This is a genomic window from Mangrovimonas sp. CR14, assembly GCF_011764015.1.
GTDB lineage: Bacteria > Bacteroidota > Bacteroidia > Flavobacteriales > Flavobacteriaceae > Mangrovimonas > Mangrovimonas futianensis.
Map to the genome: position 1 here is coordinate 1 of NZ_JAAFZY010000003.1, position 57,671 is coordinate 57,671.

At 34.8% G+C, this 57,671-nt stretch carries 46 protein-coding genes, 1 other RNA gene and 1 pseudogene (1 of these 48 running past the window's edge); 17 read left to right on the plus strand and 31 right to left on the minus strand.

Annotation, left to right across the window (positions count from 1 at the left end):
* The 6 genes and pseudogenes from GZ212_RS05990 to GZ212_RS06015 form a co-directional block, all read right to left on the minus strand.
* Positions 1-3,263: pseudogene (locus GZ212_RS05990) on the minus strand (chromophore lyase); the annotation flags it as partial.
* A 62-nt stretch (positions 3,264-3,325) separates the two neighbouring features.
* Positions 3,326-5,809 carry a PorP/SprF family type IX secretion system membrane protein gene (locus GZ212_RS05995; protein ID WP_166958187.1) on the minus strand — a complete coding sequence of 828 codons (2,484 nt, stop codon included), beginning with the start codon at positions 5,807-5,809 and terminating at the stop codon, positions 3,326-3,328.
* Between the two features lies 1 nt (position 5,810).
* Entirely contained in the window at positions 5,811-7,274 is a 1,464-nt protein-coding gene (locus tag GZ212_RS06000; protein ID WP_166958189.1) for a gliding motility-associated C-terminal domain-containing protein, read from the minus strand.
* A 145-nt stretch (positions 7,275-7,419) separates the two neighbouring features.
* A complete protein-coding gene (locus GZ212_RS06005; protein WP_166958191.1) occupies positions 7,420-8,724 on the minus strand; it encodes a hypothetical protein in 1,305 nt (434 codons plus the stop codon).
* A gap of 268 nt (positions 8,725-8,992) precedes the next feature.
* Positions 8,993-9,442: a hypothetical protein gene (locus GZ212_RS06010; RefSeq protein ID WP_166958193.1), complete on the minus strand. Its 450-nt coding sequence runs from the start codon at positions 9,440-9,442 to the stop codon at positions 8,993-8,995.
* Positions 9,443-9,561: 119 nt separating this feature from the next.
* A complete protein-coding gene (locus GZ212_RS06015; protein ID WP_166958195.1) occupies positions 9,562-10,365 on the minus strand; it encodes an FkbM family methyltransferase in 804 nt (267 codons plus the stop codon).
* 181 nt (positions 10,366-10,546) lie between these two features.
* Here GZ212_RS06015 and ppk1 point away from each other — a divergent pair, with 181 nt between their 5' ends.
* From ppk1 to GZ212_RS06030, 3 genes are all read left to right on the plus strand, one after another.
* Positions 10,547-12,607, plus strand: a complete 2,061-nt coding sequence (gene ppk1, locus GZ212_RS06020) for a polyphosphate kinase 1 (RefSeq protein ID WP_166958197.1) — start codon at positions 10,547-10,549, stop codon at positions 12,605-12,607.
* Position 12,608: 1 nt separating this feature from the next.
* Positions 12,609-13,520, plus strand: coding sequence for a Ppx/GppA phosphatase family protein (locus GZ212_RS06025; RefSeq protein WP_053969700.1), 912 nt, complete (start codon positions 12,609-12,611; stop codon positions 13,518-13,520).
* Between the two features lie 86 nt (positions 13,521-13,606).
* A complete protein-coding gene (locus tag GZ212_RS06030; protein WP_166958199.1) occupies positions 13,607-14,134 on the plus strand; it encodes a porin family protein in 528 nt (175 codons plus the stop codon).
* Between the two features lie 211 nt (positions 14,135-14,345).
* Here GZ212_RS06030 and GZ212_RS06035 read toward each other — a convergent pair whose 3' ends face one another.
* The 4 genes from GZ212_RS06035 to GZ212_RS06050 all read right to left on the minus strand — a co-directional run bounded on the left by GZ212_RS06035 (position 14,346) and on the right by GZ212_RS06050 (position 17,757).
* Entirely contained in the window at positions 14,346-14,777 is a 432-nt protein-coding gene (locus tag GZ212_RS06035; protein WP_166958201.1) for a hypothetical protein, read from the minus strand.
* A gap of 63 nt (positions 14,778-14,840) precedes the next feature.
* On the minus strand, positions 14,841-15,422 hold the full coding sequence (locus tag GZ212_RS06040; protein ID WP_053969754.1) for a tRNA-(ms[2]io[6]A)-hydroxylase: 582 nt from the start codon (positions 15,420-15,422) through the stop codon (positions 14,841-14,843).
* Position 15,423: 1 nt separating this feature from the next.
* Positions 15,424-15,996, minus strand: a complete 573-nt coding sequence (locus GZ212_RS06045; protein ID WP_166958203.1) for a DUF4738 domain-containing protein — start codon at positions 15,994-15,996, stop codon at positions 15,424-15,426.
* Between the two features lie 3 nt (positions 15,997-15,999).
* On the minus strand, positions 16,000-17,757 hold the full coding sequence (locus GZ212_RS06050; RefSeq protein ID WP_166958205.1) for a DNA polymerase III subunit gamma/tau: 1,758 nt from the start codon (positions 17,755-17,757) through the stop codon (positions 16,000-16,002).
* A 101-nt stretch (positions 17,758-17,858) separates the two neighbouring features.
* On the opposite strand from GZ212_RS06050, the gene rnpB reads away from it, so the two are divergent.
* Positions 17,859-18,176: RNase P RNA component class A (gene rnpB, locus GZ212_RS06055), an RNA gene on the plus strand.
* 52 nt (positions 18,177-18,228) lie between these two features.
* On the opposite strand, the gene GZ212_RS06060 is transcribed toward rnpB, so the two are convergent.
* From GZ212_RS06060 to GZ212_RS06075, 4 genes are all read right to left on the minus strand, one after another.
* On the minus strand, positions 18,229-18,762 hold the full coding sequence (locus GZ212_RS06060; protein ID WP_166958207.1) for a YSC84-related protein: 534 nt from the start codon (positions 18,760-18,762) through the stop codon (positions 18,229-18,231).
* Between the two features lie 92 nt (positions 18,763-18,854).
* The gene (locus tag GZ212_RS06065; RefSeq protein ID WP_166958209.1) at positions 18,855-19,403 is read right to left on the minus strand and encodes an RsmD family RNA methyltransferase; all 549 of its coding nucleotides are present in this window, start codon (positions 19,401-19,403) and stop codon (positions 18,855-18,857) included.
* Positions 19,403-20,227, minus strand: coding sequence for a DUF3822 family protein (locus tag GZ212_RS06070; protein WP_166958211.1), 825 nt, complete (start codon positions 20,225-20,227; stop codon positions 19,403-19,405). Before GZ212_RS06070 ends, GZ212_RS06065 begins: the two co-directional genes overlap by 1 nt.
* Positions 20,211-20,945 carry a hypothetical protein gene (locus GZ212_RS06075; protein WP_166958213.1) on the minus strand — a complete coding sequence of 245 codons (735 nt, stop codon included), beginning with the start codon at positions 20,943-20,945 and terminating at the stop codon, positions 20,211-20,213. Before GZ212_RS06075 ends, GZ212_RS06070 begins: the two co-directional genes overlap by 17 nt.
* A gap of 122 nt (positions 20,946-21,067) precedes the next feature.
* On the opposite strand from GZ212_RS06075, the gene GZ212_RS06080 reads away from it, so the two are divergent.
* The 6 genes from GZ212_RS06080 to GZ212_RS06105 are packed head-to-tail and all read left to right on the plus strand — an operon-like array spanning position 21,068 to position 26,184.
* On the plus strand, positions 21,068-22,492 hold the full coding sequence (locus GZ212_RS06080) for an ATP-dependent RecD-like DNA helicase (protein ID WP_166958215.1): 1,425 nt from the start codon (positions 21,068-21,070) through the stop codon (positions 22,490-22,492).
* Entirely contained in the window at positions 22,492-23,052 is a 561-nt protein-coding gene (locus GZ212_RS06085) for a DUF4126 domain-containing protein (RefSeq protein ID WP_166959025.1), read from the plus strand. Before GZ212_RS06080 ends, GZ212_RS06085 begins: the two co-directional genes overlap by 1 nt.
* Before the next feature lie 52 nt (positions 23,053-23,104).
* Positions 23,105-23,833: a 3-deoxy-manno-octulosonate cytidylyltransferase gene (gene kdsB, locus GZ212_RS06090; protein WP_166958217.1), complete on the plus strand. Its 729-nt coding sequence runs from the start codon at positions 23,105-23,107 to the stop codon at positions 23,831-23,833.
* Complete coding sequence (locus GZ212_RS06095; RefSeq protein WP_166958219.1) at positions 23,824-24,540, plus strand: HAD family hydrolase; 717 nt, start codon at positions 23,824-23,826, stop codon at positions 24,538-24,540. Before kdsB ends, GZ212_RS06095 begins: the two co-directional genes overlap by 10 nt.
* An 11-nt stretch (positions 24,541-24,551) precedes the next feature.
* Complete coding sequence (locus tag GZ212_RS06100) at positions 24,552-25,634, plus strand: iron-containing alcohol dehydrogenase family protein (RefSeq protein ID WP_232394769.1); 1,083 nt, start codon at positions 24,552-24,554, stop codon at positions 25,632-25,634.
* A 1-nt stretch (position 25,635) separates the two neighbouring features.
* Positions 25,636-26,184 (plus strand): 1-acyl-sn-glycerol-3-phosphate acyltransferase, encoded by a 549-nt coding sequence (locus tag GZ212_RS06105; protein ID WP_166958221.1) that lies wholly within the window; start codon positions 25,636-25,638, stop codon positions 26,182-26,184.
* Between the two features lie 127 nt (positions 26,185-26,311).
* Here the strand turns inward: GZ212_RS06105 and GZ212_RS06110 are convergent, their stop codons facing one another.
* From GZ212_RS06110 to gcvT, 7 genes are all read right to left on the minus strand, one after another.
* A complete protein-coding gene (locus GZ212_RS06110) occupies positions 26,312-27,808 on the minus strand; it encodes a carboxypeptidase-like regulatory domain-containing protein (RefSeq protein WP_166958223.1) in 1,497 nt (498 codons plus the stop codon).
* A 107-nt stretch (positions 27,809-27,915) separates the two neighbouring features.
* The gene (locus GZ212_RS06115; RefSeq protein ID WP_166958225.1) at positions 27,916-28,638 is read right to left on the minus strand and encodes a YebC/PmpR family DNA-binding transcriptional regulator; all 723 of its coding nucleotides are present in this window, start codon (positions 28,636-28,638) and stop codon (positions 27,916-27,918) included.
* A 48-nt stretch (positions 28,639-28,686) separates the two neighbouring features.
* On the minus strand, positions 28,687-29,721 hold the full coding sequence (locus GZ212_RS06120) for a hypothetical protein (RefSeq protein ID WP_166958227.1): 1,035 nt from the start codon (positions 29,719-29,721) through the stop codon (positions 28,687-28,689).
* Between the two features lies 1 nt (position 29,722).
* On the minus strand, positions 29,723-31,774 hold the full coding sequence (locus GZ212_RS06125; RefSeq protein ID WP_166958229.1) for a carboxy terminal-processing peptidase: 2,052 nt from the start codon (positions 31,772-31,774) through the stop codon (positions 29,723-29,725).
* A gap of 64 nt (positions 31,775-31,838) precedes the next feature.
* A complete protein-coding gene (locus GZ212_RS06130; protein WP_053969719.1) occupies positions 31,839-32,129 on the minus strand; it encodes a 4a-hydroxytetrahydrobiopterin dehydratase in 291 nt (96 codons plus the stop codon).
* Between the two features lie 41 nt (positions 32,130-32,170).
* Positions 32,171-32,998 carry a sugar nucleotide-binding protein gene (locus tag GZ212_RS06135; protein WP_166958231.1) on the minus strand — a complete coding sequence of 276 codons (828 nt, stop codon included), beginning with the start codon at positions 32,996-32,998 and terminating at the stop codon, positions 32,171-32,173.
* A 103-nt stretch (positions 32,999-33,101) separates the two neighbouring features.
* The gene (gene gcvT / locus GZ212_RS06140) at positions 33,102-34,184 is read right to left on the minus strand and encodes a glycine cleavage system aminomethyltransferase GcvT (RefSeq protein ID WP_166958233.1); all 1,083 of its coding nucleotides are present in this window, start codon (positions 34,182-34,184) and stop codon (positions 33,102-33,104) included.
* 154 nt (positions 34,185-34,338) lie between these two features.
* Between gcvT and GZ212_RS06145 the strand changes: the two genes are divergently transcribed.
* The 3 genes from GZ212_RS06145 (at position 34,339) to GZ212_RS06155 (ending at position 39,363) form a co-directional block, all read left to right on the plus strand.
* Positions 34,339-35,970 carry an aminopeptidase P N-terminal domain-containing protein gene (locus GZ212_RS06145; RefSeq protein ID WP_166958235.1) on the plus strand — a complete coding sequence of 544 codons (1,632 nt, stop codon included), beginning with the start codon at positions 34,339-34,341 and terminating at the stop codon, positions 35,968-35,970.
* A gap of 127 nt (positions 35,971-36,097) precedes the next feature.
* On the plus strand, positions 36,098-37,570 hold the full coding sequence (locus GZ212_RS06150; protein WP_166958237.1) for an alkaline phosphatase PhoX: 1,473 nt from the start codon (positions 36,098-36,100) through the stop codon (positions 37,568-37,570).
* Positions 37,570-39,363, plus strand: a complete 1,794-nt coding sequence (locus tag GZ212_RS06155; protein ID WP_166958239.1) for a cytochrome-c peroxidase — start codon at positions 37,570-37,572, stop codon at positions 39,361-39,363. Before GZ212_RS06150 ends, GZ212_RS06155 begins: the two co-directional genes overlap by 1 nt.
* Here the strand turns inward: GZ212_RS06155 and GZ212_RS06160 are convergent.
* The 6 genes from GZ212_RS06160 to thrA form a co-directional block, all read right to left on the minus strand.
* Positions 39,360-39,755 (minus strand): DUF2721 domain-containing protein, encoded by a 396-nt coding sequence (locus tag GZ212_RS06160; protein ID WP_166958241.1) that lies wholly within the window; start codon positions 39,753-39,755, stop codon positions 39,360-39,362. The two genes, GZ212_RS06155 and GZ212_RS06160, sit on opposite strands and share 4 nt — an antisense overlap.
* A 5-nt stretch (positions 39,756-39,760) precedes the next feature.
* The gene (locus GZ212_RS06165) at positions 39,761-40,411 is read right to left on the minus strand and encodes an SdpI family protein (protein WP_166958243.1); all 651 of its coding nucleotides are present in this window, start codon (positions 40,409-40,411) and stop codon (positions 39,761-39,763) included.
* Positions 40,412-40,415: 4 nt separating this feature from the next.
* Entirely contained in the window at positions 40,416-40,670 is a 255-nt protein-coding gene (locus GZ212_RS06170) for an autorepressor SdpR family transcription factor (protein ID WP_166958245.1), read from the minus strand.
* A 244-nt stretch (positions 40,671-40,914) separates the two neighbouring features.
* A complete protein-coding gene (gene thrC, locus GZ212_RS06175) occupies positions 40,915-42,207 on the minus strand; it encodes a threonine synthase (protein WP_166958247.1) in 1,293 nt (430 codons plus the stop codon).
* Positions 42,208-43,128 (minus strand): homoserine kinase, encoded by a 921-nt coding sequence (locus tag GZ212_RS06180; RefSeq protein ID WP_166958249.1) that lies wholly within the window; start codon positions 43,126-43,128, stop codon positions 42,208-42,210.
* Between the two features lie 3 nt (positions 43,129-43,131).
* Complete coding sequence (gene thrA / locus GZ212_RS06185; protein WP_166958251.1) at positions 43,132-45,576, minus strand: bifunctional aspartate kinase/homoserine dehydrogenase I; 2,445 nt, start codon at positions 45,574-45,576, stop codon at positions 43,132-43,134.
* A gap of 286 nt (positions 45,577-45,862) precedes the next feature.
* On the opposite strand from thrA, the gene GZ212_RS06190 reads away from it, so the two are divergent.
* A complete protein-coding gene (locus tag GZ212_RS06190; protein WP_166958253.1) occupies positions 45,863-47,413 on the plus strand; it encodes an NAD(P)H-hydrate dehydratase in 1,551 nt (516 codons plus the stop codon).
* A gap of 60 nt (positions 47,414-47,473) precedes the next feature.
* Here the strand turns inward: GZ212_RS06190 and GZ212_RS06195 are convergent, their stop codons facing one another.
* Positions 47,474-48,535 (minus strand): TlpA disulfide reductase family protein, encoded by a 1,062-nt coding sequence (locus GZ212_RS06195; RefSeq protein WP_166958255.1) that lies wholly within the window; start codon positions 48,533-48,535, stop codon positions 47,474-47,476.
* Between the two features lie 128 nt (positions 48,536-48,663).
* Between GZ212_RS06195 and hutH the strand changes: the two genes are divergently transcribed.
* A complete protein-coding gene (hutH, locus tag GZ212_RS06200) occupies positions 48,664-50,172 on the plus strand; it encodes a histidine ammonia-lyase (RefSeq protein WP_166958257.1) in 1,509 nt (502 codons plus the stop codon).
* 1 nt (position 50,173) lies between these two features.
* Here the strand turns inward: hutH and GZ212_RS06205 are convergent, their stop codons facing one another.
* Positions 50,174-50,557, minus strand: coding sequence for a hypothetical protein (locus tag GZ212_RS06205; RefSeq protein ID WP_166958259.1), 384 nt, complete (start codon positions 50,555-50,557; stop codon positions 50,174-50,176).
* An 83-nt stretch (positions 50,558-50,640) separates the two neighbouring features.
* The gene (locus tag GZ212_RS06210; RefSeq protein WP_053969736.1) at positions 50,641-53,187 is read right to left on the minus strand and encodes an ATP-dependent Clp protease ATP-binding subunit; all 2,547 of its coding nucleotides are present in this window, start codon (positions 53,185-53,187) and stop codon (positions 50,641-50,643) included.
* A gap of 258 nt (positions 53,188-53,445) precedes the next feature.
* Here GZ212_RS06210 and gyrA point away from each other — a divergent pair, with 258 nt between their 5' ends.
* Complete coding sequence (gyrA, locus tag GZ212_RS06215) at positions 53,446-56,001, plus strand: DNA gyrase subunit A (RefSeq protein ID WP_166958261.1); 2,556 nt, start codon at positions 53,446-53,448, stop codon at positions 55,999-56,001.
* Between the two features lie 24 nt (positions 56,002-56,025).
* Positions 56,026-57,276 (plus strand): lipopolysaccharide assembly protein LapB, encoded by a 1,251-nt coding sequence (locus GZ212_RS06220; RefSeq protein ID WP_166958263.1) that lies wholly within the window; start codon positions 56,026-56,028, stop codon positions 57,274-57,276.
* Between the two features lie 53 nt (positions 57,277-57,329).
* Here GZ212_RS06220 and GZ212_RS06225 read toward each other — a convergent pair whose 3' ends face one another.
* Positions 57,330-57,671: the 3' end of a C40 family peptidase gene (locus GZ212_RS06225; RefSeq protein ID WP_166958265.1), read on the minus strand. It continues 408 nt past the right edge of the window; the window shows 342 of its 750 coding nt (coding positions 409-750); the start codon falls outside the window, past its right edge; the stop codon is at positions 57,330-57,332.

Below are 57,671 nucleotides of genomic sequence, written 5' to 3' on the forward strand. Positions count from 1 at the left end.
GCCGTAAGGCCCGTAAAGGTATTGCCGGACTGGAAGTTGGTCCCGTCGATACTGTATGAATAGGGAGGCGTACCACCCGTTACACCCGTCACTGTAATGGTCCCGCTACCGTTACATGTGTAAGGGGAGGTGAGGTCTAAACTACCTGTAAGTGGTTCACTAGCTGAGATAATAACAGTTTGAGGCTCTGTAAGACACACAGAATCTTCTATGGAATATTGAACTACGACTTCATAATTTCCTTCAGGAAGGTTATTGAATACAGGTGCATCAAAGAATGTGTCGCCTCCATCGATGCTATATTGAAGTGTATTGCCATTAGCATTGGTTACTTCTATGGTAATACTACCCGTATCATTACCAACACAAGCAATATCGGTAGAATTGATTGTGAATTCTGGAGCCTCAATAGCATCAACCACTATAGATGTTTCTGCCTCACAATTGTTAGAATCGATAACCAAAATGTTATATGTTCCAGGGCTCGTTACCGTAATTTCTGGATAGGTTTGAAAATCTGTTGTACTATTTACATAGTAATAATATGGAGGCGTTCCTCCTTCAGGATAAACTGTTAATTCTCCTTCAGTACAAGTTAAAGGTTGTGTTAAAGCAACTGTAGCGGTTAATAAAGGAGGCTGAATGATTTCAATATCTTCTGTATAAAAACATCCATCATCTGTACTTGCTGTTACCGTATATGTACCAGCATTTAATGATGTGAAATTATAATCACTATTATTGGTTGGTCCAACGTTATCTATTAATGTACTTCCTTGATAAACATTGAAATAATATTGAGGAAGGGCATTATTAACTGCTAAATGAATACTTCCAAATTCTCCATAACAATCTGGTTGCGTTATTTGGGAAGTGACATTAAAATCTCTTTCTTGAATGTGAACACTTGGCGTTTCAAAAATACAAGGGTTTGTTTCCACACCTACCTGTTGAATGTAGATTGTATAATAACCTGGTGATGTCACGGTGAACATATTACTTGATTGATAGTTTACACCATCAATACTGTATTCATATCCACTTGGAACACCATTAACAGTAATGGACCCTGGAGTTTCACATATTATATCTTGAGCAACAGCTGTTGGATTTAATAAGTTTTGGTAAACATTAAAGTAGAAGATACTATAACAACCTCCAGGATAGTTAATAATAAGTCTAAATTGACCAGCCGTATTTGCTGTATAGTTTGGTCCTGTTCCTACTTGGTTCCAGGTACAAGCGTCATTTTCATTGGCGCAATCTTCATTTTCTACAGCAGCACAACTAGACTCATCTAACTGTTCCCAAATAATTGAGGCGGCATCACTAATTCCAGTTAAAATTTCTCTGGTATCATTGGCACCACATAAGAAAATATTTGGCAAAAGTTTTCCATCGTTTGGACAGGTGACTACTTCGTCTGCATAAGGAATAACGGGATTTGTTTGGGTTTCACCGTATAATACCACTGTTATCACTTCTTCAATTGATAAACAAGTAGCATCAGTTGTATTGGTTACATAATAAGTTCCTGTTTCAGTGGCTGTATATGTTTGACCCGTACCAATAACTGGGGAGCCAGAAGGACTTGTAGACCAAGAATAGGTGTCATAACCATCAGCAGCAACTAGATTGACACTGTCCCCACAAAGGACTTCTTGTCTTTCGAAGTTACAGTTTGAAATATCCACTAAAAAGTTGGTTGGCTGAGGAACGCCAAAACATTCTTCTTCAGTATAACTTCCTTCATCACTTACCGAAATACCACTTATAGCACCCGTATAATCTCCAAATGCTTGATTGGAAATCTCATTGGAGCAGGCCTGACTTAAATCATAACAATTAGGTACTACTTGAACTGCAATACGAATAACAAATACTGGGTCACCGAATTCTACCGATTCATCTGGGATGGAGAAAACAATGGTATTTGTTGCAGGATCATAAGATTGAAGTGTTGCACCCCCTGCATTACTTAAATCTAGATCTGTAGCTGGATCAAAAATGATGTTATCAGGTAATACATCTGTAATAGTAAAGTTTGTTACATCTTCATTACCCGTATTTTGGTATGTTATTTCGTAAAATAAATTTTGACCTAGAATCACATTATCTCCGTTGATTTCAGTTCCAAATTCATCTTCGACTGTTTTAATTAAAGTGATTTCTGGTGAAATAATATCTACGGCAAAGGCACTAAAAAATGAAAATAATGGATCGGCTTGTCCTTGTGCAACTTGTAAAGTAAAAGAAGCAGACGTATCACTATGGTTAATGTATTCTGGCTCAGAGTTCAATACAGTTAAATATCCTGTATCGTAACCTAGGGTATTAGTCCCAGAAGGATTTCGAGGAAGAACTACACCATTATCATTTTCAATTACCGCTCCAAAAAACTTATTAGCTGATCTTAAAGGAGTTGTAACCTCTTTATTGTTGATTTCCAGTTTTGTAGCTCTTTTTGTTTTGTCGCCATCTAAAACGGCATAGGCAAATTGTAAATCGATATGTCCTGCAGGAGGTGTTGTAAAACCTGACACAGGAATTTCTTCATAGTGGTCATCATAGATATGGCTAAATCCATCAAAAGTGGTGAAGGATTTCATATGTAAAGCTTGATCTTCATAAATTACAAACAAAGTCCAACCAGCCGATAATCCTGTAGAATTATTAAATCCTTCACTTGAAATGACATTAGCAACTGTATAAGATCCTTCAATGTCTGTCAACGAATTCAAGAGATCTGTTACATCAGCATAGCAAGCATAGGGTGTGTTTCCTGGTTCATCGTCTTCAGAAATTATAGGATCCACTATGGCATCATAGATGAGTTCTCCTGTTATGTCTGTATATGTAGAGCTTCCCGGTGTTTTAAATTTAACTGTATGAATATTTGATCTATCTCCAGCTTGGAGCATAGCTCCCCAGTATAAACCGGCGTAAGCAACCGAGTAACATTCTGTAGCTGAGCCATCTTCATGTACGGGTAAAACGATATCTGCACTACTGGAACTGAAGGTTGAAGCATCTGAATCGATATCTATGTATTGCATATCGACATCTTGGTTATCTATGGAATTGTCATTTCCGGGTTGGTTATCAACACCCAGAATGTTATTTCCAATAACCAGCATGCTACCTTTGGTTTCAATTTGTTCCCTTATTGTAAAAGGCTCATATGTTTGGGCCATTCCTTTCGCGAAAAGGAAAAGCACAAAGAGAGGGAATAGCACCTGTTTGTAATAAGTAGGCTTTTTCATGGTTAACGTTGTTTGTTTCTTACTTTGCAAGGGGCGTTGAAAAGTGAGAAATGGGGGTTACATTAATTTTCTATTTTCACTAGCGATATTTTATTATTATAGGGTTGGCTACCTTTTGAACTTACTGCTTTATTTGCAGATTGAATATCATCAAACTTTTGATAATAGATATAATATTTATTAGTGTTGACATCAAAGAAGAAATCAATATCATCTCTTCCGTAGGCTACCACTTTTCTTAAGAACTCATCACGTTTTGCTACATCGTCATGAACTGCTAGAATAGCGTAGTATCCATTATCAACTCCTTTAATATTTTTGAGTATTTGAATGTTTGAGCTTCTTTCCTCACCAAAATCCAAATCTTCAGGTTTTAACTCAGAATCACTCATTGCTGTATTTTCTCTTATTCTCTTCAAGGCTGCTCTGTCTTGTTGGTATCTATCTTCATCATTATTATAGACAGCTCTTTTAATTCGTCGTTTTTTCTCATAGTCTGTAGCAATTTTAATGGTTTCCAATTGGGATTCTAGATCTGCTTTGGCTTGTACAGCAACCATTTGCTCAGATTTTAATTTTTTGATTTCTTTTTTATAAAATAAGACCATTTCATCAAGTTGAATTGTATCCGTTTCTTGAATTTGATCGTATAAGGTTTCTAATCTTCTTATTTCCTCATTTCTGGCTGTAATTTGTCTGTTCAAATCAGCTTTGATGCCTTCAATTTTTCGGTTTTCCTCAGTAGCACTCTTAAATGGTTTCGGATCTTGATAAATTCCTTGCTCACTTAAATCATTTTCACGTTTTAAGTCTTTAAGATCTTGATCTTTAACTGCTACGGCTTCACGTAATTTATTCAATAATTCGTCCTGTTCCATCTTGGAAGCTTCTGTGTTTTTCCTTGCTGCTTCCATGGCATCACCTAACTGATTATTTATGGCAGGTGGGACTATTTCTTTTGCTTTTAGTGCCTCAGCAGCTAATCTCGCTTGTTCTTCTGCAGCTAATCTGGCTTGTTCTTCAGCTTCAGCTTGGGCTTGAGCCTCTGCAGCTAATCTCGCTTGTTCTTCGGCTTGAGCTTGAGCTAGGGCTTCTGCAGCTAATCTAGCTTGTTCTTCAGCTTGAGCTTGAGCTTGGGCTTCTGCTGCTAATCTCGCTTGTTCTTCAGCTTCAGCTTGAGCTTGGGCTTCTGCCGCTAATCTGGCTTGTTCTTCAGCTTGAGCTTGAGCTTGGGCTTCTGCCGCTAATCTGGCTTGTTCTTCGGCTTCAGCTTGAGCTTGGGCTTCTGCAGCCAATCTGGCTTGTTCTTCAGCTTCAGCTTGAGCTTGGGCTTCTGCAGCCAATCTGGCTTGTTCTTCGGCTTGAGCTTCTGCAGCCAATCTGGCTTGTTCTTCGGCTTCAGCTTTTGCCAGTGCCTCTGCAGCTAATCTGGCTTGTTCTTCGGCTTCAGCTTTTGCTAGTGCCTCTGCAGCTAACTTGGCTTCTACATCGGCTTTAGCTTTGGCTTCAGCACCCGTAGTAGCAACTGCTGTTGTTGGTTTTTTTCTAGGTTTATTAGATTTGGTAGCTGGTTTTCTTTTCTTATCGGTAGAGATAAGTGCGCTTACACGGTCTTCACGACTGTAATGGTAGCGTTCCTTATTTTCAAATTTATAAGCTAAGGTGATGGCATGGGAGGAACCAAATTCGGAATAATCTCCCATTGATTTTTCGTAGTTATATTCTATTAGGATATTATTAGTTATGTTTAAACCTAAACCACCGTGAACACCATATAATGTATTGTAACCTATTTGTCCCCATATACCCGCTGGAACAGTTAACATGGCAGTTCCCGATAGAATGGTTTGATCTTCTCTAAATTCTGATTTAATAATTCCCGAGAATTTTGTTTGGTCAAAAAATCCTCTGGTATCCATATAACCTGTATACATAATATGTGCTAAAATACTTTGATCTGGATTGTTTTTAATCATTTCAGATGTATTCACATTATAAAGAACAAGGTTGTTTAGAGCGACTCCAAAATCTAAAAAGGCAGTACCATAATTAATCCCTGGCGTAACACTTACTAAAAAGTTTGAAGGAATATTATCTAAAGAAGGGTCTGGAAAGTTACTAACCACTTTTCCACTGTTAAGGCCACTTTGGTAGGCACCAACATTTAAACCAAATGTTAAATTGTTGTCTGCACTCATTCTAGCATTGTAAGCAAAGTTTAGAACGCCTCCAAAAGTTGTTAGGACTCCATAATTTTGTTGAAACACGCCAACTCCAAGTCCGATATTTTCTCTGAATCTACCAGAATAGCTACCAAGATAGGTGAGAGGAGCATCCTCAAAAGATACCCATTGACGTTTGTTATAAAAGCTAATGTATTTGTATTGTTGTCTTACAAAACTAAAAGTAGGGTTTACCGTGTATTGATTAAAGGTTAAAGAATTTCGCACTGGAAATGCAAGTGACACCACCCCATCATCTTCTTGTGCAAAAGTTGAAAGAGTACTTAGTATCAATAACATTATGACTACCCAATGCGTTTTCATATCATTTAATAAGGGTAATAGATCCCTTTTTTGTTCCGTTGTTTTGTGATTTAATTATGTAATAAAAAACTTGATTGACACTGCCTAAATCATAATTAGTATCTGGCCAATTGTTTTGATAATCATTCGTTTTAAGGACAACTTTACCTTGGTTGTCTAAAATAGTGACCTCCGTATTGGTGCCCATGACAAAGGCTTGAGGAATGGTCCATGTATCGTTAATGCCATCTCCATTAGGACTCACTATGTTCGGTATATTTTCTACTTCTGGAAAGGGATCGATGGGTTCAGAAATCGTGAACAAAAACTCGATACTTCCTGTACAACCCGTATTTTCGGTAATAACTACCTTATAATTTCCAAATTCTGTTGCTTCAAAGGAATCAGTAGTTTCCCCTGAGATAATATTGTTATTGTAGTACCAGGTATAGGTAGGGTTTGAGGCTGTAGCATCTACCCAAACATCAATTGATTCACCTGGTTCCATTGTATTTTCTTCTGGAATATTGATGGAAGCAGAAAATAATTCACTTTCCAAATTGATAGAACCAGAAGCTTGACAACTTCCTAGGTCTACTTGTACTGAATAAATTCCAGATTCTTCAGTAGTATACATTTGACCTGTAGCTCCAGAAATTATGGAGCCGTCTTTATACCATTGGTAACTCTCACCATTAATGGTGCTAAGAGTGGTTGGTCCTTGATCTGGACAAAATGGGTTTCCTAAACTGGAGACAATAGTAGCACTTGCCTCACCAGATGCCACTGCACTAATAGTTACCCTATTTGAATAGGAATTGGAAGTACAAGTTCCATAGTTGGTTTCGACAAAATAGGTTCCTTCTTGGGATACTTCCAAAGTGTTCCCTTCGGCAACAAAGACAGAAGTTGTAGGACTTGTTTCTCTATACCAATTAAAAGTTAAAGAAGGATAATTTAAAGGAGAATCGTTTAACCCAGTGCCCGGATTATCAATAGTTAATAGGTAACTTCCACCAGAACAGTATGCACCGGTAGAAACCAGATTATTGATGGTAAAAGGGCTATCCTGTAATTTGTAATAAGCTGCAAAATAACTAGAACCAGAGCTGGTTGCTGCTGGAGCAGTGCTTTTGATTCTAATTCTATAATTTTCACCAGACGTAGTAGTTGGTAAAGAAAAACTTAAAGTAGCGGGCGATGTAGTAATTTCACCTGCATTTGAGGTATAGACCACTGTTGGGTCTGAGAAACTACCTTCCGAATCAGATAATTCAATGATGAATTGGTTGCTGGCTCCTAATCCGTTTTCAGGTGAGAAAACAAAAGTCGTGTTATAAGTATTAAAAGAAGCACTTGCGCAAGCCTGACTGAAACCTAAGTTTGGGGAACCAATAACAATTTGGGCGTTTGCCTTCTCTAAAGAAAGAAAAGACAGCATACCAAAAGCTACAAGGATAGTGGTTAGTTTGGTAATTTTTAGCATGACGCTTAGGTTAGTTGTTGGTTAAGGTTTAGGGCTTGAAACCCAAGGGATTTGTTTCATATCCCAAATCCCTTTAGGGTTAAATTGTTTCAATTTGCTAAATATGACAAATAGGGGACTCTTATAAGGAGTGAATACCTAAAGTCTAATCATCTTCATATTTAGAGGCTAAAATTTTATTGATCTTCAGTCTAAAATCTGGAAGTCTTGGATTTTTGGCATCAATAAAGGTTTCGTCATCGTCACCTTTTGAATATACATTGAAGAAACTGCTATTTCCATACCAATCTTCTAGGTCATCATTATTTGGATTTCCTTTAGTGAAAATATTACCATTACAATTGTTGAAATACATTTTTCTGAATTGGATGTTTGCTAAATTCTCACCGTTGATCTTAATTTTACTATCAAGTATCACAGCAGGATTAAATCCAGAAATCACAGATTGGTTCAAAGATAAAGAGGCATTAGGTTCAATATAGATACCTTCTTTCACAAGTCCCATTTTGACATGAGAATCCAAGTCATTACTTATATTGATCAAACTTAAATTCTCACCTTCTACCAAAGTTCCAGGCTTTGAGAAGTTAACTTTGGTTTCATCATCATAAGATGCAACATGAAGACATTTAGGTCTATTAGCACCAGAGACAAAAGGATCTCTTATTGCTAAGGAGTTAGAAATCTTACACTGTGTACCATTATTGAATACATAATCAGTTCCACTTGATTTATAAGAAACAAGTTTGGTAAGTTTTAAATCTCCACCAATAATACTAAATGCATTACCATTTGAATTACTGACCATGACATTTTCAATCACTGTTTGATTACCTACACCTGCCAATGTTAAAGCATTGTAATAACCATAATCTACCGTTCTTTTACCAGCAAATTCAATTCTAACGTATCGAAGAATTCCAGAATTACTTTCTTGATTTCCTCCACCGTAGGCTATATTCTTATAGTCAGTAGGTTTTAAGCCGTATTCAATGGCTGCCACATTTCCAAATTGATTGATTGAAGCATCTCCTAATAAGAAGATACCTCCCCAATCACCTTGCTTTTTAACGCTGCGATTGGAAGTGAAAATAATGGGGTCAGTTTCTGATCCTTCGGCAACAATCTTTGAACCATTGCTGATTATTAAAGATCCGTTGGTTTTAAAGTCTCCTAAAATAACTGTACCTGGTTCAATTGTCAGTGTAGTGCTGTCAGTTACAAATACACTACCTAATAACAAATAGGTATTTTTTTTAAGAAGTTTTGTGTCTTCTGAAATATTACCACTTAAAATTTGGTTTGGTTCCCTGTAGGAAACGTTGCTCGGTTGGAACTCTGTCCATGAATTTAACCAGTTGTTAAATCCGGTTATTCCTTTCTCCTGTTGTGCAAATACTTTAGGAAGTGTTGTGAGGAATATGCATAACACTAAAGTAAAGTTTTTCATAGTTGCATAATTTATAGATTAATAGGGCATGTTAAAAACAAGTCAAACTTATTAATTTAATCCTTGAAATGCAAAAAAAAATCGATGAAATGTAATAAAAATAATTAAATGTAAGAAAAGTACTTCTAAAATATTCGATTAAGGAAGAGAAATTACTGGATAGAAATTTGATTTTTTTATTCGAACCGCAAAAAGCTTATTAGTGGTAAACTAAAAAATCCCTAGAATTAGGGATTTTATAGATATCTATTGATGTAATTATATTATTCTAAAATCTGTTAAATTCACTGTAGGTATGTAATGATTTTAATGTTTGTTCATAATATAAAATTGCAGCAATTAAATTGCTCTTATCTGAATATGGCAAAATTTTAGTTTGAAATTCAATCGTGTTTTCAAAATAATCATTGGCCGCTTTAATATTGTCTTCAAGTGCTTTTCTATGATCTTTGGTATTTGGGATTCCCAAAGCCTCAATAGTTACTCCTGGCTTATTTGTAAAAGCAATATTAGGCAATACTTTTACAATGACTTCTATACGTTCAATGTACAGTTCCAACAATTTTCCTTTATTAAATTGTTGCAATTCTTCTTTATCATGATATTTCGCAATGGAAACATTTTGATTGATAATCGTTTGATCTTTGTCCTTTTGGGCAAATCCAACGGTCGTGGTTAAGATTAATAAAACGCAGATTAGGGTCAGTTTTGTTTTCATATCCTTAATTTCAGATTCATACTTATGAAGCAAATCTAAATAAATAATTCGAAGAAACAACAAAATAATCCGATAAAATGCATTAAAATTTATATAAGTAGGTTTAATATTACAAAATATCAATTCTTGTTTGGTTTTAGTCGTAAAAAAAGATTGTAGTAATTTTTCTCGATTATTTCATAATCATTTTTTAAAAGCAATTCTATCGGACTTAAATTGTCTGAAGAATGAAGATGCTCCATAATGATGTATTCTGGAAATAGGTTTCTATCAGCGGAATCATAAAAGTGCTTTAAAACTTTATACTCAAAGCCTTCGATGTCTATTTTCATGCATGAAATTTTGGTGATTTTTGATTGATCAAGGATGTCTATCAAACTTTTACATTTTATTTTAACCGAATTTTCTCCTTCATAAGCAAATGAGCAACCAGATCTATTACCTGTAGTATTAATACTTAACGATAATGTTTCACTTTTATCGCTAACTCCTAAATTAATAGCATCAATATTGTTTATTTCATTTAAAGAAATGTTTTTCTTCAGTTTTTGAAAATTGTAAGGTTCTGCTTCAATAGCAACGACTTTACCTTCATTACCAATCAAATTAGAAGCTATCAATGAGTAAGCTCCAATATTGGCACCTATATCAATAAAGCAGTCTCCGTTTTGAAGTATTTCTTTTAGGAAATTGAATTCTTTCCTTTCATATAATTGAGGATAAAAAAACAAAGCACCATCAACATTCTCGTAAGGTTCCAATAGCATTTTAAAACCATTCACTTTTTGAAGATATTTTTCTTTTTTTCTTCTGCTAGTTCTAAAATACATTTTTTTAAAACCTCGGTTTACAATTCCGGTTACTGAGGGAATATTAGGCAAGCTATTTCCTAGAGATTTATAGATATAAAGTTCTTTATTCATGACTACTTATTCTTAAAGAGGTTTTTAATGTATTGATTTTTAGTTGATAACAGGAATTAGTTTCGTTGAAGTGTAATAGATTATGGTTTAATTGACTATTATTTAATAAATTTTTAAATCTTTAATTGCGGTGATGCCATTTAATCTTAATAAAATATATTTGTAGGACAAGGAAAACTTCATGACTAAGAACGAAAAACAAAACCAATACATAAATCGAGAAATAAGTTGGCTGCAGTTTAATGCCAGAGTCCTTCAAGAAGCAAATGATGAATCTGTTCCATTAATAGAACGACTTCGTTTTTTAGGAATATTCTCCAATAATTTGGATGAATTTTTTAAAGTTAGATATGCAACGGTTAAACGTATCGTAGAAGCTGGAAAGACTGGTAAAAGTGAGTTGGGAGGAATTAGAGCTACCCAACTATTAGAAGAGATAACTCAAGTAGTTATAGATCAGCAGAGTGAAAGTCTTGAAATTTTAAGTAAAATAAGATTAGACCTAGAAAAGGAAAATATTTTTCTGATTAATGAAACTCAAATTCTTCCAGATCAAATAGAGTTTTTAAGAAACTATTTTTTAGAAAAAGTAAGTCCGGCACTTGTTACCATTATTTTAAGTGAGGACGTGGGCTTACCAAATTTAAAGGATAGTGCTGCTTATTTAGCAGTTAAAATGACCTATAAAGATAAAAGTAACCGATTTGGTCTTATTGAAATTTCAAAACAAATGGATCGTTTTGTGGTCCTTCCCAAGAAGGAAGGAAAAAATTTCATTATCATGGTCGATGACCTATTGCGATTTTTCCTAGATGATATATTCAATATTTTTAGTTATGAGGAAATAACAGCTCATATGATTAAAATCACGAGGGATGGAGAGTTGGATTTGGATAGTGATTTGAGTAAAAGCTTCATTGAGAAAATTTCCGATAGTGTTAAACATCGCTCCATTGGCGACCCTGTAAGATTTGTTTATGACAAGACCATAGAGCAGGATACATTACAGTTTTTATTGAATAAAATGGGTATTGATAATCACGATAGTATTATTCCTGGTGGACGATATCATAATAGGAGGGATTACATGGGATTTCCTAGTTTGGGAAGAAATGATCTTTTATACAATAAAATTGAACCTTTAAGAGTAAAAAAATTAAGCTTGGAGGAAAGTATTTTTAAAAGTATCGCTCAAAAAGATTATTTGGTTTACACCCCTTATCATACCTTTTCATATGTGGTGAAATTTTTACGGGAAGCTGCCTTAGATCCTACGGTAAGAACAATTAAAATCACCATATATAGATTAGCCCAAATATCTCACGTCGCCAGTTCTTTAATCAATGCGGCAAAAAATGGAAAGAAGGTGACTGTTTCTATTGAAATTCAAGCACGTTTTGATGAACAGAACAACATTGATTATGCCGAACAAATGGAAAATGAAGGGGTGAATCTTATTTTTGGTGTTCAAGGATTGAAAGTTCACAGTAAAATGTGTGTTATAGAGCGCGAAGAAAATGAAAAATTGGTGCGCTACGGTTTCATAAGTACAGGAAACTTTAATGAATCAACGGCTAAGATTTATACAGATTTTACTTTGTTTACTGCCAATCAAAAGGTTTTAAAGGATATTAATAAGGTGTTTAACTTTTTTGAGATCAATTATAAAATCTACAGATATAAGCATATTATAACCTCACCACATTATACCGAGAAAGCATTTTACAAACTCATTGATAATGAAATTAAGAATGTAAAAGAAGGGAAACCAGCATACATACGAGTCAAAATCAACAGTTTGTCAAGCTATAAAATGGTTGATAAACTTTATGACGCAAGTAGGGCTGGAGTAAAAATACAAATGATAGTAAGAGGCATATGTTGTTTGATTCCTGGAATTGAAGGAATGAGTGAAAATATTGAAGTTATTAGTATTGTAGACAAATTTTTGGAGCACTCAAGATTGTATATGTTTTGCAATAATAATGAACCGAAAGTGTATATTTCCTCTGCAGATTGGATGACTAGAAATATTGAAAATAGGGTAGAAGTTACCTGTCCTATTTATGATGAATCAATTAAGAAAGAATTGATTGAAACTTTTGATATCTGTTGGAGCGATAATGTGAAGGCCAGGTTACTTAATATAGAGCAGAAAAATGAATACAAGAGAAATAGTCTGCCAAAAGTAAGGGCCCAGTTTGCAACTTATGAATACTACTATAACAAATTAAACGGTTAGTATGTTATCGATCAAAAAATATGCAGCTATTGATATCGGATCAAATGCCGTACGGCTGCTCATTGCCAATATCATTGAAGAAAAGGATAAAGAACCTAGGTTTAGAAAGAGTTCTTTGGTAAGGGTGCCTATTCGTTTGGGAGCTGATGTATTTCTAAATCAGGAGATTTCAGAGTATAACAAGAATCGGATGGCCGATACGATGTTGGCTTTTAATCTTATTATGAAGTCCCATAATGTGGTCAAGTATAAAGCCTGTGCTACTTCTGCTATGAGGGAAGCCAATAATGGCGAGGAAGTGGTCGATTTAGTCCTTAAGAATTCAGGTGTTCAAATTGATATCATAGATGGGGAAGAAGAGGCGGCAATTATTGCGGCAACAGACTTACATTCCTTTTTGGATGACACTAAAACTTACCTTTATGTAGATGTTGGAGGAGGAAGTACGGAATTCACAGTTATTCACCTGGGTAAAAATGTGGCATCAAGGTCTTTTAAGGTAGGAACTGTTAGACTTTTAAATGATATTGTCAACAAGGAAACCTGGGATGAACTTCAACTTTGGATTAAAGAAAACACCAAGGAATATGAAAAGGTGGATTTGGTAGGTTCTGGAGGGAACATCAATAAAATATTCAAACTGTCTGGAAAGCGAATGGGTAAACCTTTGACCTATTTCTATTTGACATCTTTCTATAATATGCTTCACACTTATTCTTATGAGCAGCGTATAACAGAGTTGGACTTAAATCAAGACCGGGCCGATGTGATTATTCCCGCTACAAGAATTTACCTATCGGCAATGAAATGGAGTGGGGCTAAGGATATCTATGTTCCAAAGATTGGTTTGGCTGATGGTATCGTGAAAAGTATCTATTTTGATACGGTTTCAAGCCATACACAGTTAAAATAATACCATTCATCTTTTTAATTATTTTCGCTTTCAGGAATTCATATATTCGTGTAGATAAACCCAACTACTTTGAAAAATAAATGATTATGAAGAAACAACTACTTTTTTTAGGTTTCATTTTTTGTGTGACTTTGTCCTTTTCCCAAATAGGAATGTATGGTGTTAGAGCAGGTATTAATGTGTCTAATATGGATTTTGAACCAGATGCTACCTTTTCCAATCAACATAGAAATGGTTTTGCTATTGGATTTTTTGGTGAATACCTTTTAGGAGATGCTATAGCATTAGCACCTGAAATTCAATTTTCGGCAGAAGGCGCTAAATCCAGAGATTTAAGAATTGATTACATTCAAGCACCTATTTTATTTAAATTCTTTTTAGCAGACAGATTTGCAATTAGTGCTGGTCCTATGGTCGGCCTTAAGGTTCATGAATATGAAGATGGATTCAAAAATATCGCGTTTTCAGCAGCAGGTGGTCTTGAATTTAAAGTAACAGAAATGTTCTTTATTGATGCCCGCTACCATTATGGTATTTTAAATGTTTTAGATGACGATTTACCTATGGAAGCTAAAAATGCCAGTTTCCAATTTGGTGTAGGAATAAAAATTTAACTTAACTAACAACACAAATATTTACGATTAGGCCTCCTTTATATTTTAAAGGAGGTTTTTTTTAACAGTTAGGTAAGGTTTTATGCATGAAATCCTAACCAAAATTTTATCTATCGGTCAGAGATGTCAAATTGTATTTAAGTTCGATTAAGAATTCGGTTATAGTGAGTGTAAGTTTCTTAATGCGGTTATTTAATTAATTTAAGCACGTTTATTTTTTTCTCAAATGTAATCCGCTTAAATTGCTCGCTGTCGCTAATTCAAAAGAGGATTCTGTGCAAATTTCTGTCTTTTCAAAGTTTTGACATTGAGTTATGTCCAAATAATTTATTGGTGTAAATCGGTCATTTTGACCAGATGTTCTTCTGTCAGTTATTTGTTGTATTTTAAATGTATAATTCTCTCCAGTTTCTACTTTTACTCCATTATAATATTTTGCTTGATTTTTGTTTGAAACAATTTTGAAGAATTCTTTATCGTTTTCGACAAATACTAAATAATAATTTGCGATAGAATCAATTCTTGAAACCTTAGCAAGTACATCTATTCCTAGCTCAAACTCTGGTTTATAAATATCTGACCCTATTTTTTTGCTCTTACAAGAAACCAATATTAGTATGAGTATTGGAAATAATTTTTTCATTCGTGATTTTCCTCAAATTTGTTATAACTATTGAGAGAAATTTATTCTATTCGAGTTTTGGAGTTACCCATGAATCGTTTCTTTTTTTCCAAGATCCTTCATGATATTGGCTTCATAATCTAAGAGTTCCTGCCATTTTTTATCAACTACTTCTCGGTCACCATATTGTCTAGCAAATCCTAAAAACATGGTGTAATGATTTGCTTCGCTAACCATAAGTCTTCTATAAAACTCTGCCAATTCCTTGTCTTTTAATTCTTCTGACAAAAGTCTGAAGCGCTCACAACTTCTGGCCTCAATTAATGCGGCATAGAGCAGTCTATGTACCAATTGATCGGTTCTGCTGCCGCCTTTAGGGAAAAACTTAAGTAAGGCAATCACATAATCATCTTTACGGTCGCGACCTAGAGTCCAACCTCTATCAATGATTTTATCATGAACCATTTTAAAATGGCTTATTTCCTCTTTGACCAAAGCAGTCATTTCTTGAACCAATTCAGTGTATTCAGGAAAACTAACAATAAGCGAAATGGCTGTACTTGTTGCTTTTTGCTCGCAATAAGCGTGATCTGTCAGGATCTCTTCAATATTCTTTTCTACGATATTGACCCAGCGAGGGTCTGTGGGAAGTTTAAGGCCTAACATTTTAAATAATTTCTTCTGGTTCAACTTCAATAATTTGATAGGATCCATTTTCTTCAACAATCAAATTATAGAATAAACAAATATCAGATTCAGGTCTACATAAATTCAATTCCAAAATGACCTTTTGATCGGTAGAATGTTCTTGATTTAGCCATGATCCTGATAATTGACTGGCTAATATTTCGGGTTTGTTATCAGGAAAAAGTGCTATAAGTTCTAATTTATCTAAAGCTTTTTCAAAAATTAGCTCATCATTTTTAGCAACTTCTATGTGGGTGATTTGATCTCTATAGTAGTGTTTGTTTACAATGGAATCTGTTTCAAATTCGTTTAAAACTACAGAATTCATATCTGTATAATTTAAAATATGAACTCGAAATCCAGAAGCCATAGTTGTATCAGTTTCAACTTGGTTATAACTTTCAGGAAAGTATTTAATGTTTTCTGAAAAAGAGTCAAGTAGTTTATGTTCTTGCAATACTTCTTTAGGAGTTTTTTTCATGCGCTCCCTTCCATCACAATTAAAAAAAAGAATGGCTAGACAGAGAATGGATAATTGAAACAAATATTTCATAATCTAGATATCTAAATCAAAGGTTTTTCTCAATACATCCAACATGGGGTTTTTCTCATTTAATTTTTCAAACTTTTCCCTTGTTGTAAACGCATACTGTTTTTCTATTTCCTCATTTACCTCAATGGCTAAGTTAATAGAAAAATTATTTAATCGTTTTCTAATGAAACTCATAAGAGGATATTGGCTTCTTTCAACTTCTACTTTATTGGTTTCATTGGGATATGCCAAATGAATGGTTTGATCTTTCAATTTAGGAGTGTCAATAGACAAGATGGACGCTAAATTAAATTTTCCCTTTTTTTGTAAGTCTTCAACAAATTCATTCCAAACCGTTAATAATTGTTCCTCTGTGAAATCATCCTTTGGCATGTCATCCATGCTGGGTTCAACTTCAATTTGTTTGAGACTATGTTCCTTTTTAGCTCTAATACTTTTTAAAGAGAGTCCTGATGTTTCTTTTTTCGGGATGTTTAAATTGACTTTGGGTATAGGTGTTTTCGGCTTTTCCTCTTTACCTACAGAAGAAGTAGAAAGATTTTGTGATTCCTTTTGCTTTGTTTCTTTCGGGCTTTGAGGAGATGAAGTAGGAACTGTTTTGGGACTGGAAGTGGAAGTAGGTCTCTGAACTTTTATAGGTTCAATTCCCTTAGCTTTAAAATAGCTGGCCGGAATTATGTAGTTTTTGCTATTTTTTTTTTCTCCATCAAAAGTGATGGAGGCAAGTTGCATTAAACATAATTCTACAAGCAGTCTTTGATTTTTACTGTTCTTGTATTTGAGATCACAGTCATTGGCCAAATCAATGGCCTTGATGAGAAAGTCCATGGAGGCCTTTTGGGCCTGTAAGAGATATTTTTCCTTGGTTTCGTCCCCAACCTCCAAAAGCTCAACGGTTGATTGATTTTTACATACCATTAAATCCCTAAAGTGACTGGCCAATCCGGTGATGAAATGTTGTCCTTCAAATCCTTTAGATAGAATTTGATTAAAATGAATCAACAATTCAGGTATATTGTTTTCTAGAATTAGGTCTGTACTCTTAAAATAAGTCTCATAATCCAGGACATTTAAATTCTCTGTTACTGCTTGACGCGTTAAGCGTTTTCCAGAAAAACTAACCACACGATCAAAAATAGAAAGCGCATCCCTCATGGCCCCATCCGCTTTTTGAGCAATGATATGTAAAGCGTCATCTTCAGCTTCGATTCCTTGTTCTTCAGCAATATACTTCAGGTATTCTTTAGCATCCTTTACAGTAATTCGTTTAAAGTCAAAAATCTGACATCTGGATAGGATGGTAGGTATAATTTTATGCTTTTCTGTGGTTGCTAAAATAAAGATGCAATGCTTTGGAGGTTCTTCCAAAGTTTTCAAAAAAGCATTAAATGCAGCTTGAGACAACATATGGACCTCATCTATGATATAGACTTTATACTTTCCAACTTGCGGAGGTATTCGTACTTGGTCCGTAAGATTTCTAATATCATCTACCGAGTTATTGGAAGCAGCATCCAGCTCAAAAATATTAAATGAAAAATCTTCACCTTCTTGTTCTGTCCCATCACTGTTAATCATTTTTGCTAGAATACGAGCACAACTAGTCTTTCCTACACCTCGTGGACCACAGAATAAAAGAGCTTGGGCCAAATGGTGGTTTTCAATGGCATTCAATAATGTGTTGGTAATAGCTTGTTGCCCCACAACATCCTTAAAGGTTTGAGGCCTATATTTTCTAGCCGATACAACAAAATGTTCCATTAAAAAATCTTAGATAAACAAATTTACACAAACGGTTTAAATTTCCTCAATGTGTCTTTTAAATTTACTTATAGTTATTAACAATTTATGTACTTTTGCCGCAAGTAAATCGCCTTATCGCTCAGTTTTCTGGGAGGAAAGTCCGAACACCGTAGTGCAAACATAGTGGTTAATAGCCACCGGCCGAGAGGTTAGGAAAAGTGCAACAGAAAGAATGTACAGGTCATGCTGTAGTGAAATCAGGTAAACTCTATGTGGTGCAATGCCATGTATACCATCGTTTGAGGGCGGCACGTTCAATGTTGGAGGGTAGGCAGCTAAAGTTTATTGGTAACAATAGATTCAGATAAATGATAAGGCACTTTCATAAGATTTCTTATGATATGTGACAGAATTCGGCTTATAGATTTGCTTGAAACTAAAAACGAGCGTTTTTATCAACGCTCGTTTTATATTTTATTCACTTGCCTTTTAAAAGGGTTCGTATTTAAATTTTTGACCTCCTACAGATACTTCCGCCATCAGACCACCTTTAGTGTGGGTAAATACAGCCACACCATCAGTATATTTGGCATCAAGAGAAACGCTTGATTTTAGAGCCGTGGCAGAGATTCCAGCATCAAATTCAAAATTACCTTCTTTAAATTTCTCTAAATCTTCCTTTTTTTCAAAAAAGATAACTTCTATTAATGCCTGTCCACCCGCTTGGAAACCAACATTAAGTTCCTTTAAACTGGCCATACCTATTTTTTGTCCGTAGGAATAAACCACACCATTTCCTGAGGCGCCGCCAATAATTAAACCTCCTTTACCAACATTTGGAAAAATAACACAACCTGCAGCCTTGTCAAAATAGGTCCTAAGACTTGGGTTGTATTTCAATAATTCTGAAACCGCCTCATCGGCATCTTTAATTACTTTTTTGTCTTTTTCTGATTGGGTATACCCAGATAGCGTGAAAAAGCACACGGATAGGACTACCAAAATACTTTTAATTCTTTTCATAATGATTGATATTTAGCTTATTAAATCTAAAAATACAAAAAAAGTAGGTGAGAAGTCCTATTAAGAATCGATAAAAAAATGTTATAATTTATCTATTCGGCTTTTGGCCATTCAAAAAAGCTAAAAGTGTTGCCCCCATAAGATTTTTTAAATGAAAAATAGTCTATATCATCCAGGCTGGTATGTTTGGAATGTTCTACAATCAAAAGCCCCTCTTTTTCTAATAAGTCCTTTTCAAATATGTAAGTAGGAATTTTTGAAAACTCTTCAATGGGTAAATTATAAGGTGGATCTGCAAATATGACGGTATATTGGCCTCTTGCATTTTCTAAATATTTGAAGACATCAGCTTTAATGGCATCAATGGGCATTTTAAATTGTTCTGCTGTTTGTTTAATGAATCTTACACATCCAAAGTCTCCATCTATTGCTGTGATGTTTTCCGTGCCTCTAGAAGCGAATTCATAGCTGATATTTCCTGTTCCTGAAAACAAATCCAAAACCGAAATCTCATCAAAATAATAATAATTATTTAAGATGTTGAATAAGGACTCCTTGGCCATATCAGTAGTTGGTCTTACAGGGAGCTTTTTGGGAGCTACAATTTTTCTTCCTTTGAATTGTCCAGATATAATGCGCATTAAAAACTATTTGTTAAAACAAAATTGGAATGGTTGGAAGCAGTTACACCTTCTCCAAACCGATGATTTATTGGAGGGTCTGGAAAATCTACATGCCTTACATATTTAAAAACCATCTGGTATAGATCATCATCTTTTTTAATCTTTCCAATGACATATAATTGCACCTTTTCTGGATTGAGATCTAATTGTTCTAAAGCAAATAGAATGTAATAAATGAAATCTTCCTTGGAGTGATAGTCATAGGAATTATACAATTTTAAACCTTGATGGTCCATAGCTATAATTTCAAAATGAGACCTCCCCACATGAACATAGACTTTAGGTTCCATGGTATTTTTCTCCTTTTTTAAAACATGCTCTAGAAGAATAGTTGAAAAATGAGTGTATGAGAAATCCCCAAATTTTTCAAATAGAAAATTGGTGATATTTACATAGGGTACATAAACATTGTAGGTATCATTGACACTTAAATGGTCATAAGCAATATAATCCGATTTTAAAATTTTTGAATTAAACTTTAAATAGTCGGCTAGGTTATTTTCATCAAATAAAGAGGCAGGAACTAAAGTGGAAAGATCATTTACAAAAATAGCTTTGATATTCATGAAGTCCATTTTTAAAACTTCTTCAGAATCAAAGATTTGTTCTAGTTTCTCTAATATTTGAAAAGGGGAAAAGCGTTTCTCATATTCAAAATGTTTTAAATAGGTAATGGTATTTGAAACATTGTTTAGAATACAAAAAGAAAGTCCATTCAAACTTATTTGAATGGACAAATCTTGATTAGTTAAGTTATGTTTGGTCTTATTCGTTAGCCCCATAGTTTTTTGGCCAGTTTCCAATGGTTTTGACCTCATCCATAGATCCTACTTTTAAGGCATTTCCGTTAACACCATCTACAGACACAACTTCATTTTCTTGTGCCACTAAGTCTTTATTTTGATCAGCTAATATGACGCTTTTCTTAACGCTTGCTTCAAATACAGGGATTTTAGAAGTTCCTTGCTCTAACAAGCCAGCTTGCATTTCAAATTTAGCATCTGTTCCAGGTACGTTCATCATTCGTTTGTAACGATCAGAATCTTTAAATAACGAATCTTTTACTGGTACGTATCCTAAAGTATCGATTAAAGTAATTTCCTTTAATGTCTCAACACCACCATATCTTCTTGTCAACTCTTCATCAACAACAGTTGTATCTCTTCTTTGAGTGATCACAAACTTAGAAGTATCAATAAAACTAATTAATTCGTTAAAATCACCTGCAAATTTACCCGTAATCTCACGGTGAGCTAGCTGAGCATCTCTAATATCGATTAATTTTTCAATCACTTTAGCATAACGCTTGTTCTTTTCTTGATTGAATTTAATAGGTTCATAAACAGAATTGAATGTCAAATATCCTAGATAGATAATTAACACCCATAAAACCAACGTTAAAATAGGTTTTACTTTTGCTGGTATAAATTTGTCTATAAGCCATACTAAACCTATGGTCAGTAAGATAACAGCAACAATCACAATGATAATGGTAAGCATAGTGTGTATATTAAAATTAAATTAGGTCTTAGGCAAATCTACAATTTTTTTTTAATGGTGAAAACCCAAGGGGCTAAAAATCCTTTCTATATTTGGAGAGAATTAAAATGATAACGGACTCTATGAACGCCTCAGAATTCTATACACTTATAAAACAGCAATTTCCATTTACTCCTACAAAAAAACAAGAGGTCGTTTTATTGCAATTATCAGAATTTATTTTTTCTACAGATGCTAAAAGTCTGTACTTAATGAAGGGATATGCGGGAACCGGTAAAACAACTATTATTGGAACTCTAGTTTCCAATTTATGGAAGGCTAAAAAAAGTGCTGTCCTTTTGGCTCCAACGGGTAGAGCGGCCAAGGTGATTTCCAATTACTCAGGAAAGGAGGCCTTTACAATTCATAAAAAGATTTATTTCCCCAAAAAAGAAAAAGGTGGCGGGGTGAAGTTTGTGTTACAACCTAACAAGCATAAAAACACTATTTTTATTGTAGATGAAGCATCAATGATTCCTGACACTCCGGGAGAATCAAAATTTTTTGAAAATGGCTCACTTCTCGATGATTTGATGCAATATGTTTATTCGGGTTTTAATTGCAAATTGATGTTGGTTGGAGACACTGCCCAGTTGCCTCCAGTTAAATTAGATATGAGTCCGGCATTGAATCCAAACGTTCTAAATCTAAATTACAATAAGGAGGTAAAAAATATTGAGTTGGATGAAGTCGTAAGGCAGGAAAGTGACTCTGGAATACTCTTTAATGCAACAAATCTTAGGGAGCAATTGAATGATGGAGCCACTGACGACTTTAAGTTTGATTTAAACGGTTTTAAGGATATAGTACGGTTGGTTGATGGTTATGAAATTATGGATGCCATAAATGAATCCTACAGTAATTTGGGATATGAGGAAACGGCTATAGTAGTGCGTAGTAACAAGCGTGCTAATTTATATAATCAACAAATTAGAAATAGGATTCTATTTAATGAAAATGAGTTGACTGCCGGTGATTATTTGATGGTAGTCAAGAACAACTACTTTTGGATTAAACCCACAACCGAAGCAGGATTTATTGCAAATGGTGACATTATTGAGGTTTTGGAGATTTTTAAAATCGAAGAACTTTATGGATTTCGTTTTGCAGAGGTAAAAATTAAAATGGTCGATTATCCTAAAATGAAACCATTTGAAACGGTTCTTTTATTGGATACCATCACTTCTGAAACCCCATCGTTATCCTATGATGATAATAATAGGCTTTATCAGGAAGTTATGAAAGATTACCAAAATGAAACAAGCAATTACCGGAAGTTTCTAAAAATCAAGAACAATAAGCATTTCAATGCGCTTCAAGTTAAATTTTCATATGCTATGACGTGCCATAAATCCCAGGGAGGGCAATGGCATACAGTGTTTGTTGAGCAACCTTATTTACCCGATGGTATTTCTAAAGATTATTTACGCTGGTTGTATACAGCAGTCACTCGAGCCAAAGAAAAGTTGTATCTTATTGGTTTCAAAGATGACTTTTTTAAAGTATGATAAATTCAGAAACGCTCATAAGTATTTTTCTAGGAATAGGTTTGGCTGCGTCCGTGGGATTTAGGGTGTTTTTGCCACTGTTTGTATTAAGTTTAGCAGCCTATTTTAATGTTTTGGATGTCAATGAAAAATGGCAATGGTTAGCAAGCATACCAGCGTTGGTCACCTTTGGCGTAGCCATGTTATTTGAAGTCTTTGCCTATTATATCCCTTTTATCGATAACCTTTTAGATACCATTGCCGTTCCATTAGCTGCCATAGCAGGAACAGCTGTCATGGTTTCTACTTTAGTTGACTTAGATCCCCTTTTTACTTGGTCTTTGGCTATTATAGCGGGTGGGGGAACTGCCGCGGCAATATCCAGCAGTACTTCTGCTACGAGAGCAGTTTCTACGGCAACAACGGTTGGTATAGGTAATCCTATTGTTTCGACGGTCGAAACAGGCGCTGCCGCGACATTATCTATTGTGTCAGTTTTTATACCTATCATAGGCATATTACTAACCATATTTGTTCTTTTCATTATCATTCGATTTTATCGAAAGATTAAGAAAGGGTGACCATACAATTGTCGTAAAAAATAGTATTTTTGAATCTGAATTTTCCTCCTTTATGAAGATAATCTCAATGATACCAGCACGATACAGTGCTTCCAGATTTCCTGGTAAATTAATGCAAGATTTAGGTGGTAAGTCGGTTATTTACAGAACTTACGAGGCTACCGTTAATACGCAATTGTTTGATGATGTTTATGTGGTTACCGATAGTGACATCATTTATAATGACATTGTTAAACAAGGAGGAAAAGCCATTATGAGCCAAAAGGAACATGAATGTGGAAGTGACCGCATTGCTGAGGCTGTTGAAAATATGGATGTAGATATTGTGGTTAATGTTCAAGGAGATGAACCTTTTACTGAAGTAGCCTCTTTAAGTAAATTGATAGAAGTCTTTAAAAATGATGCCAATCGGGAGGTTGATTTGGCTTCGTTAAAAGTTCATATCACCGATTGGGAAGAAATCAATAATCCTAATACAGTTAAAGTTATTACCGATCAAAGTGGTTTTGCTTTGTACTTTTCAAGGAGTCCTATTCCATATCCTAGAGATAAAGAGGTTGCTGTTAAGTATTTTAAACACAAAGGCGTCTATGCTTTTAGAAAAGAGGCATTGATGGATTTTTACAGACTGCCCATGTTGCCTTTGGAAGCCTCCGAAAAGATAGAATGTATTAGGTATTTGGAGTATGGTAAGAAAATAAAAATGGTAGAAACAGATGTTTTGGGAGTAGAAATTGATACCCCCGAGGATCTTGAAAAAGCGAAGAAACTTTGGAAATAGATTACAGTAACATAAAAGTTATTGGATTTGACGCCGATGATACCTTATGGGTAAACGAAACTTATTTTAGGGAGGCAGAAGAAGCCTTTGCCCAATTGCTTTCTCCGTATGAAACCATGAATAAGATCGATCAGGAGCTTTTTATGATGGAGATGAAAAATCTTCCGTTATATGGGTATGGCATAAAAGGTTTTGTGCTTTCTATGGTTGAAATGGCTTTGGAGTTGTCTAACAACCAAGTTTCAAATCAGACTATTTCTAAAATTTTAGATATTGGGAAAGATATGCTTAATAAACCGGTTGAACTGTTACCTGGTGTAGAAGAGGTTTTAAAAAGTTTATCTAAGCAATACCGACTGATACTGGTCACCAAAGGAGATTTGCTAGATCAAGAAAGGAAGTTAGAAAAATCAGGTTTGACTAATTATTTTCATCATATTGAAGTGGTTAGTGATAAACAAGAGTCTAATTATTCAAAACTTTTGGGGCATTTGGATATTGATCCTTCCGAATTTTTAATGGTAGGCAATTCACTAAAATCAGATGTTTTACCGTTAATCAATATTAAAGCAAAGGCAGTTCACGTGCCTTTTCATACAACTTGGGCGCACGAGGAAGTCCATGAAAGTGAAACAAATGGCAAGTCTTATTTAACAATAGGAAGTTTATTGGATTTGCTACCTTTATTAAAGAACCAAACAAATTGATGATTCAATAAATGAATTTTAAAAATTTCCCAATGGTGTCCAAAGTGGTTTTTGGTCGTGGCAGCTTTAATCAATTGCAAGATGTGTTAATGCCAAAAAGACTCAATGCCCATGCACCTTTTATTTATTTAATCGATGACGTATTTCAAGGAAACTCCTGGATAACGGGGAGAATTCCTTTGGCATACGAAGATAAAATTTACTACATATCTTCTGACGAAGAACCTAAGACATCTCAAGTAGATGAATTGGTAGAAGAAATCATTCTCCAATTCAAAGAAAGACCTTCGGGAATTATAGGAATAGGAGGAGGAACCATTATGGATCTGGCCAAGGCTGTAGCTATCATGTTAACTAATGATGGTGAGTCTAAGGATTATCAAGGCTGGGATTTGGTTAAAAATCCGGCGCTTTATCACGTTGGTATCCCAACTATTTCAGGAACTGGAGCAGAGGTTTCGAGAACAACGGTATTAACAGGACCTGATAAAAAACTAGGAATAAATAGTGATTATACACCGTTTGATCAAGTCCTTTTAGATCCTGAGCTTACTAAAGATGTTCCAAAAAATCAATGGTTTTACACAGGAATGGATTGTTACATCCATTGTATCGAATCCTTAAATGGCACTTATTTAAATGCTTTTAGTCAAAGTTATGGCGAAAAAGCATTTGATCTTTGTAAAGAAATTTTCTTGGAAAATTCATTATCCGAAGAGGACATTCAAGACAAATTGATGATGGCCTCCTGGCACGGAGGTATGAGTATAGCCTATTCACAAGTAGGGGTGGCTCATGCCATGAGTTATGGGTTAGGGTTTCTTCTAGGAACAAAACATGGAGTAGGTAATTGTATTGTATTTGACCATTTGGAAGAATTTTACCCAGAAGGCGTCAAACTCTTCAAAGAAATGAAAGACTTTCATGGTGTTGATTTACCTCAAGGTTTATGTAAAAACTTAACAGATAAAGAATTTGATATCATGATTGATGTATCGCTTGGTATGGTTCCGTTATGGGAAAATGCTTTAGGGAAATCATGGAATAAAACGATTACCCGAGAAAAGTTAAGAGAACTTTACGAAAAAATGTAAGATGCGGTGGTTAGCTAAATTTATTTACTTCCGGCTTTTAGGATGGAAAATTGTTGGCAACACCAATATGTCTAAGCATGATATTAAAAAGGCTGTATTAATCGCGGTTCCACATACCAGTTGGCATGATTTTTATATCGGGATCCTCCTTAGGAAGATTTTAGGTATTAAAGCAAACTTTATAGCCAAAAAGGAATTGTTTGTAGGTCCATTAGGTTGGTATCTTAAGCGAGTAGGGGGTGCTCCTATTGACAGAGGAAATAAAGAAAATAAGGTAGAAGCAATTGCTAAAATATTTCAAGATAAAGAAGAGTTTCGATTGGCTTTGGCACCTGAAGGCACCAGAAAAAAGGTAGAAGAGTGGCGTACCGGTTTCTATTATATAGCCAAAGCAGCCAAGGTTCCCATTATTATGTTTACGCTAGATTTTGGTAAAAAACAAAACAAAATTTCGGAACCATTTTATCCAACAAATGATAAAGAAGCTGACTTTCAATTCATGAAAGACTTTTTTAAAGATGTAAAAGGGAAGGTGCCTAAGTACTCCTAGGTCGTTACAGGCATGGTATTTGTAATATTGTTTCCATAGTGAATGAAACATAAAGTAAACTAGTAAGTCCCTAAAAAGAAACATTTATCTATAAAAAGAAAGCTACCTTTTTGGTAGCTTTTTACTTTTATGGGGTATAGGTTTCATCAACTTTAAAATCCTTCATTTCCTGTAATGGTTGAAGTACATTGTAATCCTTCCAGAAATTGGGATCATATTGTTTAGGTGTTTCATAATCAATATCCTTTTCCTCCTTTATGGCCTCATAGTCGCTATTAGTAATGTCATTAGTGCCCATGATCAATAATTCATTTCGTTCTTTAAAGGTCCCTTCAACCAAGAATTCAAATGAAACTTTATTGTTTCCGTCATTTTCTTTGAACTTAAAAGGCCTATCAATGTAAAAATATCGGTCAATTTCTTCGGTAATAAATTTGGGATAATAATAATTGTCTGGACCTTTTTTATAAATAACTGATCCCGATTTTCCGTTTTCAGCATATTTAATTCCTAAAAGGAATTTCATGTTGAGTTTCTCGCCAACGCGTCCTTTAAAATATTTGTAATCCGTTTTTAAAACGGCAAATGTTTGATTGGAAATGTAAAGGGTTCCTTCAAAATCAGCAGATCCTCTTCTTGGTTTAAAATCTACCACATAAACCAATTCGGAATCTAGAAACGAAATACCCTTTAACTCATAATCATATTTCCTTTGATCTGTTACAAAATTAAATATGGAACCACTTTTGAAGTTATGCTCTTTGAGCATTTCATAGGTTAATTTTCTGATTAAACCTACCGAATTAATAGTGTCTTCCATTTTATTGTTTTCTCTACTACTTTCTCCTAATTTGACTGAATCTGAAATTTTAAACCATCCTGTTTTAACCGTGTAGACTTTATTGGTGTCTAAATGTTTGGTGACAATATCTTTCCCTCTTTCTGCCAATCTTTCAATGGTTTGATCATTTCTTTCATCCAATAATCTCATGGCTTTGTCAATAGTCATTTTAGAGTTTTTCTCATCTAAAACACTTAAATCAGCCACAAATTCTGTGTATTGTTTGGACCTGTTGTTCAATAAGGAATTACCTAATTCTTGAAACTCTTTATTAAAGGCTTCAAGTTGTTTTTTCTTAAATCCAGTGGATTTATCTATTTCTAAATTGACATTTTTACCTTGAATATATTGGGTGGTCCTTCTAAATAGATTATAATTAACCATTTTGGTTTTATAGTTATTGTCCAAATTTTTATCCATGTAATATAATATGGAGTCTAAAGTGAGCATTCTATTAGTTAAATAAACTTCTGAAAGTTCATTAACTTTTTCAATCAAATGATAGTCTTGTGATTCAAATTCATTTAATAGCATGCCTATTTTCTCATAACCCATACAAGAAATTTTCACAGAGTCTGTAGGTTCAAAGCCTGAGGTATTGATCGAGAAGCTGCCTTCTTCATTGGTGATAACCCCAAAGTGTTCGCCAATTTGTACGGTGGCATAAGAAATGGGTTCCTCTTTATCAGATAAGACTTTCCCTGAAATGCTTTGGGCGAATGAAGTGGCTCCAAACAATAGAATAAAATAAATAAGAAGGGACTTGATGGTAGTAAATGTCATAGACGTTTTTTGTTAAAAGACGAAAAACCAATTGATTTTGTTACTGTTAAAATAAAAAAAACCTGAACGAAAAGTTCAGGTCTTTATATATTTTTAACGTTTTGTGCTTATTCTTCAGCACTTTCTTCCATGGTATGGTAGACATTTTGTACGTCATCATCTTCTTCAATTTTCTCCAAAAGCTTTTCTACATCTTCCATTTGTTCGGGAGTCAATTGTTTTGTAACCTGTGGAATTCTTTCGAAGCCAGAAGATAGAATTTCAATACCACGACCTTCCAATTTCGATTGAATAGCTCCAAAACTTTCAAAGGGGGCATATATTAAAATACCATCGTCATCAACAAAAACCTCTTCAGCACCAAAGTCAATTAGTTCAAGTTCCAATTCCTCAGCATCCAAGCCTTCAGCGTTAATCCTGAAATTACATGTATGGTCAAACATAAATGATACCGAACCAGAGGTGCCTAAACTACCGTCACATTTATTGAAATAACTTCTAATGTTGGCTACAGTTCTGGTATTATTATCTGTGGCTGTTTCCACCAAAACAGCAATACCGTGTGGTGCATAACCTTCAAAAAGTACTTCCTTATAATCTCCTTGGCTTTTGTCTGATGCTCTTTTAATAGCACGTTCAATATTGTCTTTAGGCATATTGACTGCCTTGGCATTTTGTATAACAGCTCGCAATCTGGAATTGCCATCAGGGTCGGGTCCACCTTCCTTTACTGCCATTACAATATCCTTACCGATACGTGTGAAGGCCTTACTCATTGCGGCCCAACGTTTCATTTTTCTTGCTTTCCTGAATTCAAAAGCTCTTCCCATTAATTAACGCGTTTAAATTTTAAAGTAACAAAATTATGAAAAAACTAATTAGTCATTAGGAATTTGCTTAGCCAAAAATGCATTGTTTGAATTATTTAGATTCTCAATAACATGACTACGCTCGTTGTTTAACTCTGCATTTAGCTGATTATACTCTTTTCCCCCCTTATTTAATGCCTTTACTTTATCATTATAAGCATCAATTTGTTCTTTGGTTCTTTTCTTTTCTGGTGTTTTTTCAATATTATTTTTGATGGTTTCAAAATCTTGATTTAGCACCAAAAATTCAACCATTTTAGGGATTTTATTCTCTGCTTCATCTATGTAAAATTCAAAAGCTTTTTTGGTAGCCTTAACAATAGAATCGTCATTATTGTAAAGTTCTACCGAATTTAATTGTTCCAATCCTTCACGGGCACTTTGACTTAAGGCGTTAGCATTTTGTTGCATACCGTTAATATCATTATTACCAAGGGAGTTCATTAAATAAACTTCATTCATGTAAACCTTGAAAAAAATGAGATATAAAGTGTTGTAATGTTTGAATACCTGGCCAGATATAGCCATTTTTTTGCTTAGGTCTGATTCGTCTTCAATGATGTTTACATTGTTTTTGTTAGCAAAGGCATAAAAATGTGTTTCATAAAGTTCTTGGGATTCCTTCATTTTTTTATCAGCCATTTCTTGAGCCATAATAAAGGCTTCCATGGCATCGTAGGATTGTTCTGCAATAGCTTTCATGTCGATTATTTTAGCATAATCATTCTTTAAAAGACTTTCATTAAATCTGAGGTGCTCTAGTACCTGGTTTTTAAATTCATCACCATTATAGCCTTCGGCCTTGTCAATTTTTTCAATGGAGCTTTCTACTGATTTAATTAAAATTTTTCTTCGATTTCCTACAGCTCGTTCACCTCTATGAGCTATAGCTTGCGTATACTTCCACATGTTTTTTGTAATATCCTCTTGTTCTTTACCTACAAAATCTAGGTAGGACACGGCAGTTTTAAAGCTTTGTGATGATGCATTAAAAACCTCAAACATTAGGAGTAATGTTAAGGCAAATTTTAAGTTGTTTTTCATGTTAGTTAAGTTTGTTGATTAAGTCTTTTAAGATGTTAAATGATTCGCTTATATAAATATCATGAGATATATTATTCATTATGTCTTCATTGATGAGTTGCATGTCTTCACTATACTGCAAAACTTCAATGGTTGATTTGGTATTTCCAACTTCTAGTTCAACATCAGTTGTATCCATATCTTGGAACGACTTGTAGAGATTGTTTAATTGTTCAATATCTTCAAAAACATTATCAATCGTAAGGGCATAAGTCTTATTCTTATTGATGACTTCCCTAAGAAGCACTTGATTCAATTCTTTAATCTTCTTGAAATCTTCTGAATGTTTCACGCGATTTTTACTTAATCCAGTAAGATGTTCAATGGGTAATTTTTTAAGTGGTCGCAGTGCTAGAGTGGGGGTAATATCATCATTAGGAATACTGAAATCATTTGATTTCTCGTCCATATTAAAGTTTTCATACAAAGAGGGTAGTTGAATATCTGGGGCAATTCCTTTTTGTTGAACCCCTTTTCCTGTGGCCCTGTAGAATTTTTCGAAAGTAATTTTAGTATAGCCTTGGGTTAAATCTAATGTATCTAATGGCAGAATGACTTGCGCTGTTCCTTTGCCAAAAGAGTTTGATCCAACAATCAGGGCTCGGTTGTAATCTTGCATTGCCCCAGAGAAAAATTCGGAGGCCGAAGCACTGGATTCATTAATCATTATAACCACGGGCTTTGTAAATAAGGACCCTCTATTAGGGTCTCTTATAGTAAATTGATTGGAATATCTATCACTTTCAATGGCTATTGGCCCTTTGTCTATAAACATTCCCGAGAGATTAGTGGCTTCATGAATGGAGCCTCCACCATTAAATCTTAGATCAATAATGAGACCTTTAATGTTTTCTTTTTGCAGTTTGTATAATTCTTTTGAAAAGTCCTGCGAAAGTCCAATGCCTCGTGGCGAATCAAAATCAGTATAAAAACTAGGTATTTTAATGTAACCGAATGCTTCCTCATCTGACTTTAAAACAAAACCCGTGATAGAATTATCATCAGATTTCATAATGGTTTTGGCTAATTTAACTTCCTTAATGGTTCCGTCCCTTTTTTTAATTTTAAAGGTGGCCACTTTATGTGAATCATCATTTAGGAATTTATCTACTTCATTAATGGAAATGCAATAGGTTTCTAAAGTCATCTGCCCTGAGGTGATACTTTTAATAACATCATCTTCTTCAATTTCTCCATTTTTAAAAGCACTACTTCCTGGAATGATTTGTTCAACTACCAAATCATTATCTTTATTCTTTGATGGAAGGATTCCGTAGGTCAGTTGATTTGTTCCCAAGTAATGATGAAACAAGTCTCGCTCAGCATTGTTAAAATAGGTAGAATGTGGATCTTGATACGCACAGTAGGCTTTAAGAAAGCACTCCTTTACAAAAGATTCAACTCCTCCTTTTTGGTTAGTAATTTCATTCAACTTGCATAGTTCCTTCTCAATAACAACATTTTTAATGCCTTCTTCTTTTTTGGCAAAACTTGACTGAATCAGTTGAAGTGTACTATCTTCTTCTATTATGGTTTTAATAACTTCATACTTAATAATCTTGTTCCAATAAAGTTCCGATGCCTTTTTGTTTTGCTTGTAATAATGCTTTTTATGACTTGAATAATGGATGGTGTCCTTTCCTGTATAATCAAGTTTTACCTTAGATAGTGAAGCAATATAGTCTTTTGTTTCCTCAATGCGGCTTGTTAAAATATCAACATATTTATCAATGAAATCACTATTACTTGCTTCTAAATAATTATCGATGTTAAGAGAATCACTTGAAAAAGTTTTGAAGTCATCAATTCGAAGTAAATTTTGATCTTCATCTAAATTATTGATAAATAAATGATAAACCCCAACCGATAAAGAATCATCTACTGGTTTACCAGCAAAGTGAAGTTCTTTATAGATATTATGAAGGGATTTGAGTTGACTATTAAATAGGTTGCTAGATTGAGCTACTGCCAAGTAGTTCAAAAGAAGAAAACATCCAAGATAAAAATATTTCAATGCTTATTAAATTTGAGGCAGGACTAAAATATAAAAATAAATGAAACTTATTTTTTATAAGTGCTTATTCTTGAACTTCAACAATAGTCTCTATAGCTTCAGCCAATTTAAAGTCCTTTTCAGTAACACCATCAACATCATGTGTAGAAAGAGAAATGGTCAAAATATTGTAAACATTAGCCCAGTTGGGATGATGATTTAAAGCTTCACATTCAAAGGCTATCCGACTCATGGCACTGAAACAATCTTTAAAATTGTCGAATTCAAATTCAACATGAATGGCATTCTCGTAATACTCCCAATCTGGAAATCTTAATAATTTAGCTTCAATTTCTTGGTCTGATAGTTTAGTCATGATATAAGGTTTTAGTTTCTTTTAAAGGTAAGGAATTTCAATCAAACCTCTAACTCTTTTAAAATTTCATGACTATATAATTGTAAGTGTTTGGGTAATAGGTTTTCTTGGGGAAGGACAGCTAAGTATCTATCGTCATTTGTTGTATAAACACGTTTTAAAATGGGGTTCATACTACCCAAAGAATTTAAAATTTCTTTGATAAAATCATCATGGTGAACAAGATCATTACTTCCTAAGTGAAAAACTCCCGATTTATTTCTATTGATGATATAATGAATTTGTTGGGTTAATTTGGAATCGGTGGTGACATTCATTATTAAGTTTGGAAACACTTCAATAGATTCCCCTTCTTTAAGTGCCTGCCTTAATTCTGAGATTCTAGGAGAGTGGGAACCAAAAACCATTGGTAATCTGGCGATTACTATTTGTTTTTTGGGTATCCGCATGAGCATGTTTTCAATTTTAATCTTAAAATGACCATAAACACTATGGCTTAAGGTTTTATCGTTTTCATAGCTAGGGTATTTACTATACGCATCAAATACATTGGCAGAAGACAAGAAAATAAACTTGATTTTCTTCTCCTTTATATATTCAAGCATGTGTGAATGAGCTATGGTTTGAGCAGAAAAATCACCTCGTAATGCTGAAATGATGAGTGTAGGTTTGACCGCATTCAAGATTTCAAAAACATCATCTTCTTCTATATCATATTGAAAAAAGTGTTTGTTTTTTTCAAACTCGCGCTTTGAAGTTTTATAAGTACCAAAAGTGTTAAAATATGGACATAATTCTTTGTAAAGCGAGTTGCCTAAAAAGCCACTTGCTCCAAAAATAAGTATTCTATGTTTGTCCGATTTTGGCATTTATACTTTTTTTAATACAGAATCTTAAACAAAAAAAATCACTGACTTTCATGATGATTACCTTAAAACGAAAGAGCAGTGATTTTATTTATTTCTTGGCATATTATCCCTTGTAAAACGGCAATTTTACAATACTTGCCGGAACTGCATTTTTTCTAATTTGAATAAAAATCTTATTGCCTAGGGAAGCTTGTTCTGTAACTACATATCCCAAACCAATTCCTTTTCCTAGACTTGGTGCCATGGTACCTGAGGTCACGTGACCAATGTCATTTCCTTGTTCATCAACAATGGAATAATCATGTCTTGGAATTCCTCTTTCATCCAATTCAAAAGCAATTAATTTTCTTTTTGGACCAGCTTCTTTCTCAGCTTTTAAGGCTTCACTATTTGTAAAATCCTTGGTGAATTTTGTAATCCACCCCAAACCAGCTTCAATAGGAGAGGTGGTATCATCAATATCATTTCCATAGAGACAATATCCCATTTCCAATCTTAAAGTATCTCTAGCAGCCAATCCAATAGGTTTTATTCCAAAGCTTGAACCAGCCTCCATAACCTTATCCCATACTTGTTTTACCTCACTGTTTTTACAATAAATTTCAAAACCTCCACTTCCTGTATAACCAGTTGCAGAGATGATTACATGCTCAATGCCAGCAAAATCACCAACAATAAAATTATAGAAAGTAATAGCCGATAAATCATGACTACTTAAAGATTGCATAGCTTCAACAGCTTTAGGGCCTTGAATTGCCAATAGTGAATAGTCATCACTAAGATTTCTCATTTCAGCACCTACATCATTTTTTGATGAAATCCAGTTCCAATCTTTTTCAATATTGCTTGCATTTACAACCAATAAATAGGTCTCTTCCTTAATTCGATAAATAATTAAGTCATCTATGATTCCACCATTATCATTAGGCATACAACTATATTGCGCTTTTCCAATAGTAAGTTTTGAAGCATCATTGGTACTAACTTTTTGAATTAGTTCCAATGCATTGGGGCCTTCAATTAAAAATTCACCCATGTGGGACACGTCAAATACGCCAACTCCTTTTCTTACGGTTTCATGTTCTATGTTGACACCTTCATATTGAACGGGCATATTATATCCTGCAAAAGGAACCATTTTGGCACCTAAAGCAACGTGGGTATCATATAGTGCTGTGTTTTTCATTAGTTTGTTTTTAAAAGCACAAATGTAAAGAAAATATAACGGAAATAAGGGGGCATAAAGGGTTCCTCTATCATTTAAATGTTAATTTTAATGACGATATAGTAGGTCTTTCAAAGATTTATGTATTTTAGATAATCCTCTAATATTTAGTTATATGAAAACCTTTATTTTAAGTATTTTTTCCATTTTTATTTTTTCGGAAATAGTTGCGCAAACAGATTTGCCAACAGATTATTTAAGTAAAGAGTTTCACAGAAATAGACGCGAAGCTTTAAGGGCCTCAATGCCTGAAAATAGTGTGGCTGTCTTTTTTGCAAATCCCGTAAGAAATCGAGCTAATGATGTAGACTATGTTTACCATCAGGATCCCAATTTTTATTATTTAACAGGATACAAAGAACCACATGCTGTTTTAGTTGTCTTTTCAACAGATCAAACTGACAAGGAAGGGAATACCTATAACGAATTAATGTATGTGCAGGAGAAAAACCCTATGGCCGAGATGTGGACAGGTCATCGATTAGGGATTGAAGGAGCAAAAAATAAGTTAGGCTTAGAAAATGCTTATAATGGCAAGGAATTTCTAGAAAACAATATTGATTTTTCGAAATTTGACAAGATCATGTTTGAGAATTTCAATGATGATTACAGAAATTCTTCTAGAAATAAGGCTGACCTTCATGATTTGGTTCAATCATTCAAATCCCAAATCAATTTTGAAACTTTCAAGCCTTCTTCTCAAATGCAGGAGCGGGCTTATCAAATGATTAAATCTACCGAGATTGAAAACAGTGCCAATGTAGCCCAAACTTTAGGTAAGGTGTTAGAATATTATCCCGATTTAAAAGAGGATCAAATTATATCTAAATATGCGGCATCAGATAATAATGAACTGAGAAGAGAGTTAAAACAGCAAGTCATCATAATTGAGGCAGAAAACCAAAGCAATATTGATGTAAGAGGTTTATCCACGCTTATGGCCCAATTGAGACAAATTAAGACAGCAGAAGAATTAACGTTGTTAACCAAAGCTGTGAGAATCTCGTCCATGGGACAACGGGAGGTTATGAAGGCGATGCATCCAGGAATGTCTGAACTTGAAGTTCAAGGCATTCATGAGTATGTTTATAAAAAATATGGCAGTGAGTATGAAGGCTACCCAAGCATTGTAGGTGCTGGAAACAATGGGTGTGTATTACATTACATAGAAAACAGTAAAATGCATGTTGAAAATGAATTGGTATTAATGGATTTAGGTGCCGAATACCATGGCTATAGTGCTGATGTGACCAGAACAATTCCGGCAAATGGAAAGTTCAGTAAAGAACAAAAAGCCATTTATGATATTGTTTATGAGGCTCAGGAAGCGGGAATAGAGGCATCTGTAGTTGGCGCTAGTTTTCAGTCGCCTAATATTGCTACACGTCAAGTAGTGAATGAAGGCTTATTAAAGCTAGGTATTATTAGTTCCATAGATGAAGTTCATTCCTATTACCCACATGGAAGTAGCCATTATTTAGGCCTTGATGTACATGATCCAGGAACCTACGGTAATTTTGAAGCTAATATGGTTATTACAGTAGAACCCGGAATCTATATACCAGATGGAAGTCCTTGTGATGAAAAATGGTGGGGAATTGCTGTAAGAATTGAAGACGATATTCTTATTACAGAGAAGGGTCCTGTTAACCTTTCGGGAGAAGCACCAAGATCATCTGCAGAAATTGAAGCCTTAATGAAGGAATCGAGTGCTCTCGATGATTTTGTATTACCTAAGTTAGATTAAAAAATTTCTTACATAACTTTAAATTAACAGTCTTAACCTAAGCTTGAATTTTATTTAATATTTCCTTTAGTAGGACTTTACATTGTTGTTGTTGTTTTGCTTCATCATTTAAAATTAATCAACAAAGATGAACAATTACTACAAAATTTCTTTAGGCCTTTTCGGTCTTTTAGCTTTGGGAGCTTGTAACAATGACGATGACAACACCCCAACTGCAAACCCAGAACCTACTAATTTGGTACAATTACAGGCCCACTCACAATCTCCAGCATTATTGGATGTGGCACCAGAGTTTTCTGGAATTAATGTATATACCTTATTGTCTTCTGAAGATCAATTGGTAAACACACCAAATTTTGTTTATGGTTCCATGGCTGATGGAGCTGGATTATTAAGAAATTCAGATAATACATTTACCCTAATCAATAATATTGAAGCCGATTATTCTATCGCTCGTATTACTCTAGACGAAACCTTTAAACCAGTTGCAGGAGAATATATTTTAAATGCACAAGCTACTGCAGCTACAGCACAATGCTCAGGTTCTATGATTACTCCAGAAGAACATGGTTTCGGACCATTATATTTATCTGGAGGTGAATGGGGTGGATCCTCTCAAGGTGTTTTTGCAACAGACCCATATAAAGATGCATCCAGTGCTTCAGTGGCCACGATGTTAAATAATATGGGACAATGGGATACTGAAAATGCTGTTGCTATAGGTAAAGATGCATATCCTGGTAAAACAGTGGTTTTTATTGGTGATGATCATTCTGATAATACGGTGCCTTCTGGTCAATTGGGAATGTATGTTGGTAATACAGGAGATCTTACCGGCGGACAATTGTACGGTTTGAGAGTAACAGATGCCAATGTTAATTTTGAAATGGATATGGAAGAGGGGCAGACTTATGCGATAGATTTTGTTGAGTTGGAAGAAACACAAAAAGATCTTTTGGATGCCGAATGTAAAAATAAAGGAGTTATCGGTTTTTCTAGATTGGAAGATATCGATTGGAGAAGAGGTTCTGCAGCCAATAATAGAGAAATTTATTTCTGCGTAACTGGACGTCAAAAACCAGACTTAATTGGTAAAGGTTCTGTTTATGGTCGAGTTTACAAAGTTAATTTGAACCCTAATGATCCTACAGGTGCCGGTACCATTACTTGCGTATTGGATGGAGATAAATTAGACGGAATAGCAAAAGATTTTTCAAGTCCTGATAATATTGTTGTAACTGAAAATTTCGCTTACATTCAAGAAGATCCAAACGGTTATTTTGATACAGCTGATAAAACTCACTTTGCTAGACTATACCAATATGATTTAAATACAGGTACAATGAAAGTTGTTTTAGAGTGTGACCAAGTGGCGGCTCAAGCTCAAGGTTACGGTACTGTTGATAGTATTTGGGAAATTACTGGAATGATTGATATTTCAGATATTGTAGGAAAGGAAGATACTTTCTTAATGATGACCCAAAATCATGGTTGGGAACCAGCAGACGGTTCAGCTTTTACAGATCCTAATGCCAATCCTGCTGCTGATAGTAGAAAGGAAGGAAGTATGTTGTACATTCTTGAAGGATTGGATAGATAATGAACACTTTCCAGGTTAAGATAAAAAAGGCACACCTTATTTGGGTGTGTCTTTTCCTCGTTATAATAGTGGGTTGTCAAAAGAATGAGGAAATCAGACAGGTACCAGTAGCAGACCAGCTTCAGAGTAAGTACAAAAATCAATTAGATAGCTGTATAGCTTCGTTGGAAAATTTCAAAAAAGCTAGTACTCAAGAGCAATTTTTAAAACATTATAAACAATCTCGAACCCATTTTAAGCGTATAGAGCCTATTTTGGCGTTTACAGATAAGGAAAATTACAAGTCCTTAAACGCGCCTAATATTTTAAAAGTTGAAGAAGAAGACGCGACTGATATTAAAATAAGAAAACCTTTTGGTTTTCAGGTTATAGAGGAATTGATTTTTGAGGATTCTTTAGACATCAAAAATCTTCACGAAGTGGCAAATAAAACTCAAGACCGCTTAAAATTGATACAAGCAAATGTTTCCTTAAAGTTGAAGGATTATCATATTATATGGATGATTCGAGATGAAATTGCCAGAATTGCTTTAACAGGAATCACAGGTTTTGATTCTCCAGTTTTGGAAGCATCTTTAGATGAAGCTGTCATGTGTTATGGTAGTTTAAATGACATTATAAATCTATATCAATCTGAATTCACTTCTGTAGCGTTGTATAATCAGTTTAAAATGGAGATTGAATCAAGTATGGAACAATTACAAGCTTCAGACTTCGAAACTTTTGACAGATTTCAGTTTATCAAGGAACATTCACATAAACAACTGGAATTACTTTATGAGATTCAAAAGGATTGGGATGTGCAATTTCCATTTGAATTGGCTTTTAAAAATGATATGACTTCCTTGTTTTCAAATAATACCTTCAATTTAGATTTTTATTCAGATTATCCAGAAGTTGATTCCTTAAAAGCTTTGAAAACCCAGTTAGGAAAACAATTGTTCAATGACACCAGATTATCTAAGGATAATACGATGAGTTGCTCCACTTGCCACCATAGTGATAAGGCGTTTACTGATGGCAAAAAAGTGTTTCCAAAACAATTAAGAAATACGCCAACCCTACCTTATGCAGCATTGCAGCAGAGTTTTTTCTATGATGGAAGGACTGGAAATTTGGAGGGACAAATAGTAGATGTGGTTAATAACAATAATGAATTCCATTCCAATCTAGTGGATTTGGAAGCATTGGTTTCTAATGATTCCATTTATACCAAACAATTCAAAAGTATCTATAAAAAAGGGGTGACTCAAAACAATGTGAGAAATAGCATAGCTGTTTACGTACGCAGTCTTGGGGATTTCAGCTCCAAGTTTGACAAGAACATTAATGGTATGGAATCTACTTTAACTGATTCTGCAGTTAGAGGGTTTAATCTTTTTATGGGTAAGGCCAAATGTGCTACCTGCCATTTTGCTCCGGTTTTTAATGGAACGGTTCCTCCCAACTTTACCGAAAGTGAATTTGAGCTATTAGGGATTCCTAAGGATACCATTTCAAAGGTAGTGGATACAGATTTGGGTCGGTATGATGTTTTCCAAACGGAGGAAAGGAAGCATTTCTTTAAAACACCCACTATCAGAAATATTTCTAAAACAGGTCCTTATATGCATAACGGTGTATATGAAACATTAGATCAAGTTATGACCTTTTACAATGATGGTGGAGGTGCAGGATTGGGAATGGAGTTGGAATATCAAACTTTACCTACAGACCCACTTAATCTAACAGAGCAAGAAATGGATGACATCATTGCTTTTATGGGCACTTTGGAAGATCAATCCAAAAGTTAATGATTCTCGATATCACTAATGTGATGCTCTAGCGCTTTTACCGAAATTTGAATTTCGATAATTAATAAGAGTAGAGAGGCAATTAAAAGAATAAGGGCAACTCCAAAAATCCAAACTGCTAAATTGTGGAGTTCTATGTAAATTAAAAACATGGTCAACACACATAGCAGCAGACTGGAAATACCAAATATTTGCATGGATCTAGTCAAGTACAATCGCTTTTTAATGTTTTCTATCTGTTTAATATAACGCTTGTCTGGATCCTTCAAATAGGTAGCATGCAAACTTCTTACCACTGCAGCATAGGCCAAAAACCGATTGGTGTATGCTAACATAATTAAAGAAATGGCTGAAAACAAAAGTGCAGGGGTAGTTAAGGTTAATTCTGTCATGATTATTAAACTTCAGAAATTTGTTTAAAACGTAGATACGAATATACAATAGGAATAATCGTTATGATGGCCGTAATGCTCATAAAAAAGATGAAATTGGTTTTTTGATTTAAAATTAGACAACCTAAAATAATTACCAGTCCGCCAGCAAACCAGAGTTTTCCCCCCAATTTATGGGTGTCTTTCCAAACAGTTTCATTCTCTAGCGTCCATGGTGTTTTAATCCCGATGAAATAATTCGCTTTTATGGTTTTAAAGTAGTTTCCAAGAATCACATATAAGACACCAATAAGCAATAAAATGTTATTAGGATTGGAGAGGGAAGCGTTTTTAGTACTATAAATGATATATAAAGCCAAAACCGACATAAATGTGGTGAGTAGAATTTTAATGGTTTGAAATTTATTACCCATTTGTTGAAGCTTGTTTTTAGGATCAATTTTAGGAACCACAAGAAAGATAATATATATCAATACCGGCATGATAAAAGGAATGATAAGTAATTCAGATTTATCACCATAGCGATCTATTTCTCCTTTAATATTATAATGCATGGGTACGCGCTGTGGTAAGTCAGGCCAAACGTATGCCAAATAAAGAAAGGGGAGTAGGATGATACCTATCAGTGGTAGTTCTTTTTTAAGTTGAAAAGCCATGTTTTTATTTTTTTAAGGTTAGTATCCAATTGAGTACATCTTCCAGTATGGTTGTGTTAAGGGAGTAAGTTATGAATTGTCCTTTCTTTTCACTTGTAATGAGATCTGCTTGTTTTAAAATATCTAGATGATGGGAAATACTGGGTTTTGATATGTGGAATCGATCTGCAATTTCACCTGCATTCATATCACCTTCTTTCAACATTTCCAATATACCACGCCGGGTTTCATCATTTAATGCCTTGAAAAGAGTATTCATTTAATTAGGTATTTAGGTAAATATCTAAATACTATTTTATTTTAACAAATAGAATCGAAGAAATTTAAAAAACTTCGTTGACTATAACTTTCTGATCTAGTAAATATCGCTTTGTTTATTTAAGATTAACAACAGGTTATAGCTACAATCTTATTTTTTTTGTACCATAAAACTACTCTGACCCACCGAGATATGTAATTTTGTTAGTCTTGCTAATCTAAACTTGCGAGGGGTTTATTGAGAGCTATCCTAATAAATATGCTTTCAAATCATCATAAGTTGAGATCTCAATAGATCGCTTCTTCTTGCTCATCACTTTTAAAATCTGTTCAGGTAGGTCAATATTTTCTTGAATAGTATCTTCTACCACGTCCAAAAACTTGGTGGGATGTGCCGTTTCTAAAAATACACAATGGGCATCTGGGTGCGATTTCAAATAATCTTTGCACGCTAAATATCCAACAGCACCATGTGGGTCGGCTATATAAGAATATTCGTTATAAAGCTCTTTAATACCTTCAATGGTTTCATCATCTGTGTAGCTAAACCCGGTTAAATTCTTCGCAAGGGTATTATAATTATTGTTATGGAGCTCTTGTATACGAACAAAGTTACTGGGGTCCCCAACGTCCATAGCATTGCTAATGGTTTGTACAGACGGTTTTGGGTTGTAATTTTTAGTTTCCAAGTAATCGGTTACTACTTTGTTGGCATTATTGGCTGCTACAAAATGTTTGATAGGCAGACCCAATTTTTGAGCCATCATTCCAGCGCAAATATTTCCAAAATTTCCGCTAGGAACCACAAAAGTCAGGTTTTCATGAGTTTTATAAAGTGCTTTGTAAGCAAACATAAAATAAAACATTTGTGGCAACCATCTGGCTACATTTATTGAGTTGGCAGAGGTTAATTGCTTTTTGCTTGTTAATTCTTCATCTAAAAAGGCACGCTTAACCATAGCTTGACAATCATCAAAAGTACCATGTACCTCAAGGGCAGTGATGTTTTTTTTAAGGGTTGTTAATTGTTTTTCTTGAATATCACTCACCTTTCCACTGGGATAAAGAATCACTACTTTCACCCCTTCTACACCCAAAAAACCGTGTGCCACAGCTCCACCAGTATCACCAGAAGTAGCTACTAGTACCGTTACTTCCTTATCATTTGATTGATTGAAATACCCGAGACAACGAGCCATAAAACGTGCCCCCACATCTTTAAAGGCCATGGTTGGACCATGAAAAAGTTCCAATGAAGAAATCTGGTCAGTTATTTTTTCAACCGGAAATTCAAATGATAAGGTTTCTTCAATAATCTGCTTAAGAACATCTTCTGGAATGTCTGGTGTAGCAAATTGTTTGATAGCCTCAAAAGCAATTTCTGTTTCTGAAAGCTGATCAAGACTTTCAAAAAATGAATCGGGTAGGGGTGATATACTTTCTGGGAAATAAAGTCCTTTATCTGGCGCCAATCCTTTTATAACAGCATCCTTAAAACTTGTATTAGGGGCTTTATGATTGAGTGAGTAGTAGTTCATTTACAATATTTTTATTCCATTTGGATTAATTCGTGATACATAAAGATTAAATTCGATACCAGTTTGGTCATATACATTCTTAAAGGCTTCAGCTATTTTATGAGCCGTTTCTTCGCCTTTGTTTAAACTGAAAATAGAAGGTCCCGAACCAGAAATACCAACACCTAAAGCGCCTGCTTCCAATGCAGCTTTCTTTGCATTATCAAAATAGGGAATGAGTTGTTTACGAAACGGTTCAACCACAACATCCTTAAGTGCAGAACTGATTAGGTCGTAATCAGAGATATGCAAGCCATGAACTAAACTGCCAACGTTTGCCCATTGGGTGATGGCATTTTGTAGGACTATTTCCTTAGGTAAAATAGCTCTTGCCTCTGAAGTTTTTATTTCTATCTGAGGGTGAACAATTGTAGCATACATGTCATGGGGTGTAGGTAATTCAAGAATTTCCAATGGATGTGTGCTCTTTACCAAAGTAAAGCCTCCAAAAATCCCAGGGGCAATATTGTCGGCATGTTCACTGCCGCTTGCAACCGCTTCTCCCTTCATGGCAAAGAAGGACAATTGTGTTTTATTAAATGGCCTTCCTAAGAGTTCGTTCATAGCAAACACCACACCCGATGCACTAGCTGAGCTGCTTCCTACACCACTTCCAGGCTTGATGTTTTTATAGATTTCAATTTCAAAACCAAAGTCAACCTCCACCTTTTCTAGAAGAGCTAATGCTGCAACTCCAGCAACATTTCTTTTGGTTTCCATTGGTAGGTCATAACCTTCTATCTTAGAAATTGAAATGCCTTTATTTGCAGTTTTTCTAACAACCATTTCATCACCGACAGTATCCAAACAAAAACCCAAGACATCAAATCCACAAGCAACATTGGCTACGGTAGCGGGAGAAAAAATTTTTATCTCATCCATATCCTAGTCATTTCCTATTCTAATGATATCTGCAAAAAGACCTGAGGCTGTTACATCAGCACCAGCGCCAGCTCCTTTAATAATCATAGGTTGATCTGCATAACGTTGTGTATAGAACATCACAATATTGTCTTTTCCTTCCAAATTATAAAAAGGATGTCCCATAGGAATCTCTTTCAGTCCCACCTTGGCTTTTCCTTCATTAAATTCGGCTACATATTTTAATTTAGAGCCTTTTTCTTGAGCTTCAGCATATAGATTTTGGTAATGAGCTTCATCATCGATAAGTGTTTGATAAAAATCATCTACAGTGTCACTACTTAAATTAGATTCAGTTAAAAAGGATTCATTCTCAATATCTTCAAGTTCCATGATGGTGCCTGATTCTCTGGCCAAAATAAGTATTTTACGAGCTACATCAACACCGCTTAAATCAATTCTAGGGTCGGGTTCTGTATAGCCTTCTGCTTGGGCTTGTTTCACCACATCATGAAATTTGGTTTGGTTGTTAAAATTATTAAACACAAAATTTAAACTACCAGACAAAACAGCTTGAATAGAGGTGATTTTATCACCTGAAGCTATTAGATTATTTAAAGTATCAATAACCGGCAGACCAGCACCTACATTGGTTTCAAATAGGAATGGGGCATTATATTTTCGTGATAAAAATTTTAATTGTGCATAGTTTGCAAAATTACTGGAGCACGCAATTTTATTACAGGCAACCACAGCGATATTTTCTCGTAAATAGGCGTCATAGAGGTTGGCCACATCTTTATTGGCAGTTACATCAACAAAAATGCTATTTCTTAGGTTGAATGCCTTGGCTTTAAAAAAGAAACCATCTAGTGAAGCAGGCTCACCGACTTCCAGTTGTTCTTTCCAATTTTTAAGGGAGATACCTTCGTCATTAAAAATCATTTTACGAGAATTTGATAAACCAATGACGCGCAAATTAATTTTAAGGGTTTCCTTAAGGTATTTTTTTTGTTGATGAATTTGTTCAACCAATCTTTCTCCTACATTACCAACGCCAGTGATAAATACATTGAGCTGTTTGGTTTTGGATTCAAAAAATACCTCGTGCAAAGAATTTAAGGCCTTTTTGACGTCCCTTTCAGCAATTACGGCAGAAATATTTTTCTCTGATGCTCCTTGGGCAATGGCTCTTACATTGATATTATTACGACCTAAGGTACTGAACATTTTGCCACTAATCCCTTGGTGATTCTTCATGTTGTCTCCAACTAATGCTACAATGGCCAAATCTTCTTCAACCAGAATAGGGTTGATCTTATTTAGAGATATTTCATATTCAAAGGTTTGATCAATCACTTCCTGAGCTAGTTGGGAGTCAGAGGCATTAATTCCAAAACAAATGGAATGCTCTGACGATGCTTGGGTTATAAAAATGATATTGATTTTATGGTTTGCCAATGCTTCAAACAACCTCTTTGAAAAACCAGGAATACCAACCATGCCACTTCCTTCAAGGGTTAACAGGGCTATATTATTGATGTTACTAATTCCTCTTACTGTAAGTCCGTTTGCTCCATAATTATTTGAAATAAACGTACCGGTTGCTTTAGGATCCATGGTGTTTTTAATCACCAAAGGAATGTTTTTGCTCAATACAGGTTGAACGGTTGGTGGATATAACACCTTGGCTCCAAAGTGAGATAGTTCCATAGCTTCCTGATAGGATAATTTTTCAATGGGGTAAGCTTGTTTTACCAATTTGGGATTGGCTGTAAACATACCACTTACATCTGTCCAGATTTCCAAACGTTCCACTTCTAGGGCAGCAGCCAATAATGCAGCAGTGAAATCAGATCCACCACGGCCTAACGTTGTAATTTCTCCTGCTTCAGATTTGGAGATAAAACCTGGTAATATGGTAATGTCTTGATTATTGGACTTAAAATAACTTTTTATATTATTGAACGTGAGGTCATATTTCACCTCGGCTTTTGTGAATTGAGAATCTGTAATTATGAGCTCTTGACTGTTTTTCCTGACAGCATTCAATCCTCTTTCTTTCATCGCTTCTGCAATAATAAAAGAGGAGAGGAGCTCTCCAAAACTCACTAATTTATCAGAGGTTTTAGGAGATAATTCATTTATTAAATAGATGCCATCCAAAAGACTTTTCAAGCGGTTCAATTTCTTTTCCAATGCCTCTAATGTTGGTTTGGGGCAGTCTGGAATTAAATTAGATAAAATATTTAAGTGAACACTCTTAATTTCTTCAAATTCAGAAATATACGATTCATTTTTTATTTGAGCTAAATAGCCAGATTTTAATAATTTATCAGTGATGCCTCCTACGGCTGAGACAACGGCTATCACTTTATTTTCTTCGGAATATTCCTTTAAAATACTTATGACTTGATTGATATTTTCAACAGAACCTACAGATGTTCCTCCAAACTTTAAAACGTTCATTGTAATTTAATTTAAGTATAAAAATCTTTTGATTTCCGTGTTTTATAAAAACACTAATAGGACGGAGAGAATATAATTAATAACAACCCAAACGGGTTGTAATAATTGTAGTAATAGTTCCAAAAATAGCAGTAGTTCCACTAATGGAATTAGTAGTAATTGCGCTGATATTATTTGTAAACTTGTCTATCATTACTTATCAAATGTATTATTTTTACCTTAATAAAAAAACAAATCCGAGCTTTTTACGGAAAAAGCAGAAAACCCATTAAGTTTTTAACAAAAAATGAAAATATTATCCAAAGAACAAGTATATGAAGGTGATCGAATAACCGCTGAAAAACAGCAGATTTCCTCAACTGAATTGAAGGAGCGTGCGGCTACCCAAATTTTCAATTGGATTCATCTGAGAATGCAAGGAGCACAAGTGCCAATCCATGTTTTTTGTGGCATAGGGAATAATGGAGGTGACGGTTTAGTACTTGCCAGACACTTGATCAATCATGGGTATCAGGTTCATACGTATGTGGTGAATTATAGTGATAAACGTTCAAAGGATTTTTTGATTAACTATGATCGCATCAAGCAAGCCACTAAAGATTGGCCTGTGTTGTTGGACGATTCTAAAGATTTACCCGGCATTAATGTCAAAGACATCATTGTTGATGCCGTTTTTGGAATTGGCTTAAATCGTCCAGCAGATGAATGGGTTCAAAAGTTATTTCAGCATTTTAGGAATTCGGGAGCTTTTACGCTTTCTATTGATATCCCTTCTGGATTATATACAGATCAAGTTCCAAAAGATGAAAATAGCGTTGTATGGGCCAATTATACCTTGACTTTCCAAACTCCAAAATTGGTATTCTTTTTACCTGAAACAGCCAAGTATACTAAAGAATGGGAGGTTTTGGATATTGGAATTGATCCCGAATATCTTTATAAATTAGAAACAGAAGCAGAGCTCATAGGGAAGTATGAAATGCTTTCTGTGTACCAACCTAGAGATAAGTTTTCACATAAAGGAAACTATGGTCATGCATTGGTTATTGGTGGAAGTCATGGCAAAATGGGAGCAGTCACTATATGTACTAAGGCAGCTTTAATTGTAGGGGCAGGATTAGTAAGTGCTTTCATTCCAAATGGAGGTTATCAGGTTTTGCAAACCGCTTTTCCTGAAGCTATGGTATTAACGGATGAGGATGATTGGAAAATTTCAAATATCCAATTTGATTTCGAACCTACTGTCATAGGATTGGGTATGGGATTGGGGACTCATGAAAATACCTTAGCAGCTTTTGAGCAATTTTTGGAAACAAACAAAGCTCCTTTGGTAATTGATGCGGATGGCCTCAACTTACTAGCAAAAAAGAAATCTCTGTTAAAATTGTTACCCGAATTAACTGTTTTAACACCTCACCCTAAAGAGTTAGAGCGGTTAGTAGGAAGCTGGAATGATGATTTTGAGAAGCTCAATAAAGTCAAAAAGTTTTCTAAGAAATATCATGTGGTTGTAGCTATCAAAGGAGCCAACACCATAACTGTATATAAGGATCGAATGTACGTCAATACAACTGGTAATCCTGGATTGGCAACAGCAGGTAGCGGTGATGTATTGACAGGTATGATCACTGGATTAATATCCCAAGGGTATGATCCTATTTCAGCAGCTGTTTTCGGAGTTTATTTACATGGTAAATCAGCTGATATTCAAGTTGAAAAATATGGATATCAAGCTTTGATAGCTAGCCACGTGATTGAAGGTATTGGGGCAGCCTATTTGGATTTGTTTGCAAAACCAGAAGAACCTGTGCTTGAAGAAGAACCAGAAGAAGCTTAAAAAATAGAAACAAAAAAAACCACTCATTTGAGTGGTTTTTTATTTATTGTTTGAGCTGAATTAAATGCCTTCAGCATCAAATAATTTTATAAGCTCTTCACTAGAAGGTCTTGGAGCATCTGCAGAAACCACCTTACCGTTTGGATCTAACAAAATAAATCTTGGAATTCCTGTAATGTAATAGTCTTGGATAAACTCGGTTTGCCATCCATTAGGCGCAAACAATTGAATACCTCCTAATTCCATACCAGTCACAAACTCTTTCCAGTCTGCATTTGCCTCTTCCCATGAAGGTTTTCCGTTTACATCTTTGTGAGTTCTATCATCATCAATAGAAATACTTACAAACTGAATGTTTTTGTCGTGATATTTTTCTTCAACTTCTTTAAGTGAAGGAATTTCAGCTTTACAAGGTCCGCACCAAGTTGCCCAAATATCAATATAAGTGTACTTTCCTTTTAAATCTGCTAAAGAAGTTTTACCACCTGCATGATTTTCGAATCCTTCAAAATTAGGAGAATCAGCACCTTTAGGTAAATTGGTGTTTAAATCTATTTTTTGCTTTACAAATGACTTGTACATCCCTAGCATAGGATCTAATTGCTTTTTTGAAGATTCAATTAGGGTAGAATCTATAGTTTTATCGGCGTTATAAAAGTTGTTGAATTCCGTTTTTAGACTTTCAAACTTTTCATTTAAAGCAACCGTATCTTCAAGTTTACTAAGCTCATCCAAATCTAAAAGAGCTTCTTGCTTCAAGCTATTTTGGGCCAAGAAATTACTGTTTTCAGACCCTTCGCCCGTATATTTAACAGTTTCGTCAAACATCTTGGTATCAATGGTCATTTTTATATCATACCCATTTTTTAAGAAAACGCTGGTTACTTCAGTACCATCACCAACTGTAAAAGTACCAGGCTCGTTAATTTTCAATGTGTCACTAAAAGTACCATCGGCATTCACCTTAATGGTTTTGGAATAATCTCTACTTCTTACAAAGATGGAGTCACTATTCATATTAGTGATTTGGCCAGAAAAGGTCACATAATCTTTAGGTTGTTCTTCCTTTTCATTACATGCCAAAACAGAACAGGCAAGGGCTACAACAAATAATTTTTTCATATTACGTATTTTGGGTTTTGTCAAATGTAATTAGAAAAACTAATAAATGAGAAATATTTTGGATTTATAATTAAATGTTTGGAAATATTAAAGTGAATGCGGAATTTTGCGCAAAATTTTGACAAATCATGAAAGATACCCATATAATTTCTTCAGATCATTTAGGACTTAAAAAGTTATTTGAAATTGTTTCCAATAATTTCAAATTGGAGCTTTCTGAGGATTCTAAGACTAAAATCACTACTTGTAGAAATTATTTGGATGAGAAATTGAAAAGTCAAAAGAGCCCGATTTATGGAATAAATACCGGGTTTGGGTCCCTTTACAATGTCAAAATTTCTGAAGAAAATCTGACAAAACTACAAGAAAACTTGATGATGTCCCATGCTTGCGGTACAGGTGATTTAGTGCCAAAGCAAGTAGTTAAATTGATGTTGTTATTAAAGATACAATCGTTAAGCTATGGACATAGTGGGGTGCAGTTGGAAACGGTCCAAAGACTGGTAGACTTCTATAATCACGACATATTACCGTTGGTATTTACCCAAGGTTCTTTAGGGGCTTCAGGTGATTTAGCTCCATTGGCGCACCTTTCGTTACCGTTAATAGGAAAAGGAGAGGTGTTCTATGAAGGTCAAGTGTATGATGCGGCTGAAGTTTTAGAGAAATTTAATTGGCAACCCATTGAATTGCATTCTAAAGAAGGTTTGGCTCTTTTAAATGGTACCCAGTTCATGAGCGCCTATGGAATTCATTTGTTGTTTGAAGCACATAAATACAGTTATTTGGCAGATCTAATAGGTAGTGTTTCATTGGAAGCTTTTGACGGTAGAATTGAGCCGTTTGATGAATTGGTACATCTAGTTAGACCTCACAATGGTCAATTGAAAACAGCTGAGCGAGTAAGAGAGTTTTTGGAAGGTAGTGAGTTAATCAGTCAAGAAAAGAAACATGTTCAAGATCCTTATTCCTTTAGATGTATGCCACAAGTTCACGGAGCATCAAAAGATACACTGGCATTTGTAACCAAAACATTTATTACTGAAATCAATTCGGTGACAGATAATCCCAATATTTTTGTTCAAGAAGACAAGATTATATCCGGAGGAAACTTTCATGGTCAGCCCTTGGCATTGGCATTTGATTTCCTCAAAGTAGCAATGGCCGAATTGGGGAATATATCCGAGAGGAGGACTTTTCAATTAGTTTCAGGATTAAGAGAACTTCCTACTTTTTTGGTTGAGAACCCAGGTTTAAATTCAGGTTTTATGATTCCTCAGTATACGGCTGCAAGCATCGTTAGTGCCAATAAACAGCTAGCTACTCCTGCAAGTATTGATAGTATTGTTTCAAGTAATGGTCAAGAAGATCATGTAAGTATGGGGGCAAATGCTGCTACTCAATCTTTTACATTGATTACTAATTTGAAACGTATTTTGTCAATTGAATTGTTCAATGCATCGCAAGCCTTAATGTTTAGAAATCCTTTGAAATCATCGGAGTTTATTGAATCAGTTTTGAGCTTATATCGAGAAGAAGTGCCTGTAGTACATAATGACAGGGAATTGCATCATGATATAGAAGCTTCAATTCGTTTCCTGGAATTTTTGGATATTGATTCTGAAGAGTTGTTCTAAACTAGAAAAGGGCAAGTTTTTCATTGTATAGATTCGTGGCCCAAAACTTAGCTTCTTCAAAATTATTGAATATTTCGAATGGTTTGGAGATAAATAGTTTTTCAACAGCTGTATTATCAATAACTGTATTGTTTTCAAGAACAATGGCAATTCCTACCAAATTTTTAATTTGCATGGATTTTAAATAAACCTTAGGATTTACAGAATAGGAATTTCTTCTTCTAGAAATGTAAATTACCGGTTTATTGGGGAAGTACTTTAAGGCAATATCAATAAGAACTTGATTTAATTCGTAAGAAACCAAAACACCCTCATTCATCTCTCCAACTAGGAAGAAATCATGGATGGTAATGGTACCAAAACTATAAGTCAATTTAAGCCTCATGTTTAAAATTAAATAATTCGCTTTTATAAACTAAAAAACTCCGCTAAAGTGCGGAGTTTTTGGTTTATAATGTTAAGAAGCTTTTAAGACTCAGTGGTATTTTCTTTGGTTTTTTTAATAGTCACTGTTAGATCTTGGGTTTTCTTGTCTAAGTCAAGAATGATTTTATCTCCTTCCTCTATTTTAGAATTAATGATTTCTTCAGCCAATGTATCTTCTACATATTTCTGAATAGCACGCTTTAAAGGTCTGGCTCCATATTGCTTATCAAAGCCTTTGTCAGCAATGAATCCTTTGGCGCTATCTGTTAACTCTAGATCATATCCAATATTCTTTATTCTTACAAATAACTTCTCTAATTCAATATTGATAATTTTGTCAATATCTTCTTTTTCTAGAACATTAAATACAACAACATCATCAATTCTGTTCAAAAATTCAGGAGCAAACGCTTTCTTTAGAGCATTTTCAATGACACTTCTAGCATTGGCATCCTCTTGAGCTTTTTGAGAAGCTGTTCCAAAACCTACACCGGTTCCAAAATCCTTTAATTTTCTGGACCCAATATTGGAAGTCATAATGATAATAGTATTTCTAAAATCAATCTTTCTTCCAAGACTATCAGTTAAATAACCATCATCAAGAACTTGCAACAACATATTGAATACATCTGGATGGGCTTTTTCGATCTCATCCAATAATACCACAGAGTAAGGTTTGCGTCGTACTTTCTCTGTCAATTGGCCACCTTCTTCATAACCTACGTATCCTGGAGGTGCACCTACCAATCTGGAAATGGCAAATTTTTCCATGTATTCGCTCATATCAATACGTATCAAGCTATCCTCACTATCAAATAAAAGTCTGGATAATACTTTTGCCAATTGGGTTTTCCCAACTCCCGTTTGACCAAGAAAAATAAAGGAACCAATTGGTTTATTAGGATCCTTTAATCCTGCTCTATTTCTTTGAATAGCCTTAACCACTTTGGCAACCGCTTCATCTTGACCAATGACTTTGCCTTTAATCATTTCTGGTAATTGAGCCAGTTTATTGCTTTCGGTTTGTGCAATTCTGTTAACTGGAATACCAGTCATCATAGAAACGACATCAGCTACATTATCTTCAGTAACGGTTTCTCTGTGTAATTTGGTTTCTTCTTCCCATTTCTCTTGAGCTACCGCCAATTCTTTTTCCAAACGTTTCTCATCATCACGCAATTTGGCAGCTTCTTCATACTTCTGCTTTTTAACTACAGAAGTTTTGGATTCTTTAACCTCTTCCAGCTGTTTTTCCAAATCCAAAATCTGTTTTGGAACATCGATGTTTTTTATATGAACACGCGATCCCGCTTCATCCAAAGCATCGATAGCTTTATCTGGAAGGAATCTGTCCGTCATATAGCGGCTGGTCAATTTGACACAAGCTTCAATGGCTTCTGGCGTATAAATAACATTATGATGATCTTCATACTTTTCCTTGATGTTATTCAAGATTTCTATGGTTTCGTCAATACTTGTGGGTTCAACGATAACCTTTTGAAAACGTCTTTCTAGGGCACCATCTTTTTCAATATATTGTCTGTACTCATCTAAAGTGGTTGCACCTACACATTGAATTTCTCCTCTAGCCAATGCTGGTTTAAACATATTAGAAGCATCTAAACTTCCCGTTGCACCACCGGCACCAACAATGGTATGAATCTCATCAATAAAAAGGATAATATCATCATTTTTTTCCAGCTCGTTCATAACGGCTTTCATACGCTCTTCAAATTGTCCTCGATATTTGGTGCCTGCTACCAAACTTGCCAAATCTAAGGTAACCACTCGTTTATTGAAAAGAATTCTTGAAACCTTTCTTTTAATAATGCGATTTGCCAATCCTTCGGCAATGGCACTTTTTCCTACACCTGGTTCCCCAATAAGTAGAGGGTTGTTTTTCTTACGTCTGCTTAAAATTTGAGAAACGCGTTCTATTTCTTTTTCTCGACCTACAACAGGGTCAAGCTTTCCTTCTTCGGCTAGAGCCGTTAAATCACGCCCAAAATTATCTAAAACAGGTGTTTTGGATTTCTTGTTGGATTTACTTGAAGGTGTGTTAAAGATGTCTCCTTTAGAAGTATCATCTTCTGGAGCATCGTCATCAAATGCCTCGGCGCGAGGTTCGATGTATTCTTCGTCGTTTGTGATCATAAACTTGAATTGTTCTTTAACGTTATCATAATCCACTTTTAGCTTATTTAAAAGTTTGGTAGTGGGATCGTTTTCATTTCTTAAAATACACAATAATAAATGTGCTGTATTAATGGAACTGCTTTGAAACAATTTAGCTTCAAGAAAGGTTGTTTTCAAAGCGCGTTCAGCCTGCCTAGTCAAATGCAGGTTTTTCTTTTCATTGGATGCAATAGCCACATTAGGGTTGGCCGGACTTAAAATCTCAACTTTTCGCCTTAAATGACTTAAATCGACATCCAAGGCGTTTAAAATGTTTATAGCCTTACCGCTACCATCTCGCAATAATCCAAGCATCAAGTGTTCGGTACCGATAAAATCGTGTCCTAATCTTAGAGCTTCTTCTTTGCTAAATGCTATTACATCTTTTACTCTTGGGGAAAAATTATCATCCATAAATTATCCTTTCTACATTAAAAATACTAAAATCATAAAGATTAAGGACAAAAACTATACCTTAATTTTCGGGGTGTATGCTAATAGATAAAAAAACCTCCGAAAATCAAAATTTTTCACCTTTTACTTATTAAATATTTTATGATATTATTGTTAATAAAAATAACCAAAAAAGGGTTTATAATCACCTGCTATTACTACTATAATGGTTATATTAGCACGAATGTAAACTTTTGAAATTAACTAATTAATTTATATATGGTAGAAGGAGAAAAACTCATTCCAATTAACATTGAAGATGAAATGAAATCGGCTTACATTGATTATTCAATGTCGGTCATCGTGTCACGTGCTTTACCAGATGTAAGAGATGGTCTTAAGCCCGTTCACCGAAGAGTTCTTTTCGGTATGCATGAATTAGGAGTAAGGTCTAATACAGCATACAAGAAATCTGCAAGAATTGTTGGAGAGGTTTTAGGTAAATATCACCCCCATGGAGATACTTCTGTTTATGATACTATGGTACGTATGGCTCAAGAGTGGAGTCTGCGATACATGTTGGTAGATGGACAGGGAAACTTTGGGTCTGTTGATGGTGATAGTCCAGCGGCGATGCGTTATACAGAGGCAAGAATGAGAAAGATATCAGAGGATATGCTTGCTGATATCGATAAAGATACTGTAGATCACCGTTTAAATTTTGATGATACATTACAAGAGCCAACTGTTTTACCAACTAGAATTCCAGGTCTTTTAGTTAATGGGGCTTCTGGGATTGCTGTAGGTATGGCAACCAACATGCCTCCACATAACTTATCTGAAGTTGTTGATGGTACAGTAGCTTATATAGATAATAATGAGATTGACGTTGATGAGTTAATGACTCACATAAAAGCACCTGATTTTCCAACAGGAGGAACAATTTATGGATATGATGGCGTTAAAGAAGCTTTTCACACGGGGCGTGGACGTATTGTTATGCGTGCCAAAGCCAACATAGAGGAAGTTAATGGAAGGGAATGTATTATTGTAACTGAGATTCCATACCAAGTTAATAAAGCAGAAATGATTAAAAAGACTGCAGACTTGGTAAATGATAAAAAGTTAGATGGTATTTCAACCATTCGTGATGAGTCCGACAGAAATGGGATGCGAATAGTGTATGTGTTGAAGCGTGATGCCATTCCTAATATTGTTTTAAACAAGCTTTATAAATACACCGCTTTACAATCTTCCTTTAGCGTTAACAACATTGCCTTAGTTAATGGTAGACCAGAATTGTTAAATCTTAAAGATTTAATTCTTCATTTTGTGGAACACCGCCATGAGGTTGTAGTAAGAAGAACCACTTACGAATTGCGTAAAGCTGAAGAGCGTGCCCACATATTAGAAGGTTTAATTATCGCTTCTGATAACATTGATGAAGTCATCGCGATCATTAGAGGGTCTTCAAATGCTGAGGAAGCTCGAGAAAAATTAATGGAACGCTTTAAGTTGACTGAGATTCAAGCAAAGGCTATTGTAGAAATGCGTTTACGTCAGTTAACTGGTCTAGAACAAGACAAGCTTCGTTCAGAATATGAAGAACTTTTAAAGACCATTGAGGATTTAAAGGACATTCTTGATAAGAAGGATCGAAGAATGGACATTATTAAACAAGAATTACTTGAGGTTAAGGATAAATATGGAGATGAGCGTCGTTCGGTTATTGAATATGCTGGTGGCGATTTGAGTATCGAGGATATGATTCCTGATGAAAAGGTAGTTATTACCATTTCTCATGCTGGTTACGTGAAACGTACACCGTTATCTGAATACAAAACCCAAAATAGAGGAGGAGTAGGTCAGAAAGCATCTACTACAAGAAACGAAGACTTTTTAGAAGATATGTTTGTTGGTACAAACCACCAGTACATGCTATTCTTTACCCAAAAAGGTAAGTGTTTCTGGATGCGGGTTTATGAAATTCCAGAGGGAAGCAGAACCTCAAAAGGTAGAGCTATCCAAAATCTAATCAATATTGAGCAGGATGATAAGGTAAAAGCCTTTATCTGTACACAAGATCTTAAAGACGAAGATTATATTAACAGTCATTATGTCATAATGGCAACCAAAAAAGGTCAGGTTAAGAAAACGTCTCTTGAACAATACTCCAGACCGAGAACGAATGGTATCAATGCCATTACAATTAAAGAGGATGACGAATTACTGGAAGCAAAGTTAACAACTGGAGAAAGCCAAGTTATGATTGCCTTAAAATCAGGTAAAGCGATTCGTTTTGAAGAAGCCAAAACCAGACCAATGGGAAGAAATGCTTCTGGAGTACGAGGGATCACCCTTGCTAGCAACAAAGATGAAGTTGTTGGTATGATTACCATTAATAATCCACAGGAAGAAACTGTTTTAGTTGTTTCTGAAAATGGTTATGGAAAGCGTACGTTTATTGATGACCCAGAAACTGGTGAAGAAATTTATCGAATTACCAACCGTGGAGGAAAAGGGGTCAAGACCATTTCAATTACAGATAAAACTGGAAATTTGGTGGCCATTAAAAATGTCTCTGATACCGACGGATTAATGATTATTAATAAATCGGGTATTGCCATCAGAATGGAAGTAAAAGATTTACGTACCATGGGTCGTGCAACTCAAGGTGTTAAATTGATCAATTTGAAAAATAATGATTCCATTGCAGCAGTTGCCAAAGTAAAGCAAGATGAAGATGATATGGAAGATTTGGAAGGAAATGAGAATATCGTTGATCAAACTGATGATGGCACAACTCTTGATACAACACAGGACAGTGAACAATAAACATTAAAATTAATACATAACGCAATGAAAAAACAATTAGTTGTAGCATTGACATTGGCAATTTCTTCGTTTTCTTTTGCTCAAAAAAAAGAATTGAAGAATGCTGAAAAGGCTATAAAGAATAATAATTATGCAGAAGCAAAAGCTGCATTGTCTGAAGCGGAGGGTTTGATGTCTTCCATGGATGATAAGTTAAAATCAAAGTATTACTATTTAAAAGCAGCTTCTTTATATGCTGGAGGTAACGGAAGCAATCCAGATATAAAAACGGCTTTAGGTGACTTGGAAAACGTTACTGCTGATTATCAAACGGAAGCTGCAGAATTAAAAACTCAAATGGTACAAAATTTCCTAACTAAGGGAAATGATGCTTATGAGAAAAAGGACTATAGCACATCTTCAAAGTATTTTGAAAATGCCTATAGAGCTTCTACCCAGGATACTTTATATCTATATTATGCAGCGGCGACTGCGGTAAGTGTTCAAGAATATGACCGTGCGTTGACGCTTTATGAAGAATTGAATACTTTAGGATATGAAGGCGTTGAAACTCAGTTTGTGGCTACAAATAAAGAGAGTGGTGAAGTAGAAACTTTTGATGACCAAAATATGAGGGATTTATCTGTAAAAGCAGGAACTCATATCAAACCTTCCACTCAAAAGACAGATTCTAAACGTCCTGAAATCATTAAAAACATAGCACTTATTTACATCAGTAATGGTGAAAATGAAAAGGCAGAAGCTGCTATGGAAGAAGCTAGAAAAGAAAATCCAGATGATTTGAATCTATTGATGTCACAAGCTAATCTGTATTTCAAAATGGGAAAAACAGATAAGTTCAAAAGTGCCATTGAAGAAGCAGCAGCTAAAGATCCTAACAATCCAGAATTACAATTTAATTTAGGTGTAGTTGCTCAAGAGTCTGAAGATTTGGAAGCGGCTGAAAAGTATTATAAAAAAGCGATTGAATTGGATCCCACCTATTTAAATGCTGAAATCAATTTAGCTGCTTTGATTTTAGGTAGAGAAACTGCCATTGTTGAAGAAATGAACGGACTTGGAAATTCTTCTGCTGATAACAAAAGATATGATGAGCTAAAAGAGGAAAGAACTCAGGTTTATAAGAGTGCAGTTCCATATTTAGAAAATGTTTTGAAACAAGATCCTGATAACTTGGAGGTAACAAAAACCTTAATGAATATTTATAGTGCTTTAGGAGATACTGCAAAATTTAAAGCAATGAAAGCTAAAGTAGATGAATTGAGTAAGGGCTAGAATAAACCTTATTACCTACATTAAAAAAGTCGCAATTTTCATTGCGACTTTTTTTATATGATCTTTTTAATCACCCTTAGTTTATGGGTGTGTCTTCTTAAATCCTGATTGAAAATACCAGAGTGGTCAATGCGGTCAATCCTTACCTTGCCATGGGCATGGATAATATAATTGTCATTCATGATAATTCCAACATGAACTATATTTCCCTCATTATTGTCAAAAAAGGCTAAATCACCAGGTTCACTCTCTTCAATAAAACTTAGAGCCTCTCCTTGAGTGGCCTGTTGGGAAGCATCTCTAAAAATAGAATAACCATTTAGACGATATACCATTTGGGTGAATCCTGAGCAATCGATTCCAAAAGGTGTTTTCCCTCCCCATAAGTAAGGAGC

Excerpts from the sequence above, each read along its gene's own strand:
- GZ212_RS05995 (WP_166958187.1), bottom strand. The coding sequence starts at position 5,809 with ATGAAAACGCATTGGGTAGTCATAATGTTATTGATACTAAGTACTCTT.
- GZ212_RS06000 (WP_166958189.1), bottom strand. The coding sequence starts at position 7,274 with ATGCTAAAAATTACCAAACTAACCACTATCCTTGTAGCTTTTGGTATG.
- GZ212_RS06005 (WP_166958191.1), bottom strand. The coding sequence starts at position 8,724 with ATGAAAAACTTTACTTTAGTGTTATGCATATTCCTCACAACACTTCCT.
- GZ212_RS06010 (WP_166958193.1), bottom strand. The coding sequence starts at position 9,442 with ATGAAAACAAAACTGACCCTAATCTGCGTTTTATTAATCTTAACCACG.
- GZ212_RS06015 (WP_166958195.1), bottom strand. The coding sequence starts at position 10,365 with ATGAATAAAGAACTTTATATCTATAAATCTCTAGGAAATAGCTTGCCT.
- ppk1 (WP_166958197.1), top strand. The coding sequence starts at position 10,547 with ATGACTAAGAACGAAAAACAAAACCAATACATAAATCGAGAAATAAGT.
- GZ212_RS06025 (WP_053969700.1), top strand. The coding sequence starts at position 12,609 with ATGTTATCGATCAAAAAATATGCAGCTATTGATATCGGATCAAATGCC.
- GZ212_RS06030 (WP_166958199.1), top strand. The coding sequence starts at position 13,607 with ATGAAGAAACAACTACTTTTTTTAGGTTTCATTTTTTGTGTGACTTTG.
- GZ212_RS06035 (WP_166958201.1), bottom strand. The coding sequence starts at position 14,777 with ATGAAAAAATTATTTCCAATACTCATACTAATATTGGTTTCTTGTAAG.
- GZ212_RS06040 (WP_053969754.1), bottom strand. The coding sequence starts at position 15,422 with ATGTTAGGCCTTAAACTTCCCACAGACCCTCGCTGGGTCAATATCGTA.
- GZ212_RS06045 (WP_166958203.1), bottom strand. The coding sequence starts at position 15,996 with ATGAAATATTTGTTTCAATTATCCATTCTCTGTCTAGCCATTCTTTTT.
- GZ212_RS06050 (WP_166958205.1), bottom strand. The coding sequence starts at position 17,757 with ATGGAACATTTTGTTGTATCGGCTAGAAAATATAGGCCTCAAACCTTT.
- GZ212_RS06060 (WP_166958207.1), bottom strand. The coding sequence starts at position 18,762 with ATGAAAAGAATTAAAAGTATTTTGGTAGTCCTATCCGTGTGCTTTTTC.
- GZ212_RS06065 (WP_166958209.1), bottom strand. The coding sequence starts at position 19,403 with ATGCGCATTATATCTGGACAATTCAAAGGAAGAAAAATTGTAGCTCCC.
- GZ212_RS06070 (WP_166958211.1), bottom strand. The coding sequence starts at position 20,227 with ATGGGGCTAACGAATAAGACCAAACATAACTTAACTAATCAAGATTTG.
- GZ212_RS06075 (WP_166958213.1), bottom strand. The coding sequence starts at position 20,945 with ATGCTTACCATTATCATTGTGATTGTTGCTGTTATCTTACTGACCATA.
- GZ212_RS06080 (WP_166958215.1), top strand. The coding sequence starts at position 21,068 with ATGAACGCCTCAGAATTCTATACACTTATAAAACAGCAATTTCCATTT.
- kdsB (WP_166958217.1), top strand. The coding sequence starts at position 23,105 with ATGAAGATAATCTCAATGATACCAGCACGATACAGTGCTTCCAGATTT.
- GZ212_RS06100 (WP_232394769.1), top strand. The coding sequence starts at position 24,552 with ATGAATTTTAAAAATTTCCCAATGGTGTCCAAAGTGGTTTTTGGTCGT.
- GZ212_RS06105 (WP_166958221.1), top strand. The coding sequence starts at position 25,636 with ATGCGGTGGTTAGCTAAATTTATTTACTTCCGGCTTTTAGGATGGAAA.
- GZ212_RS06110 (WP_166958223.1), bottom strand. The coding sequence starts at position 27,808 with ATGACATTTACTACCATCAAGTCCCTTCTTATTTATTTTATTCTATTG.
- GZ212_RS06115 (WP_166958225.1), bottom strand. The coding sequence starts at position 28,638 with ATGGGAAGAGCTTTTGAATTCAGGAAAGCAAGAAAAATGAAACGTTGG.
- GZ212_RS06120 (WP_166958227.1), bottom strand. The coding sequence starts at position 29,721 with ATGAAAAACAACTTAAAATTTGCCTTAACATTACTCCTAATGTTTGAG.
- GZ212_RS06130 (WP_053969719.1), bottom strand. The coding sequence starts at position 32,129 with ATGACTAAACTATCAGACCAAGAAATTGAAGCTAAATTATTAAGATTT.
- GZ212_RS06135 (WP_166958231.1), bottom strand. The coding sequence starts at position 32,998 with ATGCCAAAATCGGACAAACATAGAATACTTATTTTTGGAGCAAGTGGC.
- gcvT (WP_166958233.1), bottom strand. The coding sequence starts at position 34,184 with ATGAAAAACACAGCACTATATGATACCCACGTTGCTTTAGGTGCCAAA.
- GZ212_RS06145 (WP_166958235.1), top strand. The coding sequence starts at position 34,339 with ATGAAAACCTTTATTTTAAGTATTTTTTCCATTTTTATTTTTTCGGAA.
- GZ212_RS06150 (WP_166958237.1), top strand. The coding sequence starts at position 36,098 with ATGAACAATTACTACAAAATTTCTTTAGGCCTTTTCGGTCTTTTAGCT.
- GZ212_RS06155 (WP_166958239.1), top strand. The coding sequence starts at position 37,570 with ATGAACACTTTCCAGGTTAAGATAAAAAAGGCACACCTTATTTGGGTG.
- GZ212_RS06160 (WP_166958241.1), bottom strand. The coding sequence starts at position 39,755 with ATGACAGAATTAACCTTAACTACCCCTGCACTTTTGTTTTCAGCCATT.
- GZ212_RS06165 (WP_166958243.1), bottom strand. The coding sequence starts at position 40,411 with ATGGCTTTTCAACTTAAAAAAGAACTACCACTGATAGGTATCATCCTA.
- GZ212_RS06170 (WP_166958245.1), bottom strand. The coding sequence starts at position 40,670 with ATGAATACTCTTTTCAAGGCATTAAATGATGAAACCCGGCGTGGTATA.
- thrC (WP_166958247.1), bottom strand. The coding sequence starts at position 42,207 with ATGAACTACTACTCACTCAATCATAAAGCCCCTAATACAAGTTTTAAG.
- GZ212_RS06180 (WP_166958249.1), bottom strand. The coding sequence starts at position 43,128 with ATGGATGAGATAAAAATTTTTTCTCCCGCTACCGTAGCCAATGTTGCT.
- thrA (WP_166958251.1), bottom strand. The coding sequence starts at position 45,576 with ATGAACGTTTTAAAGTTTGGAGGAACATCTGTAGGTTCTGTTGAAAAT.
- GZ212_RS06190 (WP_166958253.1), top strand. The coding sequence starts at position 45,863 with ATGAAAATATTATCCAAAGAACAAGTATATGAAGGTGATCGAATAACC.
- GZ212_RS06195 (WP_166958255.1), bottom strand. The coding sequence starts at position 48,535 with ATGAAAAAATTATTTGTTGTAGCCCTTGCCTGTTCTGTTTTGGCATGT.
- hutH (WP_166958257.1), top strand. The coding sequence starts at position 48,664 with ATGAAAGATACCCATATAATTTCTTCAGATCATTTAGGACTTAAAAAG.
- GZ212_RS06205 (WP_166958259.1), bottom strand. The coding sequence starts at position 50,557 with ATGAGGCTTAAATTGACTTATAGTTTTGGTACCATTACCATCCATGAT.
- GZ212_RS06210 (WP_053969736.1), bottom strand. The coding sequence starts at position 53,187 with ATGGATGATAATTTTTCCCCAAGAGTAAAAGATGTAATAGCATTTAGC.
- gyrA (WP_166958261.1), top strand. The coding sequence starts at position 53,446 with ATGGTAGAAGGAGAAAAACTCATTCCAATTAACATTGAAGATGAAATG.
- GZ212_RS06220 (WP_166958263.1), top strand. The coding sequence starts at position 56,026 with ATGAAAAAACAATTAGTTGTAGCATTGACATTGGCAATTTCTTCGTTT.